At 73.7% G+C, this 49,355-nt stretch carries 49 protein-coding genes; 23 read left to right on the top strand and 26 right to left on the bottom strand.

All coding sequences use genetic code 11. The features are described 5' to 3' along the window. Nucleotides 1–368: 368 nt before the first annotated feature. Complete coding sequence (locus AKI01S_RS25865; RefSeq protein ID WP_067823322.1) at nt 369–1,883, top strand: M1 family metallopeptidase; 1,515 nt, start codon at nt 369–371, stop codon at nt 1,881–1,883. 149 nt (nt 1,884–2,032) lie between these two features. Continuing rightward, a complete protein-coding gene (locus AKI01S_RS25870) occupies nt 2,033–2,950 on the top strand; it encodes a hypothetical protein (protein WP_157420142.1) in 918 nt (305 codons plus the stop codon). Here AKI01S_RS25870 and AKI01S_RS25875 read toward each other — a convergent pair. Continuing rightward, entirely contained in the window at nt 2,940–4,271 is a 1,332-nt protein-coding gene (locus AKI01S_RS25875) for a hypothetical protein (RefSeq protein ID WP_084000249.1), read from the bottom strand. The genes AKI01S_RS25870 and AKI01S_RS25875 overlap by 11 nt on opposite strands. A 1-nt stretch (nt 4,272) precedes the next feature. Beyond that, nucleotides 4,273–4,476 carry a cupredoxin domain-containing protein gene (locus AKI01S_RS25880; RefSeq protein WP_067823329.1) on the bottom strand — a complete coding sequence of 68 codons (204 nt, stop codon included), beginning with the start codon at nt 4,474–4,476 and terminating at the stop codon, nt 4,273–4,275. Between the two features lie 351 nt (nt 4,477–4,827). Between AKI01S_RS25880 and AKI01S_RS25885 the strand changes: the two genes are divergently transcribed. From AKI01S_RS25885 to AKI01S_RS25895, 3 genes are read left to right on the top strand one after another with little or no spacing between them, the layout of a single operon-like run. Next, complete coding sequence (locus tag AKI01S_RS25885) at nt 4,828–6,696, top strand: hypothetical protein (protein WP_067823331.1); 1,869 nt, start codon at nt 4,828–4,830, stop codon at nt 6,694–6,696. Further along, entirely contained in the window at nt 6,693–6,902 is a 210-nt protein-coding gene (locus tag AKI01S_RS25890) for a hypothetical protein (protein WP_067823334.1), read from the top strand. The genes AKI01S_RS25885 and AKI01S_RS25890 overlap by 4 nt, the downstream gene beginning before the upstream one ends. 11 nt (nt 6,903–6,913) lie before the next feature. Beyond that, nucleotides 6,914–7,708 carry an SDR family NAD(P)-dependent oxidoreductase gene (locus AKI01S_RS25895; RefSeq protein WP_067823337.1) on the top strand — a complete coding sequence of 265 codons (795 nt, stop codon included), beginning with the start codon at nt 6,914–6,916 and terminating at the stop codon, nt 7,706–7,708. Here the strand turns inward: AKI01S_RS25895 and AKI01S_RS25900 are convergent. Next, on the bottom strand, nt 7,669–8,451 hold the full coding sequence (locus AKI01S_RS25900; RefSeq protein WP_067823340.1) for a TetR/AcrR family transcriptional regulator: 783 nt from the start codon (nt 8,449–8,451) through the stop codon (nt 7,669–7,671). The genes AKI01S_RS25895 and AKI01S_RS25900 overlap by 40 nt on opposite strands. Before the next feature lie 106 nt (nt 8,452–8,557). Between AKI01S_RS25900 and AKI01S_RS25905 the strand changes: the two genes are divergently transcribed. The 3 genes from AKI01S_RS25905 to AKI01S_RS25915 all read left to right on the top strand — a co-directional run bounded on the left by AKI01S_RS25905 (nt 8,558) and on the right by AKI01S_RS25915 (nt 12,668). Further along, a complete protein-coding gene (locus AKI01S_RS25905) occupies nt 8,558–9,508 on the top strand; it encodes an ATP-binding cassette domain-containing protein (RefSeq protein ID WP_067823343.1) in 951 nt (316 codons plus the stop codon). Further along, complete coding sequence (locus AKI01S_RS25910; protein WP_067823345.1) at nt 9,501–10,253, top strand: ABC transporter permease; 753 nt, start codon at nt 9,501–9,503, stop codon at nt 10,251–10,253. Before AKI01S_RS25905 ends, AKI01S_RS25910 begins: the two co-directional genes overlap by 8 nt. A gap of 150 nt (nt 10,254–10,403) precedes the next feature. Further along, a complete protein-coding gene (locus AKI01S_RS25915; RefSeq protein WP_084000251.1) occupies nt 10,404–12,668 on the top strand; it encodes an ATP-binding protein in 2,265 nt (754 codons plus the stop codon). A 6-nt stretch (nt 12,669–12,674) separates the two neighbouring features. On the opposite strand, the gene AKI01S_RS25920 is transcribed toward AKI01S_RS25915, so the two are convergent. From AKI01S_RS25920 to AKI01S_RS25935, 4 genes are all read right to left on the bottom strand, one after another. Next, complete coding sequence (locus AKI01S_RS25920; RefSeq protein WP_067823348.1) at nt 12,675–13,751, bottom strand: RNA ligase (ATP); 1,077 nt, start codon at nt 13,749–13,751, stop codon at nt 12,675–12,677. A gap of 97 nt (nt 13,752–13,848) precedes the next feature. Beyond that, entirely contained in the window at nt 13,849–14,148 is a 300-nt protein-coding gene (locus AKI01S_RS25925) for a 4a-hydroxytetrahydrobiopterin dehydratase (protein ID WP_067823351.1), read from the bottom strand. A 34-nt stretch (nt 14,149–14,182) separates the two neighbouring features. Then, entirely contained in the window at nt 14,183–15,682 is a 1,500-nt protein-coding gene (locus AKI01S_RS25930; RefSeq protein WP_169814016.1) for a serine/threonine-protein kinase, read from the bottom strand. Nucleotides 15,683–15,784: 102 nt separating this feature from the next. Then, on the bottom strand, nt 15,785–16,408 hold the full coding sequence (locus tag AKI01S_RS25935) for a TetR/AcrR family transcriptional regulator (RefSeq protein WP_245681777.1): 624 nt from the start codon (nt 16,406–16,408) through the stop codon (nt 15,785–15,787). Nucleotides 16,409–16,548: 140 nt separating this feature from the next. Here AKI01S_RS25935 and AKI01S_RS25940 point away from each other — a divergent pair, with 140 nt between their 5' ends. Next, nucleotides 16,549–17,019 carry an anthrone oxygenase family protein gene (locus AKI01S_RS25940; RefSeq protein ID WP_067823359.1) on the top strand — a complete coding sequence of 157 codons (471 nt, stop codon included), beginning with the start codon at nt 16,549–16,551 and terminating at the stop codon, nt 17,017–17,019. Between the two features lie 102 nt (nt 17,020–17,121). Here AKI01S_RS25940 and AKI01S_RS25945 read toward each other — a convergent pair whose 3' ends face one another. Further along, complete coding sequence (locus AKI01S_RS25945; RefSeq protein ID WP_067823362.1) at nt 17,122–17,613, bottom strand: WapI family immunity protein; 492 nt, start codon at nt 17,611–17,613, stop codon at nt 17,122–17,124. 246 nt (nt 17,614–17,859) lie between these two features. On the opposite strand from AKI01S_RS25945, the gene AKI01S_RS25950 reads away from it, so the two are divergent. After that, a complete protein-coding gene (locus tag AKI01S_RS25950; protein WP_067823365.1) occupies nt 17,860–18,228 on the top strand; it encodes a nuclear transport factor 2 family protein in 369 nt (122 codons plus the stop codon). Between the two features lie 53 nt (nt 18,229–18,281). Then, the gene (locus tag AKI01S_RS25955; protein ID WP_067823448.1) at nt 18,282–18,710 is read left to right on the top strand and encodes a hypothetical protein; all 429 of its coding nucleotides are present in this window, start codon (nt 18,282–18,284) and stop codon (nt 18,708–18,710) included. 107 nt (nt 18,711–18,817) lie between these two features. Here AKI01S_RS25955 and AKI01S_RS25960 read toward each other — a convergent pair whose 3' ends face one another. The 4 genes from AKI01S_RS25960 to AKI01S_RS25975 are packed head-to-tail and all read right to left on the bottom strand — an operon-like array spanning nt 18,818 to nt 21,615. Then, nucleotides 18,818–19,603 (bottom strand): phosphotransferase, encoded by a 786-nt coding sequence (locus AKI01S_RS25960; RefSeq protein WP_067823368.1) that lies wholly within the window; start codon nt 19,601–19,603, stop codon nt 18,818–18,820. A gap of 56 nt (nt 19,604–19,659) precedes the next feature. Next, nucleotides 19,660–20,904 carry an RNA polymerase sigma factor gene (locus AKI01S_RS25965; RefSeq protein WP_084000255.1) on the bottom strand — a complete coding sequence of 415 codons (1,245 nt, stop codon included), beginning with the start codon at nt 20,902–20,904 and terminating at the stop codon, nt 19,660–19,662. Further along, nucleotides 20,901–21,239 carry a YciI family protein gene (locus AKI01S_RS25970; RefSeq protein ID WP_067823371.1) on the bottom strand — a complete coding sequence of 113 codons (339 nt, stop codon included), beginning with the start codon at nt 21,237–21,239 and terminating at the stop codon, nt 20,901–20,903. The genes AKI01S_RS25965 and AKI01S_RS25970 overlap by 4 nt, the downstream gene beginning before the upstream one ends. Nucleotides 21,240–21,246: 7 nt before the next feature. Beyond that, a complete protein-coding gene (locus tag AKI01S_RS25975; protein ID WP_067823374.1) occupies nt 21,247–21,615 on the bottom strand; it encodes a YciI family protein in 369 nt (122 codons plus the stop codon). A 185-nt stretch (nt 21,616–21,800) separates the two neighbouring features. Here AKI01S_RS25975 and AKI01S_RS25980 point away from each other — a divergent pair, with 185 nt between their 5' ends. Next, the gene (locus AKI01S_RS25980) at nt 21,801–22,445 is read left to right on the top strand and encodes a dihydrofolate reductase family protein (protein ID WP_067823377.1); all 645 of its coding nucleotides are present in this window, start codon (nt 21,801–21,803) and stop codon (nt 22,443–22,445) included. Here AKI01S_RS25980 and AKI01S_RS25985 read toward each other — a convergent pair. After that, nucleotides 22,417–25,227 (bottom strand): AfsR/SARP family transcriptional regulator, encoded by a 2,811-nt coding sequence (locus AKI01S_RS25985; protein WP_084000257.1) that lies wholly within the window; start codon nt 25,225–25,227, stop codon nt 22,417–22,419. The two genes, AKI01S_RS25980 and AKI01S_RS25985, sit on opposite strands and share 29 nt — an antisense overlap. A gap of 71 nt (nt 25,228–25,298) precedes the next feature. Between AKI01S_RS25985 and AKI01S_RS25990 the strand changes: the two genes are divergently transcribed. After that, nucleotides 25,299–26,504: an MFS transporter gene (locus AKI01S_RS25990; protein ID WP_067823382.1), complete on the top strand. Its 1,206-nt coding sequence runs from the start codon at nt 25,299–25,301 to the stop codon at nt 26,502–26,504. 111 nt (nt 26,505–26,615) lie between these two features. Then, nucleotides 26,616–26,894, top strand: coding sequence for a hypothetical protein (locus AKI01S_RS25995; RefSeq protein ID WP_067823385.1), 279 nt, complete (start codon nt 26,616–26,618; stop codon nt 26,892–26,894). 140 nt (nt 26,895–27,034) lie between these two features. Here the strand turns inward: AKI01S_RS25995 and AKI01S_RS26000 are convergent, their stop codons facing one another. After that, a complete protein-coding gene (locus AKI01S_RS26000; protein WP_245681781.1) occupies nt 27,035–27,511 on the bottom strand; it encodes a DUF488 domain-containing protein in 477 nt (158 codons plus the stop codon). A gap of 84 nt (nt 27,512–27,595) precedes the next feature. Further along, nucleotides 27,596–27,991, bottom strand: a complete 396-nt coding sequence (locus AKI01S_RS26005) for a RidA family protein (RefSeq protein WP_067823390.1) — start codon at nt 27,989–27,991, stop codon at nt 27,596–27,598. A gap of 109 nt (nt 27,992–28,100) precedes the next feature. On the opposite strand from AKI01S_RS26005, the gene AKI01S_RS26010 reads away from it, so the two are divergent. Next, entirely contained in the window at nt 28,101–29,075 is a 975-nt protein-coding gene (locus AKI01S_RS26010) for a helix-turn-helix transcriptional regulator (protein ID WP_067823393.1), read from the top strand. Between the two features lie 128 nt (nt 29,076–29,203). On the opposite strand, the gene AKI01S_RS26015 is transcribed toward AKI01S_RS26010, so the two are convergent. The 6 genes from AKI01S_RS26015 to AKI01S_RS26040 form a co-directional block, all read right to left on the bottom strand. Continuing rightward, the gene (locus AKI01S_RS26015) at nt 29,204–31,138 is read right to left on the bottom strand and encodes an ArnT family glycosyltransferase (RefSeq protein WP_067823396.1); all 1,935 of its coding nucleotides are present in this window, start codon (nt 31,136–31,138) and stop codon (nt 29,204–29,206) included. Nucleotides 31,139–31,154: 16 nt separating this feature from the next. Then, complete coding sequence (locus AKI01S_RS26020) at nt 31,155–33,137, bottom strand: glycosyltransferase family 39 protein (protein WP_067823455.1); 1,983 nt, start codon at nt 33,135–33,137, stop codon at nt 31,155–31,157. Beyond that, nucleotides 33,134–34,408: a bifunctional glycosyltransferase family 2/GtrA family protein gene (locus AKI01S_RS26025; protein WP_067823399.1), complete on the bottom strand. Its 1,275-nt coding sequence runs from the start codon at nt 34,406–34,408 to the stop codon at nt 33,134–33,136. The genes AKI01S_RS26020 and AKI01S_RS26025 overlap by 4 nt, the downstream gene beginning before the upstream one ends. 90 nt (nt 34,409–34,498) lie before the next feature. After that, nucleotides 34,499–35,893 carry a sensor histidine kinase gene (locus AKI01S_RS26030; protein ID WP_067823402.1) on the bottom strand — a complete coding sequence of 465 codons (1,395 nt, stop codon included), beginning with the start codon at nt 35,891–35,893 and terminating at the stop codon, nt 34,499–34,501. Next, nucleotides 35,893–36,609: a response regulator transcription factor gene (locus tag AKI01S_RS26035; protein WP_067823404.1), complete on the bottom strand. Its 717-nt coding sequence runs from the start codon at nt 36,607–36,609 to the stop codon at nt 35,893–35,895. The genes AKI01S_RS26030 and AKI01S_RS26035 overlap by 1 nt, the downstream gene beginning before the upstream one ends. Nucleotides 36,610–36,672: 63 nt before the next feature. Further along, nucleotides 36,673–38,079, bottom strand: a complete 1,407-nt coding sequence (locus AKI01S_RS26040) for a hypothetical protein (RefSeq protein ID WP_157420143.1) — start codon at nt 38,077–38,079, stop codon at nt 36,673–36,675. Nucleotides 38,080–38,554: 475 nt separating this feature from the next. Between AKI01S_RS26040 and rsgA the strand changes: the two genes are divergently transcribed. Beyond that, complete coding sequence (rsgA, locus tag AKI01S_RS26050) at nt 38,555–39,634, top strand: ribosome small subunit-dependent GTPase A (protein ID WP_067823413.1); 1,080 nt, start codon at nt 38,555–38,557, stop codon at nt 39,632–39,634. After that, complete coding sequence (locus AKI01S_RS26055; protein ID WP_067823416.1) at nt 39,631–40,146, top strand: GNAT family N-acetyltransferase; 516 nt, start codon at nt 39,631–39,633, stop codon at nt 40,144–40,146. The genes rsgA and AKI01S_RS26055 overlap by 4 nt, the downstream gene beginning before the upstream one ends. Before the next feature lie 64 nt (nt 40,147–40,210). On the opposite strand, the gene AKI01S_RS26060 is transcribed toward AKI01S_RS26055, so the two are convergent. Both AKI01S_RS26060 and AKI01S_RS26065 read right to left on the bottom strand, forming a co-directional pair. Continuing rightward, on the bottom strand, nt 40,211–41,050 hold the full coding sequence (locus AKI01S_RS26060; RefSeq protein WP_067823419.1) for an ABC transporter permease: 840 nt from the start codon (nt 41,048–41,050) through the stop codon (nt 40,211–40,213). Next, nucleotides 41,050–41,997 (bottom strand): ATP-binding cassette domain-containing protein, encoded by a 948-nt coding sequence (locus AKI01S_RS26065; protein WP_067823422.1) that lies wholly within the window; start codon nt 41,995–41,997, stop codon nt 41,050–41,052. Before AKI01S_RS26065 ends, AKI01S_RS26060 begins: the two co-directional genes overlap by 1 nt. Before the next feature lie 93 nt (nt 41,998–42,090). Between AKI01S_RS26065 and AKI01S_RS26070 the strand changes: the two genes are divergently transcribed. After that, a complete protein-coding gene (locus AKI01S_RS26070) occupies nt 42,091–42,840 on the top strand; it encodes a TetR/AcrR family transcriptional regulator (RefSeq protein ID WP_245681778.1) in 750 nt (249 codons plus the stop codon). Nucleotides 42,841–42,847: 7 nt separating this feature from the next. Here the strand turns inward: AKI01S_RS26070 and AKI01S_RS26075 are convergent, their stop codons facing one another. Then, complete coding sequence (locus tag AKI01S_RS26075; RefSeq protein WP_157420144.1) at nt 42,848–43,675, bottom strand: ABC transporter permease; 828 nt, start codon at nt 43,673–43,675, stop codon at nt 42,848–42,850. Beyond that, nucleotides 43,672–44,649, bottom strand: a complete 978-nt coding sequence (locus AKI01S_RS26080; RefSeq protein ID WP_067823425.1) for an ATP-binding cassette domain-containing protein — start codon at nt 44,647–44,649, stop codon at nt 43,672–43,674. Before AKI01S_RS26080 ends, AKI01S_RS26075 begins: the two co-directional genes overlap by 4 nt. A 106-nt stretch (nt 44,650–44,755) precedes the next feature. Here AKI01S_RS26080 and AKI01S_RS26085 point away from each other — a divergent pair, with 106 nt between their 5' ends. Then, nucleotides 44,756–45,346, top strand: a complete 591-nt coding sequence (locus AKI01S_RS26085) for a TetR/AcrR family transcriptional regulator (RefSeq protein WP_067823428.1) — start codon at nt 44,756–44,758, stop codon at nt 45,344–45,346. Nucleotides 45,347–45,384: 38 nt separating this feature from the next. After that, entirely contained in the window at nt 45,385–45,960 is a 576-nt protein-coding gene (locus AKI01S_RS26090) for a YdeI/OmpD-associated family protein (protein ID WP_067823431.1), read from the top strand. On the opposite strand, the gene AKI01S_RS26095 is transcribed toward AKI01S_RS26090, so the two are convergent. Further along, entirely contained in the window at nt 45,930–46,865 is a 936-nt protein-coding gene (locus AKI01S_RS26095) for an AraC family transcriptional regulator (protein WP_067823434.1), read from the bottom strand. The two genes, AKI01S_RS26090 and AKI01S_RS26095, sit on opposite strands and share 31 nt — an antisense overlap. A 101-nt stretch (nt 46,866–46,966) precedes the next feature. Between AKI01S_RS26095 and AKI01S_RS26100 the strand changes: the two genes are divergently transcribed. The 3 genes from AKI01S_RS26100 to AKI01S_RS26110 all read left to right on the top strand — a co-directional run. After that, on the top strand, nt 46,967–47,827 hold the full coding sequence (locus AKI01S_RS26100) for an NAD(P)H-binding protein (RefSeq protein ID WP_084000259.1): 861 nt from the start codon (nt 46,967–46,969) through the stop codon (nt 47,825–47,827). 2 nt (nt 47,828–47,829) lie between these two features. Further along, the gene (locus tag AKI01S_RS26105) at nt 47,830–48,264 is read left to right on the top strand and encodes a VOC family protein (RefSeq protein WP_245681779.1); all 435 of its coding nucleotides are present in this window, start codon (nt 47,830–47,832) and stop codon (nt 48,262–48,264) included. A gap of 28 nt (nt 48,265–48,292) precedes the next feature. After that, the coding region (locus AKI01S_RS26110; RefSeq protein ID WP_245681780.1) for an ATP-binding protein at nt 48,293–49,355 on the top strand (1,063 nt) is incomplete at its 3' end.

Raw genomic sequence — 49,355 nt, forward strand, 5'->3', positions numbered from 1 at the left:
GCCGCGCCCGCCGCCAGCGCCAGCGCGACCAGCACCCGGCGGCGCGCGCGTCCGGCCGCCCGCAGGTTGCGGTAGCGCTGCCGCGCCGACGCCCCCGCGCCGGAACGCGGCGGACGACCGGGCGGACGGCCGGGCCATGACGGACGAAGCGACGTCATGGCGCCCCCGTGCCCGCCACGAGCCGCGGGGAACGAAGTTTGGAGGGGCTTTGGTGTCATTTGACGTGCTCGTCGAGAAGCGCCGGGACCGGAACGGCGGCGTGCGCGTGGTCGTCGCCGCTGACCAATTTCGTCCCCCATGTCGACATGAACGGCATTTTCCGGGCAAGGTGGGCACGGTCTTGATCACTCAATGGAGAGGATCGGCGCATGTCCCCCCTGCGCACCTCGCGGCACCGGCTGCGCACCCCCGGCCGGGCGCTGCCCCTGGCGGTCGCCGCCGTCGCCGCGGTCACCCTGGCGGCCCCGGCCGACGCCGCCGTCCGGCACCGCTTCACCCCCGGCGCCCCCGGCGTGGGCGACCCCTACTTCCCGCACCTGGGCAACGGCGGCTACGACGTCCAGCATTACAAGCTGAAGCTCGCCTACGACCCCGACCACGACCAGCTCGACGGCACCGCGCGCATCACCGCCCGGGCCACCCAGAACCTGTCGACGTTCAACCTCGACCTCAACGGGATGGACGTCGAGAGGGTCACCGTCGACGGCCGCCGCGCCCACCACAAGCGGCGCGGCACCGAGCTGACGATCACCCCGCGCAAGGGGCTGCGCAAGGGCCGCCACTTCACCGTCGCCGTCACCTACGGCGGCGTGCCCAAGACGATCGTCGGGTCGCCGATCGTGTTCGGCTCGCCCTACGGCTTCCTGCACACCCCCGACGGCGCCTACGTCGGAGCCGAGCCGGACGGGGCCTCCACCTGGTTCCCCGCCAACGACCACCCCTCCGACAAGGCCCGCTACGACTTCTCCCTCACCGTGCCCAAGGGCCTGGGAGCCGTCGCCAACGGCGTGCTGGTGTCCAAGAGGGCGGGGAAGACCGTGCTGAGCCGCCGCCGCTCGGCCACCGACACCGTCACCTACGACTGGCGCGAGTCGGGCCTGATGGCCAGCTACCTGGCGACCATCGACATCGGCAAGTGGGACGTCAAGACCGGCAAGACCGCCGGTGGCGTGCCGATGTACGTGGCGATCGACCCCGAGGTGCGCAAGCTGTCCGCCCCCGGCGGCGTCGACCCGATCGACTACTACTACGACACCACCGCCAAGTCCACCGACCTGTGGGTCAAGCTGTTCGGCGAGTACCCGTTCAACACCGCCGGGGCGATCGTCGACGACGCCCGCTTCAACGGCCAGCCGCTCGGCTTCTCCCTGGAGACCAACGGCAAGCCGGTCTACTCGGCGATCCGCCCGGACCGCACCATCGCCCACGAGATGGCCCACCAGTGGTGGGGCAACAGCGTCGGCCCCAAGACCTGGCAGCAGATCTGGCTCAACGAGAGCTTCGCCCGCTGGTCCAACTGGTACTGGACCGAACTGCAGGGCGGCACGAGCGTCGCCGCGCAGGCCCGCGCCACCTACAACGCCAAGCCGTTCCCCGACCCGGCGGGCGCGCCCTACTGGTCGGTCGTGATCGCCGATCCCAAGCGCGACACCATGTTCAACGACCGGGTCTACTCCGGCGGCGGCATGGTGCTGCAGTTCCTCCGCGAGAAGATCGGTGACGAGAGGTTCTTCGCGCTGCTGCGCGCCTGGTACGCCCAGAACCGCGACAGGAACGTGACGACCGAGCAGTTCACCGCCCTGGCCGAGAAGGTCTCCGGGCAGGACCTGGACGAGTTCTTCAGGACCTGGATCTACTCCCCCGGCAAGCCCCCGCTCCCCTAGTCCGTCGGCCGTTCCCGGCCCTCCGGTGCCCGTCCACGCCTCCCGGTGTGGGCGGGCATCGACTTTGGTCTATGGGCCATGGAGTTTCGGCCGATTCCGCACCCTCCGCGCACGCGCGATCCTGCTGGAGACGTTGCAGGGAACAGGACGTGACGAGCAGGGGGATGACGGTGACGGGTACGGCCCAGGCACGCTGGCTGCTGATGGACGGCGACCGCCGTCTGGAGGTCGAGGCCTCCCCGCGGGGCAAGACCCGCTGGGCGCGGCTGTACGTGGACGACCGCCAGGTGGTCGAGAAGGAGACCAAGCTCAAGTCGCTCACCTTCGAACCGGCCGACCTCGCCGCCGACGAGGCGTTCGCGCACTTCGGGCCCAAGGCGAAGCTCCGCGTCGAGTGGGACTGGCTGGGCGACCCCGGCCGGATCGCCGTGCTGGTGCCCAAGCAGACCGGCGACGGGAAGGACGGCGAGGAGCCGAAGGTCGGCCTGGAGAAGGCCGCCGAGGAGAACGACGAGGACAAGCGGAAGGGCAAGGACAAGGAGAAGGAGGAGGCGCTCCAGGAGCTGCTGAAGCGTTTCGAGGAGATCCCCTTCTCCCCGCCCGAGGGCACCCGCGCCCACCGGCGCGAGAAGTTCGCCCGCGAGCACCCCAGGCTGTTCGCGGGCCGGCACGTGATGCTGGCGACCGGGAAGGTGATCTGGCCGCTGCTGGGCATCGGCGTGTTCATCAACCTCAACGTGCGCATCCCCTGGCCCGACATCCCCTTCCCCGAGATCGACCTGCCGGACATCCCCTTCCCCGACGTCCACATTCCGTGGCCGGACATCGACCTGCCCGACGTGTCCCTGCCGGGGTGGCTCCAGGCGATCCTGGCCACCACCAAGTACTGGGTGCCGATCCTCATCGCGCTCGGCATGGCGGTCAGCGAGTACAAGCGCCGCAAGAGGCAGCAGGCGAAGGTCGCCGAACTGGCCGCCAAGCAGAACGCCGAGCGCAACGCCGGGCAGGAGGCCGGGCAGGAGGCCGGGCAGGAGACCTCGGCCCCCTCCGAACGCGTCAACCACTGAGCAGCGCGAACAGTCCCGCGCAGGTCAACGCCACCATCACCACCGCGATGGGCAGTTGGCCGCGCAGGGCCCGTTCGGACGGCCGGGTGCGCAGCGCCAGGTCGTGCGCGGCGATCGTGCCCGCGATGTGGCCGAGCACGATGGCGTTCACCTGGACCTGCGCGATCAGCGTCGGGCCGACCAGGTCGTAGTCGACGCGGTTGCCGGTCGAGCCCAGCAGGTTCCAGCCCGCCCCGAACGGGTCGCTGGCCAGGATGACCGTCGTCTGCCCCTCCAGCAGGAAGAACGAGAAGTAGTGCGCCAGGGTGTAGCCCAGCGCGATCGGCAGCAGCGTCGCGGCGAACCGCCCCGGCATCCGCCGGGGGTCCTGGCCGGTGGCGGCGGCGCTGACCCGCATCGCGGCCAGGTACAGCACCGACACCGCGCCGATCGCCGCGCCCAGCCCCAGCGTTCCGGCGAGCAGGCTGGAGGGATCGACGTTGTCGCGCCAGTAGGTGGTGCGGGTGATCCCGTCGAACCCGGTCGAGCCGATCAGCACGCACGCGGTGGCGACCAGGCCGGGTTCCCCGGTGTGGCGCATCAGGCCGTGCAGCGGGGTCCGCCACACCAGCGTCCCGTCGGAACGCCGCCCGATCGGGCACATCCGCGCCAGCAGGCTGGAGTAGGCCTCAAAACCGTCGCCCCGCGTGAACCAGTCCCGGCCGAACCACCAGGCCAGCGCCGTGTTCACCCCCGCGTACGCCACGATCAGCGCGCCGACCAGGCGCGGGTCGGAGCGGTCGGGGGCGACCAGCTCCAGCCACACGAACGCCGTGAGCCATCCCGCCGCGGGCCGGTAACCGACCCCGGCGGGCAGCGGGCGGCGGCCGTCCGGGTCGGTGCGGGTCAGGCGGCACAGCCCGGCATGCAGGGTGCGCAGCGGGTTGACGCGCCGCCACACCGGCCCGAGCAGCACGCTGAGCGGCACGAGTCCCACCCAGAAGGTGACGAACAGCGCCCACGGCGCGAGGTTGCGCTTGTCGGTGGGCGGTCCGGCGAACGCCACCGCCACGACGAGCGCGGTCGCCGCCAGCGACAGCGCGCGTCCGGCGCCGGTCAGCGCGGGCGCGTCCAGCAGCCGGGCCAGGCGCGGCGGCACCGGACGGCCGCCGTCGGGGTGCAGCCGGGGCCGCTTCCAGGCCCAGGTCAGGGCGAGGAACGAGACGGCCACGGCGATCCCGCCGCCGACGATGGCGCTGACGGCGTCCAGCGGAAGGTCGGTGCGGCCGCCGAGCCCGTGGGCCAGGACGTGCCCCCGCGCGGCCTCTCCCGACAGCCGCACCTCAGCCCACCTGGAGTTCGAGGACGCGGGCCTTGGAGCGGTGCAGTTCGGCCTCGAAGACCCCGGGCTTGTCGGCGGTCAGCTCCAGGACGGCGGGGCGGCCGGGACGCAGGTCGAGCGTGCGGTCGTAGCCGTGCAGGTGGAACTCGTCGGCGGCGTCGCTGGTGACGGTGAACCGCACGGTCGTGCCGCGCCGGACCTTCACGCGGCCGCTGGCGGTGCTCGCCTTTCCCTTGGCGACCGTGACTGTGACGTTGGTTACGTTCTGCTGACCCGAAGGCGCGGACGCGGGCGCGGAGGAGGCGTCGGTGGTGGCGGCCGATGGTGCCGCTGACGTGGGCGAATCGGTCGCCGGCTCGCCGCAGGCGGCCGCCGTTCCCAGGATCCCCACCGTCACCACCGCTGTCAGAGCCCTCTTCAGCCGCACCGTTTCGCCTCTCTCTTCCCACTGGTGTCTCACACCACAGAACGTGACACTAGACGATGACACATTGGTTGCTGACATACTCCGGCCAGGGTCGGTTTGTACCCCGTTCAGGCGGCTATAGGAGCACCCGTGTGGGATCGAGTCACGAACACCGGATCGGAGGTCGCCCTCGCGCTGGCGGCGCGGGGAGCGGCGCAGGAGCCCAAGCCCGCGGGCGGCGCGGCGCTTGACCAGATCCTCATCGCCACCGGGGGCGCGGCGGTCCTCACCGTCGTGCTGCTGCTGTTCGGCTGGGGGCACCGCACGGGCCGGATCACGGTGCTGACGCGGCTGGCGGACCTGTCGGAGCGCGGCCCCGGACGCGGGCTGCCCGGCTGGGCCTCGCTGCCGATCATCGTGGCGCTGGTCTCGCTCATCACGGCGCTGCTGGGCATGTACTGGGACATCTCCCTGCACATCTCGCACGGCCGCGACGAGGGGCCGCTGGCCAACATCGCGCACTACCCGATCCTGATCGGCCTGTTCGGCATCTTCACCGCCGGGGTGCTGGCGGTGGCGCTGCCCAAGGGCGTGCGTCCGGGACGGGCGTCGGTGCGCGTCACCCGCGACTGGTACGCCCCGGCGGGCGGCGTGCTGCTGGCCGGGGCCGGGTTCTACGCGCTGCTGGGCTTCCCGCTCGACGACGTGTGGCACCGCATCTTCGGCCAGGACGTCACCCTGTGGGGCCCCACCCACCTGATGCTGATCGGCGGCGCGGGCCTGTCGCTGGTCGCCATGATGATCCTGGAGCGCGAGGGCCGCCGCGCCTACGACGGCCCGGCCGACGCCGAGCCCCCGAGGTGGGCGCGTTACGTGCGGCGCGGCATGCACGCGGGCGGCCTGCTGATCGGCCTGTCGGTGTTCCAGGCCGAGTTCGACTTCGGCGTCCCGCAGTTCCGCCTGGTGTTCCAGCCGCTGCTGATCGCGCTGGCCGCCGGGTGCGCGCTGGTCGCCGCCCGGCTGTGGGTCGGCCGGGGCGGCGCGCTGTTCGCGGTCGTGTTCTACATGCTGGTCCGCGGCGGCGTGTCGGTGTTCGTCGGCCCGGTCATCGGTGAACTGTGGGCCTCGGTGCCGCTGTACTTCGCCGAGGCGCTGCTGATCGAGCTGGCCGCGCTGTTCCTGGCCCGCCGTCCGCTGCTGCTGGGCGCGGTCGGCGGCGTGCTGGTCGGCACGGCCGGGTTCGCCGCCGAGTTCGCCTGGACGCAGGTGGCCTACAAGCTGCCGTGGGCCGGGGACATGGTGCCCGAGGGCGTGCTGATGGCGCTGGTCGGCGGGGTCGCGGGCGGTCTGTGCGGCGCGATGCTCGCCGAGGGGCTGGAGGGTCGGATGCCGAGGCCCGCACTGGCGCGCGGCCTGTTCGCCGCCTCGCTGGTGGGCGTGTCCGTCGCCGTCGCCAACGGCCTGGTCATCAACGTCCCGCAGCAGCAGAAGGCCACCGTCACCCTGCTGGACGTGCGCGGCGACGCGGGGAACCGCACCGCCAACGCCCGCGTCGTGCTGGACCCGCGCGACGCCGCCGACGGCCCCGCCTGGGTGGCGATCACCGCCTGGCAGGGCCGGGGCCTGCACGTCGAGCCGCTGGTCCGGGAGGCCGAGGGCGTCTACCGCACCAGCGCGCCGATGCCGCTGCACGGCCAGTGGAAGACGCTGGTCCGCCTGCACGACGGCCGGACCCTGGCCGGAGTGCCGATCTACCTGCCCGCGGACCCGGCGATCGGCGCCCGGGAACTGCCCGCCACCAACAGCTTCACCCGCGACGTGCAGAGCGAGAAGAGGATCCTCCAGCGCGAGCTGAAGAGCGGGGTGCCGGGCTGGCTGTGGCTGGCGGCCTCCTCGGTGGTGCTGTTCTGCACCCTGGCCCTGCTGGTCGCGCTCGGCTGGGGCGTGGCCCGCGTCGCCCGCCTGCTGCCCGAGCCCGCCCGCGTCGGCGGCGCACCCCGCGAGAGGGTCGGCACGTGACGCCCGTCGAGGGGGTGCTGGCGACCCATCCGATCGTCAGCGCGATCCCGTTCTTCGTGCCGACGTTCATCGTCGTCGCCGTGATCGCCGTGGTGGTGTGGCGGGATCGCCGCCGCGGCGACGACGAGACCGGCCGGACCGGAGAGGCAGGCGAGGGCGCCGGGGAGCGGACCCCCGGTGCGGGTGAGCGCAGCGACGCGGCCTAAGATCGCCGCCCATGACGACGTCTTCCTCCGGCCCCTCCGGCTACCTGTCCGAGCTGTTCTCCCTGGAGGGAAGGGTGGCGGTGGTGACCGGCGGCAGCTCCGGCATCGGCCGCGCCATCGCCGAGGCGCTGGCGCGCGCCGGGGCGTCGGTCGTCATCGTCGCCCGCCGCGAGACCGAACTGGACGCCGTGGTCGCCGACCTGGAGCGGCTCGGCTGCCGGGCCGCGCGGGTCAGCGCCGACCTGGCCTCCCGCGCGGGGGTCCGCGCCGCCGCCGAGCGGGCCGCCGAACCGTTCGGCGAGCCCGACATCCTGGTCAACTGCGCCGGGATCAACCTGCGGCCCCCGATGGACGACCTCGGCGAGGACGTGTGGGACCGCACGATGGCGGTGAACCTGGACGCCCCGTTCCTGCTGTCCCAGCGCTACGCCCCCGGCATGGCCGAACGCGGCTACGGCCGCCTGATCCACGTGTCGTCCCAGCAGGCGTTCCGCGCGTTCGTCACCAGCGGCGCCTACGGCGTGTCCAAGGCGGGACTGGAGGGGCTGGCCCGCTCCCAGGCCGAGGCGTGGTCGCCGCGCGGCGTCACCGCCAACACCCTGGTGCCGGGGTTCGTGCTGACCCCGCTCAACGCCCGCCTCCAGGACGACCCCGAACGCGTCGAGGCCCTGGCCGCCCGCACGATGGTCGGCCGCAACGGGGTGCCCGCCGACTTCGCGGGCGCGGCGGTGTTCCTGGCGAGCCCCGCCTCGGCCTACGTCACCGGTCAGTCGCTGTTCGTGGACGGCGGGTTCTCCGTGCACTGAGGGCGCACCAGCACCTCGATCCCGTCCAGCAGGCGTTCCATCCCGAACATGAACTCCCAGTCGGGGTCGTCCTCCTCCTCGAACACCCCGGACCTGGCCGCGCGGTACAGCTCGGGGAAGCGGTGCTCGTCGAGCACCTCCAGCAGCATCGGCCCGTACCCCGTCAGCGCGTCCGACGGGTCGTTGCCGGTGCGTTCGAACGCGGCGGCCAGGTCCGCGGCCAGCAGGGCCTCGCTGCGCACGAAGCCGCTGACCAGCACCAGGATGGAGAGCTTGGTGCCGTCGTCCAGGCCGGTGCCGCGCAGGCAGCGCAGCCCGGTCTCCATCCAGGCCACCGAGTGGGGCATCACCGGCGGGCCGTTGACCGGGACGCGCAGCGCCCAGGTGTGGCGCCGCACGACGGCACGCATCCGGCCCGCCCACCACAGCAGCCCCTCCCGCCATCCCGTCCCGGGGGCGGGCGGCTCGGGCGGCGGGCCGAACAGCGTGTCCTGCATGATCGTCAGCAGGTCGGCCTTGGCGGGCACGTAGCGGTACAGCGCCATCGTGGAGACCCCGACCTCGGCGGCGACCCGGCTCATCGACACCGCCTCCAGCCCCTCGGCCTCGCCCACCCGGATCGCCGCCTCGACGATCCGCTCCAGCGTCAGCGCCCGCCGAGGGCCCTTGGCGGGGCGTTCCCGCCGCCCCCAGGCGAGCTCCACGCTCGCGGGCAGTTGCTGCCTGTGCTCTGCGCTCTTCACGTTCCGAAGCCTAGGGCGTTGACGCCGGCATCCCTTCTGTGTATACCCTACGCAGTAATGCGTATGGCATACACAGTAAGTGTTTCGAGGATCCCCGGGAGGGGCCGTGCACGATGAACCGGCGATCGAGACGGCCGGACTGAGCAAGTCCTACGGCAGGGTCACCGTCCTGAAGGGCATCGACCTGCGGGTGGCCAGGGGCGAGGTCCTCGCGCTGCTCGGCCCCAACGGGGCGGGCAAGACCACCACCGTCCGCATCCTGGCGACGCTGACCCGGCCGGACGGCGGCACCGCCCGGATCGCCGGGCACGACGTGGTGGCCGACGCCCGCCGCGTGCGGCGCGTCATCAGCCTCACCGGCCAGTACGCGGCCGTCGACGAGAACCAGACCGGCGCCGAGAACCTGCGCATGATGGCCCGGCTGCGCCGGCTGTCCCGCCCGCAGGCCCGCCGCCGCGCCGCCGAACTGCTGGAGCGCTTCGACCTGGCCGACGCCGCCGACCGGCGCGTCGCCACCTACTCCGGCGGCATGCGCCGCCGCCTGGACCTGGCGTGCGGGCTGGTCACCGACCCCGAGGTGGTGTTCCTGGACGAGCCCACCACCGGCCTGGACCCGCGCAGCCGGCAGGCGATGTGGCGGGTGGTCGGCGAACTGACCGCCACCGGCGTGACGGTCCTGCTGACCACCCAGTACCTGGAGGAGGCCGATCGGCTCGCCGACCGCATCGCCTTGCTGGACGGTGGCCGCGTCGTCGCCGAGGGCACCGCCGCCGAGCTCAAGGACCGCGTCGCCGCCGCCCAGCTGACCATGGTCCTCACCAGCACCGACGCGTTCGAGGCGGCGCTGCACGCGCTCGGGGGCCGGGTGACGCAGCTGGACTCGGCCCGCCGTTCCCTCGCCGTCGCCACCGACGGATCGGCCGCGCACGTGCGCTCCCTGCTGGACGAGATCGACCCCGGACGCACCGCGGTCGAGTCGTTCGCCGTCCGCGAGGCCACCCTCGACGACGTCTTCCTGACCCTGACCGGCACGACCAAGGAGGCCGCCGGTGTCTGACCTTCTCGCCTGGCCGGTGCTGGCCGGCCGCGGCCTGCGCCTGAGCATGCGCAACCTGGAAGCGCTGCTGATCTCGCTCATGCTGCCGGTGCTGCTGATGCTGCTGTTCGTCTACATCTTCGGCGGCGCCATCCGCACCGACACCGACTACGTCACCTACGCCGTCCCCGGCGTCCTGCTGCTGTGCTGCTCCTACGGGGCCTCGCTCACCGCCGTCGGCGTCGCCGAGGACATGACCCAGGGCGTGGTGGACCGCTTCCGGTCCATGGACGTCGGCGGCCCGGCGCTGCTGGCCGCGCACGTCACCGCCAGCACCCTGCGCAACCTGCTGTCCACCGCCATGGTGATGGCCGTGGCCCTGCTGATCGGGTTCCGCCCCGACGCGGGCCCGCTGGGATGGCTGGCGGGCCTCGGCGTGCTGGTGGCCTTCATCGTGGCGATGTCGGCGGTGTCGGCCGCGGTGGGCCTGGTGGCCAAGACGACGGAGGCGGCCAGCGGCTTCACCTTCTTCGTGCTGTTCCTGCCCTACCCCAGCAGCGCGTTCGTGCCGGTCGACACGATGCCGGGCTGGCTGCACGGCTTCGCCGAGCACCAGCCCGCCACCCCGATCATCGAGAGCGTGCGCGGCCTGCTGCTGGACCAGCCGGTCGGCGACCGCCCCTGGACCGCCCTGGCCTGGTGCGGAGTCCTGCTGCTGGCCTCGGTGGCACTGTCGGGACCGCTGTTCCGGCGGCGCACCCGGTGACGGGAACATCAACAAACCGTGACCGGGGGGCGGACGCCCGGTTACCATGAGCGCCACGACGACGCAGGTCCCGGCCGGCCGGGACTGAGCACCGAGGTGGCCGTGTCTAGTCTGGCAGCAGCGCGCCGGCCCGGGAACCTGCCCGCCGACGTGACGACGTTCGTGGGCCGCGGAGCCGAGCTCGCCCTGGTCCGGCAGGCCCTGTCCCGGGCCCGGCTGGTCACCCTCACCGGGGTGGGCGGCGTCGGCAAGACCCGCCTGGGGCTGCGGGTCGCCGAGGAGGCGCGCCCCTCGTTCCCCGACGGCGTGTGGCTGGTGGAGCTGTCCTCGCTGCACGACCCGACCCTGCTGGCCGACCGGGTGTGCCGGGCGCTGCGGCTCCAGGACCAGTCGGCCAGGTCCCAGCTGGAGGTCCTGGCCGACTACCTGGCCGACCAGCGGGCGCTGCTGCTGCTGGACACCTGCGAGCACCTGGTCGACGCCTGCACCCTGCTGGCCGAGACACTGCTGCGGGCCGCCCCGCGGCTATGCGTGCTGACCACCACCCGCCAGCCGCTCGGCATCCCCGGCGAGCACGTGATCCCCGTCCCGCCGCTGGCGTCGCCGCCGCCCCGCGGGCCCGACCCGGCCGAGCCGTGGCAGGACGCGCTGCTGCTGTTCGCCGACCGCGCGGCCGCCGCCGACCCGACGTTCTCGCTGTCGGAGGGCAACCTGGAGGCCGCCTCCCAGCTGTGCCGCCGCCTGGACGGCATCCCCCTGGCGATCGAGCTGGCGGCGGTGCAGCTGCGCGTGCTGTCGGTCGCCCAGCTCGCCGCCCGGCTGGACGACCGGTTCCGCATCCTGGGCAGGCGCGCCCGCATCAGCGACCAGCGGCACCACACCCTGCAGTCGGCCATCGAGTGGAGCCACGAGCTGTGCACCGGCGCCGAACGGCTGCTGTGGGCGCGGCTCAGCGTGTTCGCCGGGGACTTCGACCTGGAGTCCGCCGAGGACGTCTGCGCCGGGGACGAGCTCACCGACGTCCTGGAACCGCTCATCGGGCTGGTGGACAAGTCCATCGTCCTGCGCCGCGACACCTCCGACGGCGTGCGGTTCGCGATGCTGGACACGCTGCGCGAGTACGGGCGCGACCGGCTGCGCGCCGCCGGTCAGGAGACCGCGCTGCTGCACCGCCACCGCGACCACTGCCTGGACCTGGCCCGCCGCTGCAACGCCGGCTGGGGCGGACGCGACCAGCTCGACTGGTGCGGGCGGCTGCACCCCCACTACGCCGACATCGCCGCCGCCCTGACCCGCTGCGCGACCGACCCGGCCCAGCACCGGGCGGGCCTGACGCTCGCGGCCGAGCTGGGCTTCTACTGGATGGCCAGCGGCCACCTCAAGCAGGGCTGCCACTTCCTGGGCCGCCTGCTGGAGCTGTGCCCCGACCCGACCCCCGAACGGGCCTGGGCGCTGTGGGTCCGCGGCTGGATGGCCGTCCCCCAGGGCGACTTCGCCCGCGCCGAGCGGCACGCCGCCGAGGCCCGGGAGATCGCCGAGGCCCTCGGCCTGGCCGCCACCCGCGCCTACGCCGTCTACACCCTCGCCACCGCCGCGATCATGAGCGGTGACCTGGACCGCGGCATCGCGCTGTGCCGGGAGGCGATCGACGCCCACCGCGCGGCGGGCGACACCGGCGTCGGGCAGACCCTCGCCCGCACCAGCCTGGCCCTGGGCCTGCTGCACCAGGGCCACCCCGACCGGGCCGTGACGGAGCTGGCGGCCGCCCGGCGGCCCTGCGAGGCGCTCGGCGAGATGTGGGCGCGCTCGTTCTGCGACCTCATCCGCAGCATGGCCGAGCAGAGCCGCGGCGACGTCCCCGCGACGGTGCGGTACGCCCGCGCCGCGCTGGAGGTCAAACACCGGCTGGGCGACCAGCCCGGCACCGCCGCCGCGCTGGACGTGCTGGCGGGCGCGGCCATGGCGGACGGCGACGGCGAACGCGCGGCCCGGCTACTGGGCGCCGCCCAGGGCTGCTGGACGCGTGCCGGAGCCGCGCAGGCCGCCGGCGCCCCCGCGCTGCTGGCCGCCCGCGACGCCTGCGAGGAGGCCGCCCTCGCGCTGGTCGGGGAGGAACGCTACGACGCGGCGTTCCAGGACGGCCTGCGCGCCCCGATCGCCGACGCCGTCGGCTACGCCCTCGACCAGACCGCCGCGCTCGCCCCGTCCCGCGGCGAGCCCTGCGGCGGCTCGCCGTTGAGCCCGCGCGAACGGCAGGTCGCCGAACTGGTCGCCCAGGGCATGTCCAACCGGGAGATCGCCGAACGGCTCGTCATCTCCCGCCGCACCGCCGACTCCCACATCGAGCACATCCTGGGCAAGCTCGGCTTCAACTCCCGCACCCAGATCGCGGTCTGGATGACGCGGCGCTCCTGAGCCCGGTCACTCGTACTCGGTGCCGCCCTTGCGCGTCAGGTAGGCGGGCGAGACGAACTTGCCGATCGCCCGGCCGCCGGTGACGGGGCTGTACCGCTCGACGGCGGGGCGCACGACCAGCCCCTCCCGCAGGTGGGCGCCCGACCCCGAGACGGTCTCCCGCCCCGAGGCCAGCTCCATCAGCGCGTCGGTGTCGAACGGCCCCTCGTACAGCCGGGGAACGGCGGGCAGCCCCACCTCCCCCAGCAGCCGGGCCGTCTCGTCCGCGTCCAGCCAGCGGACCGAGCCGCCGTCGGCCGACACCGCCACGTCGAACACCGCGTAGCCGGGCCGGTCGCTCTTGCCGTCGGCGCCGTAGGCCAGGTCCTGCACCCCGCGCCCGTAGACCTCGCCGAACACCGCCACCCGGTCGACGTCCAGCAGCGCGGCGATGCGCTGGGCGGCCTCGGGAACGCCGTGGGTCTCCACGGCCCGCCAGTACAGGTTCGACGGGTCCCGCCGGATCGCCATGCGCTTGGCGCTGAAGCCCTTGGAGGACACGAACTCCTCCCCGCCCGCCAGGGTGAACGCGCACGCCGTTCCGTGGATCTTCTCGGTGGCCACCACCGGCTCTCCGGCCTCGAACAGCGCCGGATACCGCTTGACGTCCTCGATCTCGATCCACGGCACCAGGTCCGGGGCCGCGATCACCTCGCCGGCCATGTGCACCGGGATCGGCGGCACCCACTTGGTGACCCCGAGCTCACCGGCGAAGTCGCGGCCCTCGGCGTGCGCGGCGGCCAGGTCGACGTCCCGCACCGCCGCGGGCACGCAGACGATCCCCTGCGACAGCTCACCGCGCAGCCGCACCGCCTTGACGCGGTTGCGGCCCGACCCGGCGAGCCTGCCGGTCAGCCCCAGCTCCGCGATCAGGTCGTCGGGCAGCAACGCCCCCTCGGGGATGTACAGCGCCCAGTCGCCGGTGCGGTACTGACCCTTGGCGACGACGGCCCGGTACAGCCCGACCTGGGCGAGTTCGAGGGCGTCGGCGTTGTCGTGGGGGTGAATGGTCAGTCGTTCCGCGGTGACGCGCAGTGTGGACACGTCGGTTCCCTTCCATGGGGCTCTGCCGTCCTCGTGCAGGTTGGCAGGGCTCCCACGGAGCGGGCAACGCGTTTTGTCCCGCGTCACCCCTCCCGCGTCACTTCGCGCCGTGCTCGGCGGCCAGCCGGTCGATCGTCGCGGCCAGGTCGAAGTCCTTGCCGGTCAGTCCCCCGGCGCTGTGCGTGGACAGCGCGAAGGCGACCGTCGTCCAGCGGATGTCGATGTCGGGGTGGTGGTCGGCGTCCTCGGCGGCCCGCGCCACGGCGTTGACCAGGTCGATCCCGGCCATGAACGAGGGCGCCCCGAACGCCCTGCGGATCTCGTCGCCCTCCCGGCTCCAGCCGTTCAGCCCGCCCAGGCGTTCGGTGATGGCGGCGTCGTCGAGCAGTGCGGTCATCGTCGTCCTCCCCGTGTTCGGTTCGCTCCGTTCCCTACCCACCGTGCCGCCGTCCCGGCCTGGCCCGGAGCAGGTCGTCGACGATCCAGTGCTGGAGCTCGGCGTCGCCGAGCCCCTCGGCGACGCGCAGCGCCTCCGTCAGGAACGCCTCGGCGCGCTCGTGCCGGCGCTGCTCGACCGCGCAGGTCCCGAGCCCGTGCAGCGCGTGCGCCAGGTCCTCGGTCCTGCCGGTCACCGCCGACAGCCGGCGCAGCCGGTCGTACATCCACTCGGCCTGCGGGAAGTCACGGCGGCTCTCGGCCATGACCGCCAGCTCGAACACGCACGACGACTCCAGCGTCGGGTCGCCGGTCTCCAGGGCGATCGTGATGGCGTGCCGGAGGGCGTGGTCGGCGCGGGCGTGGTCCTTGTAGGCGGCCGCGCAGACGCCCAGGCCGTACAGGCACCAGCCCTCGGTGGGACGGCGGCCGACCTCGGCGGCCAGGGCGCGGCCCTGCTCGAAGTTGGCCCAGGCGTTGTGGTGGTCGTCCTTGGCCACCAGCGCCTCGCCCAGGGCGCGCAGCCCCTCGGCGATCTCGGCGCGGTCCTCGGTCGCCACGGCCGCGCGCCACAGTTCCGTCGCGGCGGCCACCGCGCCGTCGGCGTCATCGCGTTGCATGGTCTCCCGGAACCGCGCCCGCAACGGCTCCAACGGCGCGGCGGGCCGAGGCGGCGGCGCGGCCGGTGGCGGGGCCAGTGGTGGGGCTGGTGGTGGGGTCGGTGCGGCGTCGCCGGTCAGCGTGTCGGCCCGCGGCCGCTCGGCGGGGTTCTTGGCCAGGGCCGCCGTCACGGTCCCGAGCAGGTCGGCGGGGACGCCGTCCAGGTCGGGTTCCCCGTTCAGCACCCGGTTGAAGACCTCCAGCGTCGTGGCGCCGTGGAAGCAGTGCCGCCCGGTCGCGGCGAACGCGACCGTCGCGCCCCAGGCGAAGACGTCGGCGGCCGGGCCGGGACGCTGCCCGTCGAAGACCTCCGGAGCGATGTACCCGGGCGTTCCGATCACCCCCTGGGTCATGCGCGTGGCCTCCGGCGCGACCGCGAGCCCCAGGTCGATCAGGACGGGGCGGCCGTCGGTCATCATCACGTTGCGCGGCGTCAGGTCCCGGTGGACGACGCCCGCCGCGTGCACGGCCCGCAACGCCTCGGCCAGCCCCCGCGCCACCGCGCGCAGCGCCTCCCCCTCCAGCGGCCCCCGCTCCTCGACGACGCGGTGCAGCGACAGGCCCTGCACGTACCGGGTGACCAGGTAGGGGGTCTCGCCGGTGAGATCGGCGTCGACGATCTCGGCGACGTTCGGGTGGCGGACCTGCCGCATGGCCGCCACCTCGCGTTCCATGCGTTCCAGCCCGCGGGACTCCGCCGCGATGTGGGGATGCAGCACCTTGACCGCGACCGTGCGGCCCTCCCCGTCCAACGCCAGGTGGACCGAGCCCATCCCGCCCGAACCGAGCAGGCGCAACACCTCGTAGGGACCGATCGTCTCCGGCTGCTTCGCCACCGTCACCCCTTCACCGCGTTCCCGGCGGCAGCCTAAGGTCTCCCACCGGGCAGCGGGTAGCGGGGCGTTCCGCCCGCCGCGCCCGCGCATGCGCGGATGCCGTCAGCCGACGGCCCGGTCCACGAGTTCGGGGATCCTCGACGGCTCGACACCGCACAGCCGCAGCATGCTCTGGGCGAGGGCGCCGGTGGCTTCGGCGAAGGTCATCCGGTCGGTGGTCACGGCCTCCGCCGCGGCGTGGCCGAGTGAGATGACAGCCGTGGCGAGCCAGGGCGCGGACAGGTCACGGGTGAACTCTCCGGCCTGTTGTCCTCGGGTGAGCACCTGGTGAAGACGGTCGTTCACCGCGTGATGCCGAGAGTGGTCCTCCTCGGGGGTCGCCGTCGCGGTGCTCAACAGTCGCGTGTAGCGCTGGAAGGAGCCCCAGCTTGCGTTGAGCAGCCGCAGCAGGGCCTCGGCGGCGGTTCCCTGGTCCAGCGGCACGGCGTCCATCTCGGCGACGGTTTCGGCCGTGATGGCGTCGATCACGGCGCTGACCAGCGCGTCCCTGTTCGCGAAGTGGGCGTAGACGGTCTGGCGGCTGACTCCGGCCGCGGTGGCGATGTCCTCGATGCTCGCGTGGGGCTCGGCGGCCAGGAGCCGCTGGGCCGCCTGGAGGACGGCGGCCGCGCTCCGGTCGGCGTCGGCACGGCGCCGCCTGCGCCGGGGAACCGCCATCTCGGACATGTTGTCAAGATTAGCAATCATCGCTAACTTTGACGCCGTGTCGGAGATAACGGCGGGACCCCCGGCCGTGTCCTGAACCAGTGATCTCCGATGCGGCCCCGGCCGCGCGGGAGACGCGCGCAACCACGGAGGAGCCCCCCATGAAGACCCGGCTCGTCGCCGGACTGGCGCTGCTGTCCACCGGCCTGCTGGCGGGAGCGTTCGGGTACGGTGCGACCAACGTCGCCACCACCTTCAACGCGGTCCCGCTGGACGTGCGCCTGACCTTCCATTCGGCGCTGATGCAGATGAACGGCCCCGTCATGCAGACGGCCATGGCCCTGGCCGTGCTGAGCTCGCTCGTCCTGGCGGTGCTGACGCGCGGCGCACCGCGCCTGCTGGCCGGTGCGGCCTGCGGGCTGGCGGTGGTGTCGTTCCTGGTCACCCGGTTCGGCAACGTCCCGATCAACCAGAAGATCAAGGTATGGGCGGTCACCACGCCCCCGCCCGACCACGCCGCGATCCTCCAGCGGTGGGAGAACTTCAACATCGTGCGCACGGTCACCGCACTCGTGGCGTTCCTGCTCATCATCACGCTGGTCATGCGTTCGTTCCGAGGAAGCGACCACTGATCCGACGGGACCGGTCGCGGGCGCGAGGCGTCCCTCAGGCACAGGGACGGTGAGGGGGCGCGTCTCCATCCGCTCCTGGATGGTCGTCACGCCGGCCTCTTCTCAGGGCTGTTGCCGTGGGGGCAGTTCGTCGAGGTCGCGGGTCCATTCGTCGGCGGCCCTGGTCAGCTGGTCGAGGTCGAGGACGAAGTCGACGTCCAGCCCCACGGACGCTCCGCCGCCGGCGTCGAGCCAGGGGGGCGCGGCCTCGGCGTAGAAGTGGGCGCGAACGGTCGCCTCACCCTGTCGGCGCTCAAGGAGCGTGAACGACAGCGCGGGCTCGCTGAAAATGATTCCACGCCGCCCGTGCCCCACCGTGTCCTGGGCGTCGATCGGCGCGACCTGCCCCGCGGCCACCTGACGCAGCCAGTAGGCCAGCCAGCGGGCATTGGTGATCGTCAGAGCGGGATCACGGAAGGACCAGGAACGTTCGCCGAGGTCGACGCGTCCTTCAACGATCAGCCACAGGTCGTCCCAGTAACCGGTCCCCGCCGGGAACTGCCACTCCACCGGGCGGAGCTCGAAGACGACACCGTCTCTTCCTGTGATGCGCATCCACTGATCCTAGATGGGGTCGGCTCTCCCGAAGGGATCCGCTGAGCTGGGCAGACAAGCACCCGAGGACGGGCCGTACCCAGACGTGAGGGCATGGAACGCGTGGCCTCAGCCAGGAAACGACCCCTGTCTCGGTAGCAGCACGCCTAAAGAGGGCGCCAGAAGTACCTAAGGACGACTGATTCCCCGTCGTCGGCATCTCCGTAGCTTTGTGGTCATCGGCAGGAACGACACCGGGAGCAAGAGATGAACGACATGAACGCGCTGGTCGACGGCTACATCGCCGCCTGGAACGAGACCGACCCGGCCGCCCGCCGGGACCGCATCGCCGAGGTCTTCAGCGAGGGTGTCGGCTACACCGACCCGCTGGTGGACGTGCACGGCCGCGACGACCTGGACGCCACCATCGCCGCCGTCCAGGGCCAGTTCGCCGGGCTGGAGTTCACCCTCGGCGGCCCGGTGGACGCCCACCACGACGTCGCCCGCTTCACCTGGCACCTGGGCCCGGCGGGCGCGGACCCGATCGTCATCGGTTTCGACGTCGTGGTGCTCGGCGCCGACGGCCGGATCGGCGAGGTCCACGGCTTCCTCGACAAGGTCCCCGCCGGAGCCTGACGCCCCCTCCCCCTCCCCTCCCTCGAACCATCCCCTCGAAAGGAACCATGACCATGGCCGTTCGCACCGCCCCCGAGACCGCTACCACCCCGAGCCTGTTCGCCGACGGACGCCGCTTCCTCAAGCTGGCCCTGCGCGTGGACGCCGTCGTCACCGGCGCCAACGGCCTGGCCTACCTGGCGCTGGCCGGCCCGCTGGAGCGCCTGCTCGGCCTGGACGCCGCGGTCGGCCGCGGCCTGGGCGCCTTCCTGGTCGTCTTCGCGATCGCCGTGGCGGCGCTCTCGATGCCCGCCCGCGCTCCCCGCCTGGCCGTCCACGCCGTGATCGAGATGAACGTGCTGTGGAGCGTGCTGAGCGTCGTCGCCGTCGCCACCGGCTGGCTCGACCTGAACGCCGTCGGTGCGACCTGGGCCGTCATGCAGGCGGGGACGGTGGGCGCGTTCGCCGCCGCCCAGTTCATCGCGATCCGCCGCGCCGACTGACCGATGGCACGGGCCACAGCGGCTCGGCCCCGAGACCGGGGCCGAGCCGCTTCGCCGTTTCCAGGCTTCGCAGCCGAAGCCGCGCGCCCTCTCCCGGCACCGGGACCCTAGGACGTCGAGGGCTGCCAGAACGACGCAGGCAGCGCGCTGATCTCCACTGCGGCCTGATCCAGGTCCTCGGCGAAGGACCGCATATGGGGATGGCCGTCGTCGGCCATGGCGCGCTGGACGGCCGCCTGCCGCCGGATCCGGTCGAGGAGCGCCGCGCGCAGGACCGTCCGGTCGCCGTCGTAGCCGTAGGCGTCCAGCAGGAGGTGCAGGCGCCGTGACCGGTCCTCGAAGGCGGTGAAGCCCTGGAACTCGGCGACCCTGCGGGCGACCAGCGGCACCCAGGTCAGCACCGTGTAGGCCAGGTCGAGTTCCCGCGTCGCGGGGCCCGCGGTGTCCCAGTCGACGAAGCCGACCAGGGCGCCGGAGCCGTCCCACACCACGTTGTAGGGCGAGGCGTCCTGGTGACCGATGACCAGTCCCGGGCGCCAGGGCCGGTCGATGAACCAGCGCGCGTCGCGGGGTGGCACGAAGTCGGCCGTGGTGTCGTGCAGCCGACGCATCCAGGCGCCGACCTGCCGCAGCGCGTCGTCGGTGTGCGGCCAGGAGGGCCAGGGGTGCTGCTCTCCGATGGTGGCGCCGTGCAGCCAGCTGAGGACCTCGCGGCCCTGCTCGTCGAAGCCCAGGACGCGAGGTGCGCCCTGGAAACCGGCTTGTTCCAGATGGTGCAGCACGGCGTGCACGGCGGGCGTCCACGGGTTCGCCGGACGATGGACGGTGTCACCGATCCGGACGCCGCCCACGTGCCTGCCGCCGGGCAGCTTCTGCTCTCGCCTGTCGGCCATGGGGGTGTTGTAACCCGCGCCCGCCGGTGAACGCATCCGGTTTTTCCGGCCCCCCGTCATCGGTCCAGCTCGCCCGCCCTGTCCCGCAGGTAGCGCTGTTCGGGGAGGCTCGTGGTGCGCCGGGCCGCCAGCCGGTAGTTCTCCCGTGCGGCGGCGTACTCTCCGGCCAGTTCCTGAAGGTGGGCGCGGACGGCGTGGAGGCGGTGGTGGCGGGCCATCCGGGGGTCGCCGTCCAGGCTTTCCAGCAGTTCGAGTCCGGCCTGCGGCCCCCGGGTCATCGCGACCGCGACGGCGTGGTTGAGGGTGACCATCGGGTTCGGCGCGATCCGGCCGAGGATCCCGTACAGAACGCGGATCTGTTCCCAGTCGGTGTCCTCGGCCCGCGGCGCCTGGACGTGCAGCGCGGCGATCGCCGCCTGAAGCTGGTAGGGACCCAGGGGCGAGGCGGACATGGCGGCGGTGACCAGCGCGGCGCCCTCGTGGATCATGGCGGCGTCCCAGCGGTTCCGGTCCTGCTCGGCCAGCGGCACGAGGGCGCCGTCCGGGCCGGTGCGGGCGGCGCGGCGGGCGTCGGTCAGCAGCATCAGCGCCAGAAGCCCCGCCACCTCGCCGTCGTCCGGCAGGGACCGGTGCACCATGCGGGTGAGCCGGATCGCCTCCGTGGTGAGCTCGGCGCGGTGCAGGTCGGGGCCGGAGCTGGCGGTGTAGCCCTCGTTGAAGATCAGGTAGAGCACGTGCAGGACGGCGTCCAGCCGTTCGGCCCACTCCTGGGCGGTCGGCGTCGCGAACGACGCGCCGACGGCTTTGATCCGTTGCTTGGCGCGGCTGATCCGCGGCGCCATGGTGGCCTCCGGCACGAGGAACGCCCGAGCCACCTCGGCGGTGGTGAGCCCGCCGACGGCGCGCAGCGTGAGCGCCACCTGGGAGGCGGGCGTCAGCGCCGGATGACCGCACAGGAACAGCAACGTGAGCGTGTCGTCCCGATCTGCCGGATTCTCGTCGCCGGGCGCCGGTGCGAGATCGGCGTCCGGTGCCTCCCGTACCGCCGCGGTGACCTCCCGCCGACGGCGCGCCTGTTCACCGCGCACCTGGTCGACCAGGCGGCGGGAGGCGACGGTGACCAGCCAGGCCCGCGGGTTCTCCGGAACGCCGTCGGCGGGCCATTGCACCGTCGCGGCGAGCAGCGCCTCCTGGACCGCGTCCTCGCATTCCTCGAACCCGCCGTACCGGCGCAGCAGCATGCCGAGGACCTGCGGCGCCAGTGCGCGCAGCAGGTCCCCGAAGCGTTCGCTCCCGCTCACATCTCCATCCCGGCCGAGTCCATCACCGGCCGCACCTCCACGCCGCCGGCCCGACCGCTCGGTATCAGCGCGGCCAGCTCCAGGGCGCGTTCCCGGCTTTCGCAGTCGACGAGGTACTGGACGGCGACATGGTCCGATGCCCGCGGGTACGGGCCCTCGCTCACCGCCACCACGCCGTCCCGAACCCGGACGACGGCGCTGATGGACGGATCGGCGAACGCGTGACCGCTGATCAGTTCCCCTGTTCGCGCGGCGGCGCCCAGGAACTCCTCGTGGTCCGGCCCTTCCCCCGGCAGGTCCGCCGCGTTCAGGTAGAGGTTCAGCAGGAACTTCATCGCGTGCTCAGCCGTCGGCCGTGCTGGCGAAGACCACCGGCCGCACCTCGACGCCCAGGCCCTCGACACCGGCGTCGGGAATGAGCGCGGCCAACTCCAGGGCCCGCTCTCTGCTGTCGCATTCCACCAGGTAGTAGCCGCCGAGATACTCCTTGGACTCCAGGTAGGGCCCGTCCGTCACCGCCGGGACGCCGCCCCGGACCCTGACCACGGCGCTCTGCGACGGGTCGGCCAGCGCGACGGTGCCGATCATCTCCCCGGTCCCGGTGACGGTCTCCATGAACGCGCCGTGGCCGCTCATCACCTCGTGGCGCTCGTCCTCGGTCAGCGCGTCCCAGATCCGCGGGTTGCCATACATGATCAACAGGAACTGCACGTCGTTTCCTTCGATGGTCGGGCGGCGCCCCTGCGGCGCCGTTCACCCTGGGGTCGTTGCCGGTGCCGCGTTCTTGCGGTGCCGGACCGCAAGAATCCCCCCGCTGTTCCGACTCCCTCCCGAAGGGGCGCCCGGCCTGGGCGTCCCGTCACAGAAGTCGCTTGTCAGCTTCCCAAGGAGGATGCATGTCGCAGCTGTTGAGGGTGCACTGCTTCAACGTGTCGCGGGACGGGTTCGGCGCCGGTGAGGGGCAGAGCCTGGAGCGGCCCTTCGGCCACGCGGACCCCGCCCCGCTCTGGTCCTGGGCGGGCGCCACCGCGAGCTGGGTGAACCGGACCGACCCCGGCGGCACTCGCGGCCTGGACGACCTCATGACCCGCGACCACACCCGCGACATAGGGGCGGAGATCATGGGTCGCAACAAGTTCGGCCCCCAGCGCGGCCCCTGGGAGAACCACGAGTGGCAAGGGTGGTGGGGGGACAACCCGCCGTTCCACACGCCGGTCTTCGTGCTCACCCACCACGAACGCCCGTCCTTCACCCTGGCCGACACCACCTTCCACTTCCTCAACGCGACACCGGCCGAGGCACTGGCACGCGCGAAGCAGGCCGCCGACGGCCGGGACGTGCGCCTCGGCGGAGGGGTCGCCACCATCCGCGGGTTCCTCGATGCCGACCTGGTCGACACGATGCACATCGCCGTCGCGCCCGTCGACCTCGGCCGAGGCGAACGGCTGTGGGAAAGCCCTGACGACCTGCTGGACCGCTTCCACCTGGAGGCGGTACCGAGCCCCAGCGGCGTCACTCACCTCCTGTTCTGGAGGCGATGACCCCCGCCGCTTGCGCGTGGGTGCGGCGGGTGATCTGTCGCAGGCCGAATTCGGCGTGGATCTCGCCGGGCCGGAAGCCGTGCTCGGCGGCGATCCGGCGTGCGCGCTCGTACAGCTCGCGTGCCGCGCCGAGGTCACCGCGGAGCAGTGCGATCCGGCCCAGTCCGGACAGGCGCTCCGCCCACATGCCGAGGTCCTCGGCCAGCGCCAGGCCCTCGCGGTGCAGCCGTTCGGCCTCGCCGTGGTCGCCGCGCACCTCGGCGAGCGCGGCGCGCGGGTGGACGGTCAGCAACTCGCCGCCCCGGTCACCGAGGGAACGGAAGAGGGCCAGGGCCTGTTCGGAGGCGTCCGCGACGGTGTCCAGGTCGTCCCGGGCGAGGGCGTGGTTGGCGCGCAGGGCGGTCGTGACGGCGATGCCCCAGGTATGCCCCCGCGCGCGGAAGCCGTCCGCCGCACCGGCCGCGAGTTCCTCGCTGGCGTCCAGATGGCCGGTGTGCAGCAGCACGTAGGCCAGGAACCACCGCGCCATGGCCAGGCCCAGCGGGTCGTCGGCGTCCCGGAACCGCGCCAGCGCCGTGCGGGCGCGGGCCACCACGTCGTGCTCGACGTCCAGCAGCGCGGCGATGCCGACCTGCCAGCAGTGCACGCGTGCCCGGAGGGCGGGCAGGGCGTCCCCGGGAACGCCGAGGGCGCGGTCGGTCCAGCGGGCGGCCTGCCGGACGCGACCGCGCAGCAGCAGCGACCAGGCCAGGCCGTCGACGAGCAGCAGTGCGTCCTCGGCGTCGCCGTGGCGGACGGCGTCCTCCAGGGCGCAGTGCAGGTTGCGGTGTTCGGCGTCGAGGCGTCTGAGGTGGGCGGCCTGTTCCGGGCCGAACAGTCCGGGCAGGCCGTCCGTCACCAGCGCCAGATGGTAGGCGCGGTGCCTGCGGCGCGTGGCCTCCACCTCGCCGGCCTCGGTGAGCCGTGCCATGGCGTAGACGCCGACGGTCTCCAGCAGCCGGTAGCGCCGGTCGCCCGCCACGGCGACCATCGACCGGTCGACCAGCCGCGCCAGGACGGCGGCGACCTCGCCCCCGGCGATGCCCGCGCCCGCGCAGACGGCCTCGGCCGCCGCGAGCGGGCCGCCGTCCAGGACGGCCAGGCGGCGCAGCACGGTCCGTTCGGGATCGGTCAGCAGCTCCCAGCTCCAGTCGAGGAGGGCGTTGAGCGTCCGCTGCCGGGCGGGCGCGCCCCGGTTCCCGGCCGCCAGCAGGCTGAACCGGTCGTCGAGCCGGGCGGCGAGCTCGTGGACGCCCGGCGCCCGCACCCTGGCGGCGGCCAGCTCCAGCGCGAGCGGCAGACCGTCCAGGCCGCGCACCAGCTCGGCGACGGCCCTGGCATTCGACGCGTCGAGCGCGAACGCGGGATCGGCGTCCGCCGCGCGGGCGCAGAACAAGCGCACCGCGCTGGACTCGCGGACCCGCCGCTCGTCGGCCCCGGGCTCGGGCGGTTCCAGCGGCGCGACGGGCAGCAGCACCTCGCCGGGCACTCCGAGCGGCTCGCGGCCGGTCACCAGGACCCGGACGCCCGGCGCCGCGCGCAGCACCGCCGCGACCAGCTCGGCCACCGGTGCGGCCACATGCTCACAGTCGTCCAACAGCAGCATCCGCCTGCCGCGCAGGAACGCGGCGAGCCGGTCGACGTGGTCCATCGGCTCGCCCGCCGGGACCGGCCCCAGCATGGTGTTCTCCCGGAGGCCGAGCACCGCCATCACGGCCTCGGCGACCGCGTCGGCACCGGACAGGCCCGCCAGCTCGACGAGCCACACACCGTCGGGGAAGGCGGGGTCCGGCCGTGCCGCGGCGGCCAGCGCCAGGCGGGTCTTGCCCACGCCGCCGGGCCCGGTCAGCGTGACCAGGCGGGCGGTGTCCAGGGCGGCGAGCACGCGGGCGAGCGCGGCGTCCCGGCCGATCAGCTCGGTGAGGGGCGCGGGCAGGTTCGTGCGGGGACGGGCCGGAGGCGGATCCAGCGCCGGGTCGGCGGACAGGACCGCCCGCTGAAGCGCGGCCAGCTCGGGTCCCGGATCGAGGCCCTGGTCGTCGGCCAGCCAGCGGCGGTACCGGTCGTAGACCGCCAGCGCCTCCCCCGGCCGTCCGGCGCGGTACAGGGCGCGCATCCGCAGGGCCCGGAGCCGTTCGCGTTCCGGGTGCCGCTGCTCCCATTCGGCCAGGTCGGCGGCCACCGTCTCGTGCTCGCCGAGGTCGAGCCGCGTCTCGGCCAGGTCCTCGACGGCCGCGATCCGCCGCTGGGTCAGCCGCTGGACGGTCGGACGCGCGAAGGGCGCGTCCTGGAAACCGGCGAACGCCGGGCCGCGCCACAGCGCCAACGCGTCCGACAGCAGCCCCGCGCGGGTCCACGGATCCGCGGCGCTCTTGGCCCTGCCGAGCAGCGCATGGAAGCGACCGGTGTCGAGCGACTCCCCCAGCGAGCGCTCCCCCAGCGAGCGCTCCCCCGGCACGCACAATCGGTGACCGGCCGGGTCGTGCCCGACCAGCGCGCGTCCTCCGGGCTCGGCGTCCTCCAGGAGCCGTCTCAGCCGGGACACCCGGATCCGCAGCGCGTTCACCGGGTTCGCCGGGAGCGTCTCCGGCCACAGGTCGGCGATCAGGCGTTCGACCGGGACCGGGAAACCCTCGTGCGCCAGCAGGACGGCCAGCAGCTCCCGAACGTCGGCCCGCGGCACCGCGACCGGTGTGCCGTCGGTCGTGTCCACCGTCAGCGGACCGAGCACCCCGAATCGCACGCGCCCAGGCTACCGCCCGGGAAAGGCCGGAAAGCGGCGGGAAATCGGGTGGAAACCGCCGACGGTGACGCTTGCCGGGCACATCACCCGACCCAAGGACGGGAACATCGGACAGGACACTCCTCCGGCGGCTGCTGCCGCTGTCGACCGCTCTCTTCGCGGTGGGCACCGACGGTTTCGTCATCGCCGGGCTGCTTCCGCAGATCGCCGCCGACCTCGGGGTCGGCGTCGCGGCCGCCGGTCAGCTCGTCACGGGCTTCGCGCTGGCGTTCGCGGTGTCGGCGCCGATCCTGGGCGCGGTGACCAGCGCGATGGACCGGCGCGGCGCCCTGCTGCTGGCACTGGCGATCTTCGTCGTGGGCAACGCCGCGACCGCGCTCGGCCCGACGTACGGGACCGTGATGGCGGCCCGGATCGTCACGGCGGCCGGGGCCGGGCTGATCGGCGCGGCGGCGTTCAGCGCCGCCGCCGAGATCGCCTCGCCGGAACGGCGGGGCCGGGCGCTGGCCTTCGTCATGGGCGGGCTCACGCTGGCCATCGCGTTCGGGCTGCCCGCGGGCACCCTGATCGGCGGCGCCGACTGGCGGCTGACCCTGTGGGCCGTGGCCGCGCTCGGCGTGGTCGCGGCGGCGGGCGTCGCGGTGGCCCTGCCGCCGATCTCGCTGCCGTCCGACGGGCTGCGCGCACGCCTGGCCCCGCTGCGCGAGCCCTGGGCGTTCGGCATGCTCGCCGTCACCGTGCTGGCGCTGGCCGGCACCCACCTGCTCTACACCTACATCGGGCCCGCGCTGAAGGGCGCCACCGGCGGCTCGGCCACGCGGCTGACCGTGGTCCTGCTGGCCTGGGGCGTCGGCAACATGGCGGGCAACGCGATGGCCGGGCGGCTCGCCGACCGCCACCCGCCCCGGACGGTCGTGTCCGCCGGGCTCGGCGCCGCCGCCGTGCTGCTGGCCGTCAGCCCGCTGATCATCACCGATCTGGCGGCGGCGACCGTGTGGGCGGTGTTGTGGGGAGTGTGCGTCTCCCCGCCGATCGTCCCGCAGCAGAGCCGCCTGGTGGAACGGGCACCGGCCGCGTCGGCGGTGCTGCTCGGGCTGAACAACTCGGCGATCTACGTCGGGGTCGCGGTCGGCGGCGGGCTCGGCGGCCTGGCGCAGGGCGGGCTGGCACCCGCCCGCCTCGGCCTGGCCGCCGCGGCGATCAGCATGGTCGGACTGCTGGTCAACCTGGGGACGGCCCGCCGGACCGTCCCACTCGCGGAGGCGTCTCGGAGGTGACCGGACGGCTCCCGACCCACCCCGTGTTCCGGCCGCCGCCCGCGTCCTGTGGAACACCCGCGCCCAGACCGCACTCTGGCGGGTGGGCGACCAAACCCCGCCCTGCGCGGGGTGCTGGGCGATCTCATCGGCATCGACGAGGTACGGCTGCGTCTGACCGATGAGATCACCGCGACCGACATCAGGTATCCGACGGAGGGGACGGACGACCTTCTCGGCGGGCGGATGCCGGATCTCGACCTCGGGAACGGCCGCGTTCACCAGCTGTCGCCTGGGTCACCCGCACCGGCGAGCGTCCAGAACCAGACACTCTCCGGAGAGCTCTCACAACGTGGCTGGGTCCGGCCGACCTTCACAGCGCGCCCGCTCGCCACCAGCCCAACGAACTGACCACGGAAAGAACCGTCGGTGACGATGCCGGGTCGGTACATCCGGAGTCGGGCCGATAGCAAGATGAACGCCTCCCTTGCCCCCGGGCAAGGGAGGCGCGGCCGGACCACAGGAAAACCGCCTGGCCTTCAACTCGTCCGTCACAACGGGCGCAGGTGCTCGATCGTGATGTGGTGTCGTTCGGTCAGGCGCTGGGCGATCAGCGAGCGGTGGCAGGCTTCCGGGTCGCGTTCGACGCAGAACAGCGCTGCGGTTCCGCTGTTCGGCAGGGCCGACGCGAGGGACGTGAGGTCGGCTCTGTCGAGGATCTCGGTGGTGTAGCGGCGGGTGTACTCGGCGGCGAGCTCGCGGCGTGAGCGCTTGCCGACCCCTTGGCAGTCGTCCTCGGCGTACTGGAGCCGGCGCAACTCGGTGGTCGGGGCGAGTTCGGGGTGGTGCTCGTAGGCGATCCGGGCTTGGGCGAGGGCCGCCTGTAGCCGGAGTGAGTTCGCCCAGGCGTACTCGGGACCGCGGACGCCGCGGCGCTGACGTACGTCGAGCAGCACGCGGACGTCCGCGTGCCGTAGTCGTTGCAGGAAGGAGTCGCCGTCGAAGCCATAGACGCCGATCGTCACCATTCTGAGCACCGGAGATCACCTGCCTGCCATTGGCCTGCCGTTGGCGCCGCCTCCGGCAGCCCTGCCGGAGGCGGCGAGGTCGCGTCACGCGACGGCGATTCCCTCGAGTTCGACCATCAGGGTGGGGATCGCCAGCCGTGTCACCCCGAGCATCGTGGTGGTCGGCGCCACCTTGGCGGCGCCCAGCCGCGACGCCAGCACGCCGTAGTGCTGGAAGAGCAGATCGACGTCGGTGGTGTAGACGTTGAGCCGGACGAGGTTCTCCAGGGACATGCCGGCCTCGCCGAGAACGGCCTCCAGGTTGTCGAGGCTCAGCGCCAGCTGCGCCGCCATGTCGTCGGCGTGCTGGGGCTTGCCGTCGCTGCTCATCGCGGTCTGCCCGGAGCAGTACAGGGTCCGGGTGTGCCCGGAGACGACCTCGCCCTGGTTGAATCCCATCTCCACCGACCACGTCACCGGGTTGACCGTCGTTCGCTGCATCATTGGCTCCATTCGATTCATGGGGAGTACGGACGTCCCTGACGCCGTGGTGATAAGCCTCTCGGCAAATCACGACATCCTGTGTCATGTATTCCTGTAGCGTTCCCGCATGCGCGCCGACCGGTTGGTATCGCTGGTGCTGCTGCTGCGCCAGCACGGTCAGATGTCGGCATCCGCGCTGGCCCGCGAGCTGGAGGTCTCCACCCGCACCGTGCTGCGCGACATCGAGGCGCTGTCCGCGGCCGGTGTCCCGGTCTACGCCGAACGCGGCCGGCACGGCGGGTTCGCGTTGCTGCCCGGCTTCCGGACCGAGCTCACCGGCCTGAACCAGGACGAGGCCCTCGCCCTGCTGATCGCCGGGTCGCGGCGCGGCGCGCAGGCGTTCGGTCTCGGCTCGGCGCTCGCCTCGGCCATGCTCAAGGTGGTCGACGCGCTGCCCGACGGCTACCGGAACACCGCGGCCGACGCCGCCCGGCGACTGCTCATCGATCCCGAGATCGATCTGCTCGCACGCCGGATGGTCACCGAGGACGTGTCCGACGCGATCGTGGCCGAGGTCCGGCGCGCGGTGCTCGCCGGACACCGGCTCCGCATCCGCTACGCGGCCACGGACCAGACCCCGAAGTGGCGCACGGTGGACCCGATCGGCCTGGTCACCGTACGCGACCAGGGCTACCTGCTGGCCACGAGGTCCGGCGCGGACCGCACCTACCGGCTGTCCCGGATCCTGGCCGCCGAGGAGCTCGCCGAACCCGCACAGCGACCGGACCGGGTCGACCTGGACCGGGCCTGGCAGGAACGCAGCACGCGGTTCCGGACGGGCGGCGACCAGATCACCGTGCTGGCACGCGTGAACCCGGCGCGACGGGAGGAGCTGGTGGGCACCGCGCTGGCCGTCCACGCCGAGGAACCCGACGCGGACGGCTGGCTGCGGCTGGAGGTGAGCTTCCAGGATTCACGACACGCCGAATGGGCGCTGTGGCAGCTCGGCGCGGACGCGGAAGCCCTGGCCCCACAGTCGCTGCGCGCCTCCCTGCGCGACCGCGCCGCCGCGATGGCCACCTGCTACGGAGCCCCATCCTGAGAGCTGTCGCGATCGCCGCACAACGCCGGGTGCCAAGCGTGTCCGGCATGCCCTGGGGGGCGTAGCGGAGGCCCGCCTTGAAGAGCGGGGAGGGGAGGATGGGGGATCGACGCCGCCGACCGCCGTGTTCAGCCCTGGGTCAGGTCATGAAGGGTCACCCCGCCGACCGTGCGGGTGGGGAACGTCGCGGCCACCCACTCGCTGATCTTCTGGGCGGCGTCGCTGCCGCTGGTGGCGCGGCGCGCGGCGTTGTCGCCGCCCGCGATGAAGTAGTGCACGCGCCCGGCCCGCACCAGCTCCTTGAACCGCTCCAGCGTCGGTGCGGGGTCGGTGCCGTTGAAACCGCCGACCGCCATCACCGGCAGGCCGGTGGCCAGCTGGTATCCGGCGGCGTTGTTGGAGCCGACCGTCGCGGCGATCCACGTGTAGGCGCCGGCGTTCTCCTTCAGCGCCTTGGTCACCTCGGCGCCGGGGGTGGTCGCGTTCAGCAGGCCGCCCGGTCCGCGCCCGCCCTGGCCCCGGAAACCGCGGGAGTCCCGCATGCCGTCACCTCCCGGAGGAGGCGCGAAACGACCGGCGGGCGGTCTTCCGTCGGCGCGGGCGGCCGTGCCGTCGCGCGGGCCGCCGAAGCGGCCGGGGCCGGAGGAGGTGCGGGGACCCGCCGTCACGATCGCCCCGGTGTGCGGGGTGCGCACCGTGTCGACGGCGTAGGCGGTGGGGGCCGCCAGTGCCACCCCCGCCGCCACGACGGCCGACACCGCCGCGGCCCGTCCCGGCAGTCTCAGGTAGTGGACCGAGACGAGCACCGCCGCCGCTCCGACACCGCCGATCAGGACCGCGGGCCGCAGCCACGGGTTCCAGTCAGGGGTGCGGCCCAGCAGGACGAACGCCCACAGCGCGGTCACCGCGACGGTCGCGGCCAGCACCGCCACCGCGGGGACGCCGCGGCGGCGTTCCCACAAAGAGGCCGTGCCGAGCCCGACCGTCGCGGCCACCGCCGGGGCGAGCGCCACGGTGTAGTACTCGTGGTAGATGCCCCGCATCAGGCTGAACACGGCGGCGGTGAACAGCAGCCAGCCGCCCCACGTCAGCAGCCCGGCGCGCAGGGCGTCGGTGCGGGCGGCCCGGCGGGTCGCCCACAGCCCGGCCACCAGCAGGACCAGCGCGGCGGGCAGCAGCCAGGAGATCTGGCCGCCGTTGGCCGCGCCGAACATCCGGGCCCACCCGGCGTCCTGGTCGAGGTTGCCCAGCCCGCCGACCTCGTCGCCGTTCAGGCGCCCCAGCCCGTTGTAGCCGAGGGCCAGTTCGAGGACGCTGTTGTTCTGGGAACCGCCGATGTAGGGACGCGCGCTCCCCGGCACCAGGGCGACGATCGCCACCCACCAGCCTCCGGCGACCAGCATCGCCGCGCCCGCCGCCAGCAGCTGCCCCAGGCGGCGGAGCAGCGGCACCGGGGCCGTCGCCAGGTAGACCAGCGCGAACACCGGCACCACCAGGAACGCCTGCATCATCTTGGCCAGGAACCCCAGCCCGACGAACGCGCCGCACAGCACCAGCCACCGCGTCGCGCCGTGCTCCTGGGCCCGCACCAACGCGTAGGCGGCCAGCGTCAGCATCAGCACCAGCAGCGCGTCCGGGTTGTTGAACCGGAACATCAGCGCCGCGACCGGCGTCACCGCCAGCGCCGCCCCGGCCAGCAGGGCCGGGCCGGTGCTGGCGGGGGTGCGGCCCAGAGACCGCCGCACGGCCGCGTAGAGGGTCGCGACGGACGCCACGCCCATCAGCGCCTGCGGCACCAGGATGCTCCAGGAACCCACCCCGAAGATCCGGGCGGTCAGCGCCATCGGCCACAGCGAGGCCGGGGTCTTGTCGACGGTGATGGCGTTGGCCGCGTCGGAGGAACCGAAGAAGAACGCCTTCCAGCTCGTGGCCCCCGCCTGCACGGCGGCCGAGTAGAACGGGTTGGCCCACCCGGACGCGCCCAGGTCCCACAGGTACAGCACGGCGGTCGCCGCCAGGAGTACCAGCAGGGCCGGGCGCCGTCGCCTCACGGTGACGATCATTGGTCCACTCCCCCGTTCAGCTCAGCCGGTACAGCTGGGCGCCGCTGTCGGAGGTGCCGCCGTACTCGCCGGCGGACACGAGGGTGCCGTGCTGCTGCACCCACGCGGTCACCTCGGAGTTCCCGCGGTCGGGCCCGAAGCCGCCGCCCTGGCCGTTGACGAGGACGTGGCGGAGCTCGCCCCGCTCGACGTACCGCTGGAGCTTGGCGACGGTCATCGCCGGATCACCGCCGGTGAAGCCGCCCATGGCGATCACGGGCTCACCGGTCCGCAGGATCAGCGAGGACGCCTGCTGTGCGCTGGAGACCGCGACCAGCCACCGCGCCGAGCCCCGGTTCTTCTCCAGGTAGGAGATCATCTTCTGGTCGAGCTGCCCGCCGGGGCCGCCGAAGCGCCGGCCCTCCCCGTCGCGCATACCGCCGGGAGGCGCCTGGCCGCCCGGGAAGCGCGGCATCACCTCCGCCGAGCCGTCGCGGCCGACCATCCGGCCCTGGCCGCCACCGCCCGGACCGAAGCCCCGGCCCGTGGTCGGGCCCGCCAGCGGGTTGGTGCCGTTCACCCGGGAGGACGCCGCCGACACCGCGTACGCGGCCGGCCCCGACAGCGCGGCCAGCAGCGCCATGACCAGGCCGGCGACCATCACCGGCAGCCCCGCGCGGCGGGTGAGGCGGGCCGCCGCCAGGTTCGCCACCGCCAGCACGGTGCACGCCACGACCACCCAGCGCAGCCACGGGTTCCACGACGGCGTCCGGCTCAGCAGCACGAACGCCCACGCGCCCGTCACGGCCACCGCCGACGGCAGCACCCACGCCCACCGGGCCGACCTTCGGTAGGCGCCGAACAGCAGCACCGCGCCCGCGCCGGTCAACGCCGCGATCGCCGGGGCCATCGCGGTGGAGTAGTAGGGGTGGAAGGTGCCCTGGGCGAAGCTGAACACCGCGTAGTGCACCGCCAGCCAGCCGCCCCACAGCACCAGCGCGGCCAACTTCGGATCGGTGCGGCCCCGCCGGGCCACCAGGACCAGCCCGGCCACCAGCGCGATCACCGCGAACGGCAGCAGCCACGAGATCTGGCCGCCCATGATGTCGTTGAACAACCGGCCCGCGCCCGACGCGCCGCCGAAGCTCGCGCCGCCGCGGCCCCCGCCGGGTCCGCCGCCGCCCTGACCGAGGATCCGGCCCAGGCCGTTGTAGCCGATGACCAGGTCCCACACGCTGTTGTCGGTACTGCCGCCGACGTAGGGCCGCTGACCGGCCGGGATCAGGTCGACGACGAGCATCCACCAGAAGCTCGACACCGCTAGCGTCACACCGGCGGCCAGCAGGTGCCCGATGCGGCGCGGCAGCGACGGGCGCGCCGCCAGCAGGTAGACCAGCGCCAGGGCGGGCAGCACCAGGAACGCCTGGAGCATCTTGGTGTTGAAGCCGCACCCCACCAGGAACGCCGCCAGCAGCAGCGGCCGCAGCCGCCCGGTCGCCACCGCGCGCTGGGTCGCCCAGGCCGCCGCGACCAGCAGCAGCACCAGCAGCGTGTCGGGGTTGTTGTCGCGGTTGATCGCCACGGTGATCGGGGTGAGCGCCAGCGCCAGCGCCGCGACCAGCCCGGCGGCCTCGCCGAACCCCCGCCGCACCGTGGCGTGCAACAGCGCCACGGCCGCGACCCCGGCCAGCGCCTGCGGCAGCAGCACGCTCCAGGTGTTGAACCCGAAGACCCGCGCCGACAGGGCCATCAGCCACAGCGCCATCGGCGGCTTGTCCACGGTGATGAACGACCCGGCGTCCAGCGACCCGAAGAAGAACGCCTTCCAGCTCTGCGTCGCGCTCTTGACCGCCGCCGAGTAGTAGGCGTTGGCGTCGCCGTTGGCCGACAGCCCCCAGGCGTACAGCAGGAGTGCCAGCAGCAGCACGCCCGCGAGGGCGGGCCCCGCCCACCGGGGGCGGGCCGGATCGGGAACGGGCGGGGCCGCCGCCCGTCCGGTGGTGATCGTCTGGGCGGTCATCGGGTCGGTTCCCCCGTCTCGGTCGCGGTCGTCGCGGCGGTCGCGCGGCGCAGCCGCCGCGGGTGGAAGATCCACGCCCGCATCAGCAGGAAGCGGACCAGCGTGGCCAGGCCGTTGGCGGTGACCAGCGCGAGCAGCTCCACGGCCCGGGAGGAGCCGGGGGCCAGGGCGTGCAGCAGGGCCAGCCCGCCGGTGCTGAGCGCCAGGCCGATCAGGAACGCCAGCCCGCCCTCGACCTGGTGCCGGAACGCCCCCCGCGTCCCGGTCACCCCGAACGTGAAGCGCCGGTTGGCGGCGGTGTTGCCGACCGCGGTGACCACCAGCGACACGGCGTTGGCCCACAGCGGCCCCATCACCGTCCGCAGCAGCACGAACAGCACCAGCTGCGCGACCGTGCTGATGACGCCGATGACGGCGAAGACCGGCAGCTGCCGCGCCATGCCGGTGGGCAGTTCGGGACGGGACCGGCCGCGCACGGGCGCGCCGAACGCGCCGGTCAGCATCCGCCGCCCCACCCGCGCCATGCCGCGCAGGTCGTCCAGCGCGGTGCGCAGCACGTCCACGCGGCTGTCGGGGTCGTCGACCCAGTCGACCGGCACCTCGTGGATGCGCAGCCCGTTGCGTTCGGCGAGCAGCAGCAGCTCGGTGTCGAAGAACCACTCCTGGTCCTCCACCTGCGGCAGCAGCGCCTGGACGATCTCGGTGCGGCCCGCCTTGAAACCGCACTGGGCGTCGCTGAACCGCGCCGCCAGCGCCGTTCTCAGCAGCAGGTTGTAGGCACGGGAGATCGCCTCCCGCCTGGGGCCGCGCACCACCGCCGAGCCGCGCGTCAGGCGGCTGCCGATCGCCAGGTCGCTGTGCCCGGAGATCAGCGGCGCGACCAGCGGGAGGAACGCGTCCAGATCGGTGGACAGGTCGACGTCCATGTAGGCGACCACGTGCGCGTCGCTGTCGCCCCAGACCTGCCGCAGGGCGCGCCCGCGCCCCTTGCGGTCCAGGTGGACGGCCCGCACGTGCGGCAGCTCGGACGCCAACCGCTCGGCGACCCGCCAGGTGCGGTCGGTGCTGGCGTTGTCGGCCACGGTGATGCGGAACGGATACGGGAACGTGCCCGACAGGTAGGCGTGCAGCCGCCGCACGCTGGCCTCCAGGACGTGCTCCTCGTTGAAGACGGGAACGACGACCTCGACGAGACGGTTGCGCGCGCCGACCCCGGAGGTCGTCGGCGGCGGACCGGCCGGGGCGTCCCGTTCGGTGATCGGGTGATTCATGCGACCACCGTCGCGAGCCGGGGTGGGAGTGCCCTGAGGGCTCGATTAACGCCGGATGAGAATCAAGATCGTTGGGGTGGGCGGGCCGGATCAGTCGAGCGCGGGGCCGCCCGGCAGCCGCATCCGCGCCAGGGTCCCGCCGCCGTCGGCGGGCTCCAGCGTCACCCGTCCCCCGGCCTCGGCCACGACCCGCGCGACGATCGACAACCCCAGCCCCGAACCGGGCAGGCTGCGCGCCGACGGCGACCGCCAGAACCGTTCGAACACGTGCGGCAGCTCGTCGGCGGGGATGCCGGGGCCCTGGTCGCGCACGGTCAGCTCCCCGTCCTTGAGCCGCACCTCCACCGTGCCGTCGGGCGGGCTGAACTTCACGGCGTTGTCCAGCAGGTTCACCACGGCGCGTTCCAGCTGGCCGGGGTCGCCCAGCACGTACCAGGGGGTCGTGTCGGCCTCGACGCGCAGGCCGGGGCCGCGCAGGCGGGCGCGTTCGACGGCGCGTTCGACGGTCTCGTGCAGCGCGACCCGCTCGCGCGCCGGTTCGCGTTCGTCGGGGCGGGCCAGCTCCAGCAGGTCGCCGACCAGGCTGGACAGCTCCAGCATCTGCGCCTTGACGCTGGTGAGCATGCGGTGCCGCTGGCCGGGCGGCAGCTCCCGCCCGGTCTCCTCCGACCGCAGCAGCAGGTCGATGTTGGTGCGCAGGCTGGTCAGCGGGGTGCGCAGCTCGTGCCCGGCGTCGGCGATGAGCTGCTGCTGGCGTTCCCGGGAGGCCGCCAGCGCGGCGGTCATGGCGTTGAACGACCGGCCGAGCCGCGCCAGCTCGTCGGAGCCCTCGTCGGGGATCCGCACCGCCAGGTCCTCGGTGCGCGCGATGTGCTCGACCGCCCCGGTCAGCTCGTCCACCGGCCGCAGCCCGGCCCGCGCCACCACCAGGCCGATCGCCGCCGCGCCCAGCACCCCGACCGCCGTCACCGCCACCAGCAGCAGCGCCAGGGTGTCCAACGGGTCCTCGACCTGGTTGAGCGGCAACGCCACCGACCACGCGGCGACCGTCGGCCCTCCGACGCCGGGCGGGCCGAAGAACACCGGGCGGGTCAGCACCCGCACCCGCGTGCCGTCCGTGGTGGTCCCGTCGTGCGCGACCTCCGTGATCTCTCCCCTGGCGACCGCGACGTCCTGCGGATCCACCCGCAGCATCTGCACACCCTCGACGGCGCAGGGAGTGCCGTCCGGTCTCACCAACTGGATCAGTCCGAACGGCGCCCGGCCGTCCAGCACGGGGGTCTGCGAGCAGTTCCGCAGGCTCTTGCCCACATGCCCGTTGGGCGGTCGCGGAGACGATGCCAGCGTCCGGTCGAGCTGCTCGTAGAGCCGGTCGCGGGTGAGGTACCAGGAGGCGCCCGAGCAGATGGCGACGCCCACCGCGACGGCCACCGCCACCAGCATGGCCAGCCGCGCCCGCAGCGTCAGCCGTCGCAGCCCGCCCATCAGGACGCCGCGCTCCGCAGGACGTACCCGACGCCGCGCACGGTGTGCACGAGCCGGGGCAGGCCGCCCGCCTCGGTCTTGCGCCGCAGGTACATCACGTACACGTCCAGGGAGTTGGAGGCGGGCTCGAAGTCGAAGCCCCACACCGTCTCCAGGATCTGCTCGCGCGTCAGCACCTGCCGGGGATGGCTGAGGAACATCTCCAGCAGCATGTACTCGGTGCGGGTCAGCTCCAGCGGCTTCCCGGCGCGGGTCACCTCGCGGGTGACGGTGTCCATCCGCAGGTCCTCGAACGCCAGCGCGTCCGACGCCGGGCCCTGCCCGGCGTTCATGGTGGAGCGGCGCAGCAGCGCCCGCACCCGCGCCAGCAGCTCGTCCAGCTCGAACGGTTTGACCAGGTAGTCGTCGGCCCCGGCGTCCAGGCCGGTGACCCGGTCGCCGACCATGTCGCGGGCGGTGAGCATCAGCACCGGGGTCGTCACGCCCCGGGCGCGCAGACGGCGACACGCGGTCAGCCCGTCCATGCGGGGCATCAGCACGTCCAGGACGACCAGGTCGGGGCGTTCGGCGGCGACCGCGTCGAGCGCGGCGACCCCGTCGGCGGCCGTGCCGACCCGGTACCCCTCGAACTCCAGGCTGCGCGTCAGCGACTCGCGGACGGCCGGTTCGTCGTCCACGACCAGAATGCGTGCGTCCGCCGCGGCTCCAGGCTCCATGCACCCACCGTAACCAGCGGCGACGCCGGGTTCGGACGCGCGGCCTGGATTCTCATCGATCTCTCATGAAGCGCGCTCGACCGGCGGTTCCCGGTGCGGGACGGGCCGCGCGGCCGTGCTCGCCGAGGTCCGCACCACCGCCGTGGTCGCGCCCCCGGCGGCCCGGGTGACCGTGGTGAGGATCGCGGCGGGCAGCGCGGGCGGGGCCTCCAGCCGGGTGCGGCGGGTCCAGACCCGGTAGCGGGAGGCGTTCCGCAGCGCGCTCACCGCGATCTTGGGGACGGCGCGCGGGGCGGTGCGGCCGGTGGCCCGCACGGCGATCCCGGTGGCCGAGTTCGGCGCGCCGGTCGCGGCGGGGGTGGCGGTCACCAGCGTCGCGGTGGCACGGGCGGCGCGTTCCACCAGGTCGCCCAGGGACAGTCCGGGGCGGGAGGCGGCCCGCTCGGGCGGCAGCGGGCGGGTCGCCGCCGACCAGGAGGTCCGCACGGTCTCCACGACCACGTCCCGGGCGACGTCGAGCATCAGGTCGCGCAGCGTGTCCCGCATCGCCAGCTTCAGCGCCTCGCGCATCAGCTCGGCCATCACCGTCTCGATGACCGTGACGGTGGCGCGGGCGGCGGCCCGCGACGCCAGGTCCACGGTGGTGCGGGCCACGGCGCTGCCCGCCACGCCGCTGATCAGGTCGGCCAGCAGCCCGCCCGCCTGCCGGGCGGTGTCGCTGCGGGCGGCCTGGGCGGCGAGGTCGGCCGCGGCGGCGGTCACCGGGTGGACCTCGGCGAGCGCGGCGGCGTCGGCGGCGCGGCCCCGCACGGTGGACGCCACGTCCCGGGCCGCCTCCCTGGCGACCTGCCGCACGACGTCCACGATGATGTCGCGGCCCACGTCGAGGGCGACCTCGACGGCGATGTCGGTGACCGTGTCCAGCGTGACGTCCACCACGACGCGGGTGGCGGCCTGCACGATCGGCGCGGACACGGTGCGGCCGGCCACGTCGAACGCGGTGGCGGTGGCGGCGCGGGCGAAGGGGTTGCGGGCCGCCATGCGGGCGGCGGCCTGCACGGCCTGCGAGGCCATCGGATGCTGCGCGGCCTGCCCGGCGATCTCCATGGCGGTGGTGGTGACGCTCAGCGCCGTGCCGGTGACGGCGTTGGCCTCGGCGGCGGCCCGCGCCTCCGAGACCGCCTTGTCGGCGGCCGCCGAGGCGATCTGCACCGCCGCTTCGCGGGCGGCGCGCTCGACCACGCTCATCGCGCCGGTGCGGACCAGCTGCTCCACGACGCGTTCGGCGGCCACCGCGGCGGCGTCCCGGCCGACCTGCCGCAGCGGCTCGGTGAGCACGGCGGCCTGCCGGGCGGCCACCGCGGCGGTGGGCGCCAGCCCGTTCCAGATCTCCTCGATCCGCTCGGCCGCGGCCTGGTCCAGCCTCGCGGCCGGCCCGGACCGTTCGGCCGGCTCCACCCGATCGTCCACGGCCCGCTCGTCCACGGCCACGCCCCCAGTCAGGTCTGCGTCCTGACGTCACCATAACCGCCGATCGTCCGGAACGACCTCCTTCGCGAGAAGGGGATCTCCGTCACCTCCCGGACGTACGCGCTTACTTTCCGCAGGTCGGGCAGGTCGGGCAGGTCCCGCGGGTGGGGCGGGCATACGCCGACGCGGCCGCCGCCACCGGCACCCAGCGCGGCCGGGCCCGTCCCCAGGGGTGCACCGGCGCCGGAGGCCGGCGGCATCCCGCCAAGGCGGCCCTCCTCCCTCTCAAAGGGGGGCGACATGATCAGGACGGATGGGCTATCATCGAGGCCGGAACTGAGAGGGAGGTGTGTTGATGGTTGCCGTCATGGTCGCTGCCGTGCGCAGCACTCGGACCATCCTCATTTCCCGGGCCCAGAGCTGACCCCTTTCTTCGTCGAGGTCGCGGGCCCCTTCATACAAGGGTTCCAATCCATTGTTTTCTGCGTTTCCGCAGGTTCTCGTCGCGTACGGCTGGAGCGAGGACCTGGAGCACGCGTTCGCCCCGCACCGTGAGGCGGGGCTCGTCCCCGGCCGGGTCGCCGTCGTCGACCGCGGCCGCTGCGATGTGATCACCGAGGACGGCGTCCTGCGGGCCGACACGGCCCCGGTGGTCACCGACGATCCGTCGTCGATGCCCTGCACCGGGGACTGGGCCGCGGTCCGCACGGGCGAGCACCCCGCCGTCATGGCGCTGCTCCCCCGCCGCACCGCGATCGTCCGGGCGTCGGTCGGCCGGGACTCCCACGGGCAGGTCCTGGCCGCCAACGTCGACACCGTCGCCATCACCGTCTCGCTGGAGGTCGAGGTGGACCTCGGGCGGCTGGAACGGCTGCTCGCCCTGGCCTGGGAGAGCGGCGCCCGGCCGGTGGTGGTGCTGACCAAGGCCGACCACCTGGCCGACCCCGCCGAGCTGGACGCCGTCGTCGCCGACGTGGCGGCCGCCGCGCCCGGCGCGGACGTCGTCACCGTCAGACCCCTCACCGGGGAGGGCGTGGACGTGGTCGCCGCCGTCCTGTCCGGCACGATCGTGCTGGTCGGGCAGTCGGGGGCGGGCAAGTCCACCCTCGGCAACGCCCTGCTGGGCGAGGACCGGCTGGCCACCGGCGCGGTCCGCGCCGGGGACGGCAAGGGCCGCCACACCACGGTCCGCCGCGAGCTGCTGCCGCTGCCGTCCGGCGGCGTGCTGATCGACACGCCGGGCCTGCGCGGCGTCGGCCTGTTCGACGCCGAGGAGGGTCTCCAGCAGACCTTCTCCGACATCGAGGAGCTGGCGGCCGGGTGCCGGTTCGGCGACTGCGCGCACGACACCGAACCGGACTGCGCCGTCCAGGCCGCGATCACCGACGGCACCCTGCCCGAACGGAGGCTGCGCAGCTACCGCAAGCTCCTGAAGGAGAACGAGTGGATCGCCGCCCGTTCCGACGCCCGGCTGCGCGCCGAGCAGACCAACCGGTGGAAGGTCATCCACAAGGCACAGCGTCAGGCCTACAAGCTGCGGGGGCGGGACCGTTGAGCGAGCACACCGTCTGGAAGACCCGGCCCGAGACCGGCGCCGACATCGCGGCGGTCCACCGGGTGAACGTCGCCGCGTTCGACCGGCCCGAGGAGGCCGACCTGGTGGACGCCCTCCGGCGGGACCCGGCGTGGATCCCGGGCCTGTCGTGGGTGGCCGAGGACGGGCGCGGCGAGGTGATCGGCTACACGCTGCTCACCCGTTGCAAGGTCGGCGACGGCGACGCGCTGGCCCTGGCCCCGGTGGCGGTGCTGCCGGAGTACCAGCGGCGCGGCGTCGGCGACGCCGTCATCCGCGCCGCGCTGGAGGCGGCCCGGGACCGGGGCGAACGCCTGGTCGTGGTGCTCGGCCACCCCGCCTACTACCCGAGGTTCGGGTTCGTGCGGGCCTCCACGATGGGCATCGGCGTCGCGTTCGAGGTCCCGGACGAGGCGCTGATGGCCATGCGCCTGGATGACGGGGGTCCCGTTCCCGGCGGAACGGTGACCTACCCGGCCCCGTTCGGGGTCTGACCGGCGTTCGGGAGGGCCGGGGCCCGTGGCGCCGCTCGGCGTCGCGGGCCCCGTGCCCGTCCGGTCAGCGGCCCTTGCGCCGGTAGGCGCGGATCGACAGCGGGACGAACACCGCCAGCAGCGTCACCGACCACAGCACGGTCATGGCGACCGGGTGCTCGTTGGGCCAGGAGGGGTGGGTGACGGCCGCCCCGGGGTTGCCGAACAGTTGCCGCAGGGCCGTGGTGAGGGCGCTGACGGGGTTCCAGTCGGAGAGGACCCGCAGCCAGGCGGGCATCCCGCCGGTCGGCACGAACGCGTTGGACAGCATCGTGACCGGGAAGACCAGCGGCAGCATCTGGTCGGCGGTCTGCTCGTTCTTGACCGCCAGGCCCACGTAGCAGCCCAGCCAGCTCATCGCGTACCGGAACAGGAAGATCAGCAGGAACGCCTGGACGGCCGGCCACAGGCCCCGGTGCGGCTGCCAGCCGACCAGCAGACCCATGATCGCCATGATGACCAGGTTCACGGCGCCGCTGAGGACGTCGGCGCCGGTGTGGCCGAACGGCACCGCCGAACGCGCCATCGGCATCGACCGGAACCGGTCCATCACGCCCCGCGAGGCGTCGGTGGCGACCCGCATCGTCACCGCCATCACCGAGGAGAACGTGACCATCGCGAACAGCCCCGGCATCAGGTACTCGCGGTAGTTCCCCCCGCCGGGCACCCCGATGGAGCTGCCGAACACGTAGCCGAACAGCAGCACCATGATGCCCGGGAAGATCAGCGCGACGACCAGCTCGCCGGGTTCCTGGCGCAGGCGGCTCAGCTCGCGGCCGATCAGGGTCACGCCGTCGGCGAGCGTCCAGCGCAGCCGTCCCCACGGCGAGGCCGGCGCGGGCGGGGCGAGGGTCGGGGCGGCCATCACACGGTCTCCTTCTCACGGTCGGTCAGGCGCAGGAACACCTCGTCGAGGGTGGGGCGGCGCAGGCTGACGTCGGCCGGGGCCATCCCTGCGCGGTCCAGTTCGCGCACCACGTCGGCCAGCCGCACCGCTCCCCCGGCGACCGGCACGCTGATCCGGCCCGCCGCGGGGTCGGCGGCGGCCTCGGCGCCCGCCATCCGGGCCAGCACGTCCGCCGCGCGGACGGTCAGCGACGCGTCCTCCAGCACGACGTCGACTCGGTCGCCGATGGCGGCCTTCAGCCGGTCGGGCGTGCCGGTGGCGATGACCCTCCCGTGGTCGACCACGGCGACGTCGTCGGCGAGCCGGTCGGCCTCGTCCAGGTACTGGGTGGTCAGCAGCACGGTGGTGCCCTCGGCGACCAGCTCGCGGACGGCGTCCCAGATCTCGCCCCGGCTGCGCGGGTCGAGGCCGGTGGTGGGCTCGTCCAGGAACAGCACGCGGGGCCGCAGGATCAGGCTGGCGATCAGGTCCAGGCGGCGGCGCATCCCGCCGGAGTACCCGGCGACCTGCCGGTCGGCGGCCTCGGCCAGCCCGAAGCGGTCCAGCAGCTCGTCGGCCCGCCGCCGGGCGTCGCGGCGCGACAGGTGGTACAGCCGTCCGAACATGCGCAGGTTGCCGCGCCCGGTCAGCTTCTCGTCCACCGCCGCGTACTGGCCGGCCAGGCCGATCATCGCGCGGACCCGGTCGGCGTCGCGGACGACGTCGTGGCCTCCGATGCGGGCGTGCCCGGCGTCGGGGTCGGCGAGGGTCGCCAGGATCCGCACGGCGGTGGTCTTGCCCGCCCCGTTGGGGCCGAGGACCCCGCAGACCGTTCCGGCCGGGACGGCCAGGTCCAGCCCGCGCAACGCGTGGGTATCACCGAAGCGCTTGTGCAGCCCCTCGGCGACGACGATCGGTTCCGACATCACCCCTCCATTGGGTACGTCGTACGCATTTGTTGACCGCCTCAGCGTAGATAACTGGGTACGTTGTACGCAACTGGGATGATGGAGCGGGAGGTGACCGTGGCAGAGACCGAGTACCCGCACATCTGGATGCGCCCCGAACGCCCGGCGCGCGGGCCGAGGCCCGCCTACAGCCGCGCGCAGATCACCGAGGCGGCGATCCGGATCGCCGACGCCGAGGGGCTGGAGGCCGCGTCCATGCGCCGCATCGCCGCCGAGATCGGCGCGGGCGCGATGTCGCTGTACCGGTACGTGCCCAGCCGCGACGACCTGGTCGAGCTGATGTTCGACCACGTGATCGGCGAGCAGGAGTTCCCGGACCGGCCGACCGGCGACTGGCGGGCCGACCTGCGGCTGGTCGCGGAGGTGACGCGCGCCTACATGCGGCGGCACCCGTGGGTGGTGGAGATGCCGCGCTCGCGCCCGGCGTTCGGGCCCAACCAGCTGCGGCTGTTGGAGTTCGGCCTGGGGGCGCTGGACGTCGGCATCCCGATCGACGACATCCTCACCTACGTCGGCCTGCTGAACGGCTACGTCGAGGAGGCCGTGCGCAACGAGCTGTCCTGGGAGAGGGAGGCCAAGCGCAGCGGGCTGACCTCCGAGCAGTGGATGGCCCGCAACTCCGCCTACGTGAACATGCTGGTGCGCAGCGGCGACTATCCGATGTTCACCCGCATCGTGATGGACGCGCGCCAGCCGCACATGGACCCCGACGAGCGTTTCCGCTACGGGCTGGAACGCGTCCTGGACTGCGTCGCCGCCGTCCTCCCGCCCGACGAGCACCTCCGCCGGGCGGGAGGGTGATCGGGGCTCAGCGGGCGAGCCGCCGGTAGCGTCGCACCGACAGCGGCAGGAACACCGCCACCAGCGCCAGCGGCCACAGCACCGCCAGCAGCACGGCGTTCTCCGACGCCCAGGAGTCGCCGGGCATGCCCGGGTTGCCGAACAGGTCGCGGATCGCCGCGACGGTCGCCGACAGCGGGTTCCACTCGGCGACCACGGCGAGCCAGCCGGGCATCTGCGACGGCGAGACGAAGGTGTTGGCGACCATCGTCAGCGGGAACAGCGGCGCCCACGCCGCCGCCGCGGCCTCCGGCGTGATCAGCAGGCCGAGCCAGATGCCGACCCAGATCAGCGCGAACCGCAGCAGGAGCAGCAGTCCGACGGCGGCCAGCGCGTTGCCCGGCCCCTCGTGCCAGCGCCAGCCGACCGCGAGCCCGCAGGCGACCAGGATCGCCAGCTCGCCGCACGAGTTGACCATGTCGGCGATGGCGCGGCCCAGCACCACCCCCGACGACGACATCGGCATCGAGCGGAACCGGTCGGTGACGCCGCGCGAGGCGTCGGTGGTGACGGCCATCAGGGTGGTGGCGATGCCGAACATCATCGTCTGGCCGAACATGCCCGGCATCAGGAACTCGCGGTAGTTCCCGCCCCCGGCCACGGTCATGGCGCTGCCGAACACGTAGCCGAACATCACCACCATCATGATCGGCCAGACGAGCTGGTAGGCGACCACGGTCGGGTTGCGGACCCAGTGGACCAGCGCGCGGCGGGCCACGATCCAGCCGTCGGCCAGCGCCCATCCCACCCGCTGCGGCAGCGTGCGGGGCATCTGCGGTGCCAGCAGCACGGTCATGCCGCCACCTCCTGCTCGTCGCGGTCCTGCGCGGCGGCGCGGTGGCCGGTCAGGTTCAGGAACACCTCGTCCATCGTGGGCCGCCGCAACGCCACGTCCTCGACGGTGACGCCCGCCTCCCGCAACGCCCGCAGCGTCGCGGTGAGCGCCTCCATCCGGTCCCGGACCGGCGCGGTGATCCGGCGGACGTCGGCGTCGGTCTCCGGCTCGGCCCCGGTGACCCGCGCGACGATCCCCGCCGCGGCGCCGAGGGCGCCGGCGTCGGCGACCACCAGGTCGAGCTGGTCGCCGCCGACCAGGGACTTCAGCCGTTCCGGGGAGTCGTCGGCGATGACCCGGCCCCGGTCGATGACGGCGATCTGGTGGGCCAGCTGGTCGGCCTCCTCCAGGTACTGGGTGGTCAGCAGCACCGTGGTGCCCTGGGCGACCAGCGAGCGCACCGCCCGCCACACCTCGGTGCGGTTGCGCGGGTCGAGGCCGGTGGTGGGCTCGTCCAGGAACAGCACGCGCGGCGCGAGGATGAACCCGGCGGCCAGGTCCAGCCGCCGCCGCATGCCGCCGGAGTAGTGCTTGACCCGCCGGTCCGCGGCCTCGGTGAGCCCGAACCGCTCCAGCAGCTCGTCGGCCCGCCGCCGGGCGGTGGCCTTGCCCAGGTGGTAGAGCCGTCCCCACATCTCCAGGTTCTCCCGGCCGGTGAGGATCTCGTCGACGGCCGCGTACTGCCCGGTCAGCCCGATGTGGTGCCGGACCTGCGCGGACTGGCCGACCACGTCGAACCCGCCGACCAGGGCCCGTCCGCCGTCGGGGCGCAGCAGCGTGGACAGGATGCGCACGGCGGTGGTCTTGCCCGCGCCGTTGGGGCCGAGCAGCCCGCAGACGGTGCCCTCGCGCACCGTCAGGTCGAAGCCGTCGAGGGCCGCGTTCGCGCCGAAGCGTTTGCGCAGTCCCTCGGCGACCAGTGCCGGGGAGGTCATGACGGTTCCCTTTCATGAGAGATCGAACTATATTTTTGGGACATCAATGTCTCATGAAGGGTGCCACATGTCTCAGCACGGGTGTCAAGCGGTAATTTCCTGAACCATGAGTGCCACCGCCGCAGAGTCCGGAACCCGCAACCGCACCCGCCAGGCGATCCTGGCCGCCGCCGCCCGGGTGCTCGGCCGGAACCACCGCGCGACCCTGGCCGACGTCGCGCGCGAGGCCGACGTGGGCCGCAGCACGCTGCACCGCTACTTCTCCGACCGGGACGAGCTGATGAGGGCGGTGGTGGTGGACTCGCTGGCGATGGCCGACCGGGCGGTCCGCGACGCCGCCCCGGACCAGGGACCGGCGCGCGAGGCCCTGCACCGGCTCATCGCGGCGATGATCGAGTCCGGGGACCGGGTCATCTTCCTGTGGAGCGACCCGCGGGTGCTGGAGGACTACGGCCCCGACCCGGCCGACGGCGCGGGACTCCCGGCCGATCCCGACGCCACCCTGCGGCTCATCCGGCGCGGCCAGCGGGAGGGCGTCCTCGACCCGACGGTGCCCGCCGAATGGATCCAGAACGTGCTGTGGGGCCTGGTCTACACCGGCGTGGAAGCGGCCGGCCAGGGCGTGATCCCCCGCCACGGCGTCACCGCCATGGTGATCCGCACCCTGGAGAACGGTTTCCTCGTCTCCCCCGATTGAGGAAAGGCACGTTCCGCAAGGCCTCCTACGGTGAACGCATGATGCACTTCGCGAACGCCGCCGAATGGGAAGCCTGGCTGTCCGAGCACCACGGGGACGAGGGCGGCGTCTGGCTCAAGATCGCCAAGAAGGGCGCGCCCGTCGCCTCGGTCACCATCTCCGAGGCCCTGGACGTCGCCCTGTGCCACGGCTGGATCGACAGCCAGCGCAAGGCCCTCGACGAGCACTTCTACCTGCAGCGCTACTCGCGCCGCCGCAGGGGCGGCCCCTGGTCGCGGATGAACGTCGAACGCGTCCACGCCCTCACCGCCGCCGGGCGCATGCGCCCGCCCGGCCTGGCGGAGGTCGAGGCGGCGAAGGCCGACGGCCGCTGGGACTCCGCCTACGCCGCCCAGCGCGACGTCACCGTCCCGCCCGACCTGGCCGAGGCCCTGGCCGCCCGGCCCGAGGCCGCCGCCCGCTTCGAGGCGCTCGACAAGACCGCCCGCTACCAGCTGATCCTGCCGCTGCTGAAGATCCGGACCCCGGCCGGACGCCGGGCGCGCCTGCGGCGGACCCTGGCCGAGCTGGAGCCCGCCGCCCCTCAGGCCGCCGGGGAGACCGGGCGGCGGTAGGCGCCGGGCGCGACGCCGAACTCGCGCTTGAACGCCTTGGCGAAGGCGAACTCAGAGGTGTAGCCGACGCGCTGCGCCACGGCCCGGACGGACGCGCCGGGCTCGCGCAGCAGGCGGCTCGCGCCGGTCATGCGCCACCAGGTCAGGTACGCCATCGGCGGCTGCCCCACCAGCGCCGTGAAGCGCTGCGCGAACACCGACCGCGACAGGCCGCCGAGGGCCGCGAGCTCGGCCACGGTCCAGGGGCGCTCCGGACCGGCGTGGATCGCCCGCAGCGCCCGGCCGACCGCGGGGTCGGTGAGCGCGCGGGCCCACCCGGACGCCTCCGGCGAGGCGGCGGCGCGCTCCTCCACCCAGGCGCGCAGGATGTACAGCAGCATCGCGTCGACCAGCGAGGGCACGATGCCGTCGCTGCCGGGGCGGCTCCGGTCGAGCTCGGTGGCGAGCAGGTCGACGAGGCGGCCGAGCTCGGGGTGCCTGCCCGGACGGGCGGGCAGGTGCACGAGCTCGGGCAGCTCCCCCAGCAGCGGATGCGGCCGGGTGCGGTCGAGCTGGTAGGCGCCGCAGACCATGGTCGTTTCGGGCCCGGGGCCGTCCACCCGGACCTGGCCCACCGGGGAGGAGGGGGCCGACCGCTCGGGGACGAAGTCGGTCAGCGGCGTGCCCGGCGCGTCGGCCAGGGCGTGCGCGCTGCCCTGGCGGAGGAACACCACGTCGCCGGGGCCCAGCTCCAGCGGCGCGGCGTCGCCGCCGGCCAGCAGCAGGCACGAGCCCTGGAGCACGACGTGGAAGGTCGTGCCGGTGGTCTCCGGGAAGCGCAGGCCCCAGGGGGCGCGCACCTCGGTGCGCGCCGACCGGGTGCGACCGGTCCGCATCGCGGCGAGCGCGTCGGAGAGCACATCCATGATCAGGACTATAGGACATGTTTTCCGGATCATCAGGCATTCAGCGTCCGGCGTCCGGTCCGTAACGTCGTCCCCGGATGATCGACCAAAGGGAGACGACGATGACCGTTCTGGTGCTCGGAGCGACCGGCAAGACCGGCAGGGCCGTGGTGGACGCGCTGGCGGCGCGCGGAGCGAAGGTGCGGGCGGCCAGCCGCACCCCGGCCCCGTCCGGGATCGACGGGGTCGAGGCGGTCCGTTTCGACTGGGCGGACCCCGGCACGTGGCGGGAGGCGCTGCGGGACGTCGACGCGCTGTACGTCGTCGGCCCGTACACCGAGCCCGGCCGCCCCGGACTCGTCCGCGACCTGCTGGCCGCCGCGCCCGGCGTCGGGCGGGTGGTGCTGCTGTCGGTGCTCGGCGTCGAGCTGCTGCCCGACGCGATCCCGATGGCCGTCTGGGAGGCGGACGTGCGGGACTCCGGCAAGGAGTGGACCATCCTGCGGCCGAACTGGTTCCAGCAGAACTTCGGGGAGGGCTTCGCCGCCTCCCTGCGCGACGAGGGGCGGCTCGCGCTCCCGGCCGCCGACGCCGTGGTGGGCTTCGTGGACACCCGTGACATCGCCGAGGTGGCCGCCGCCGCGCTCACCGAGGACGGCCACGCGGGCCAGGTCCTCGTCGTCACCGGCCCGGAGGCGCTCTCCCACGCGCAGGCCGTCCGGACGCTGGGCGAGGCCGCGGGCCGGGAGCTGCGGTACACGGCCCTCACCGCCGAGCAGCACGTCGAGGCGCTGCGGGCGGCGGGCCTCGACGAGGGATCGGTCGCCTGGCAGCGGGGGCTGTTCCAGCTCATCCGCGACGGCCGCAACGCCGTGGTCACCGACACGGTCGAACGCGTCACCGGCCACCCGGCCCGCCCGCTGCGCGCGTACGCCAACGAATATGCCGAAACCTGGCGCGTCCCCGCCCCGGCAGAGCAATGATCATGGTCCGGATCCCCACCGTCGAGGAGCGCGCCATGCCCGGCATCTACCCCATCATCGGATACCGCGACGCCCCGGCCATGATCGACTGGCTCTGCCGCGTCTTCGGATTCGAGCGGCACGCGGTGATCGACGGCGACGGCGGCCTGATCACGCACGCTGAGCTCACCCTGGGCGCGGACGCGGTCGTGATGCTCGGCTCAATCCAGAACGACACCTTCGGCCTGCGCGTCCCCCGCGAGATCCAGGCGCTGACCGGCGGGGTGTACGTGGCGGTCGAGGACCCCACGGCGCACTACGAGCGCGCCAGGGCCGAGGGCGCCGAGATCGTCCAGGAGCTGACCGGCAACGGCTTCGGCCTGCGCTACACCGCCCTCGACCCCGAGGGCCAGCTCTGGGGCTTCGGCGACTACCGCCCCGCACCCCCGTCGGCGTGACCCGCCGGAGCCCGGTAGGTTCGCCACCGTGTTGTGGGGGCGGGACGGGGAACGGCGCGCGGTCGCCGCGCTGATCGAGGCGGCGCGGTCGGGCGGCAGCGGGGTGCTGGTCGTGCGGGGCGAGCCGGGCATCGGCAAGACCGCCCTGCTCGACCAGGCCGCGCGCGACGCCGAGGGACTGCGGGTGCTGCGCGCCGAGGGCGTGGAGGCCGAGGCGGGGCTGCCGTTCGCGGCGTTGCAGATGCTGCTGCGGCCGGTGCTGTCCCGGATGGACCGGCTGCCCGCCCCGCAGGCGGCGGCGCTGCGCGGGGCCCTCGGACTGGCCGACGCCGAGGGCGCGGACCGGTTCCTGGTCGGCCTGGCGGTGCTGAGCCTGCTGTCGGAACTGGCCGCCGAACGCCCGCTGCTGTGCCTGGTGGACGACGCGCACTGGCTCGACCCGGCGTCGGCCGAGACGCTGCTGTTCGCGGCGCGCCGGATCGGGGCCGAGGGCGTGGCCGTGCTGTTCGCCGCCCGCGACGGGTTCGCCGCGCCGGGCCTGCCCGAACTGGCGCTGGGCGGGCTCGACCGGCGGGCGGCCGCCGGGCTGCTCGACGCCCGCGCGCCGGAACTGAGCGGCCCCGTCCGCGACCGGATCGTCGCCGAGGCCGGCGGCAACCCCCTCGCCCTCACCGAACTCCCCCGCGGCCTGACCGCCGAGCAGCGCGCCGGCCGCGCCGCTCCCCCTGACGAGCTGCCGGTCACCCGGCGGCTGCTGGAGGCGTTCGGCGCGCGCATCGACCGGCTCTCCGAACGCGCCCGGCTGGCGCTGACGATCGCCGCCGCCGAGGGCGGCGGCGAACTGGGCACCGTGGTGCAGGCCGGACGGGCGGTCGGGGTGACGGCCACCGACCTGGAGGAGGCCGAACGCGCCGGGCTCATCCGCACCACCGGCGTGTCGGTCGCGTTCCGGCACCCGCTGATCCGCGCGGCCGCCTACCAGGGCGCCCCGCTGACGGCGCGCCTGCGGGCCCACCGCGCCCTGGCCGACGCCCTGCACGGGGACCGCCGCGTGCTGCACCGCGCGGCCGCCGCCGTCGCCCCGGACGAGG

The sequence above is a fragment of the Actinomadura kijaniata NBRC 14229 genome, from assembly GCF_001552175.1.
Taxonomy (GTDB): Bacteria; Actinomycetota; Actinomycetes; order Streptosporangiales; family Streptosporangiaceae; genus Spirillospora; species Spirillospora kijaniata.

Coding starts and splice junctions, on each gene's coding strand:
- AKI01S_RS25865 (WP_067823322.1), top strand. CDS start 369: ATGTCCCCCCTGCGCACCTCGCGGCACCGGCTGCGCACCCCCGGCCGG.
- AKI01S_RS25895 (WP_067823337.1), top strand. CDS start 6,914: ATGACGACGTCTTCCTCCGGCCCCTCCGGCTACCTGTCCGAGCTGTTC.
- AKI01S_RS25925 (WP_067823351.1), bottom strand. CDS start 14,148: ATGACCGCACTGCTCGACGACGCCGCCATCACCGAACGCCTGGGCGGG.
- AKI01S_RS25935 (WP_245681777.1), bottom strand. CDS start 16,408: ATGTCCGAGATGGCGGTTCCCCGGCGCAGGCGGCGCCGTGCCGACGCC.
- AKI01S_RS25940 (WP_067823359.1), top strand. CDS start 16,549: ATGAAGACCCGGCTCGTCGCCGGACTGGCGCTGCTGTCCACCGGCCTG.
- AKI01S_RS25945 (WP_067823362.1), bottom strand. CDS start 17,613: ATGCGCATCACAGGAAGAGACGGTGTCGTCTTCGAGCTCCGCCCGGTG.
- AKI01S_RS25950 (WP_067823365.1), top strand. CDS start 17,860: ATGAACGACATGAACGCGCTGGTCGACGGCTACATCGCCGCCTGGAAC.
- AKI01S_RS25955 (WP_067823448.1), top strand. CDS start 18,282: ATGGCCGTTCGCACCGCCCCCGAGACCGCTACCACCCCGAGCCTGTTC.
- AKI01S_RS25960 (WP_067823368.1), bottom strand. CDS start 19,603: ATGGCCGACAGGCGAGAGCAGAAGCTGCCCGGCGGCAGGCACGTGGGC.
- AKI01S_RS25970 (WP_067823371.1), bottom strand. CDS start 21,239: ATGAAGTTCCTGCTGAACCTCTACCTGAACGCGGCGGACCTGCCGGGG.
- AKI01S_RS25980 (WP_067823377.1), top strand. CDS start 21,801: ATGTCGCAGCTGTTGAGGGTGCACTGCTTCAACGTGTCGCGGGACGGG.
- AKI01S_RS26000 (WP_245681781.1), bottom strand. CDS start 27,511: ATGGTGACGATCGGCGTCTATGGCTTCGACGGCGACTCCTTCCTGCAA.
- AKI01S_RS26005 (WP_067823390.1), bottom strand. CDS start 27,991: ATGCAGCGAACGACGGTCAACCCGGTGACGTGGTCGGTGGAGATGGGA.
- AKI01S_RS26010 (WP_067823393.1), top strand. CDS start 28,101: ATGCGCGCCGACCGGTTGGTATCGCTGGTGCTGCTGCTGCGCCAGCAC.
- AKI01S_RS26015 (WP_067823396.1), bottom strand. CDS start 31,138: ATGATCGTCACCGTGAGGCGACGGCGCCCGGCCCTGCTGGTACTCCTG.
- AKI01S_RS26020 (WP_067823455.1), bottom strand. CDS start 33,137: ATGACCGCCCAGACGATCACCACCGGACGGGCGGCGGCCCCGCCCGTT.
- AKI01S_RS26025 (WP_067823399.1), bottom strand. CDS start 34,408: ATGAATCACCCGATCACCGAACGGGACGCCCCGGCCGGTCCGCCGCCG.
- AKI01S_RS26030 (WP_067823402.1), bottom strand. CDS start 35,893: ATGGGCGGGCTGCGACGGCTGACGCTGCGGGCGCGGCTGGCCATGCTG.
- AKI01S_RS26035 (WP_067823404.1), bottom strand. CDS start 36,609: ATGGAGCCTGGAGCCGCGGCGGACGCACGCATTCTGGTCGTGGACGAC.
- AKI01S_RS26060 (WP_067823419.1), bottom strand. CDS start 41,050: ATGGCCGCCCCGACCCTCGCCCCGCCCGCGCCGGCCTCGCCGTGGGGA.
- AKI01S_RS26065 (WP_067823422.1), bottom strand. CDS start 41,997: ATGTCGGAACCGATCGTCGTCGCCGAGGGGCTGCACAAGCGCTTCGGT.
- AKI01S_RS26075 (WP_157420144.1), bottom strand. CDS start 43,675: ATGACCGTGCTGCTGGCACCGCAGATGCCCCGCACGCTGCCGCAGCGG.
- AKI01S_RS26080 (WP_067823425.1), bottom strand. CDS start 44,649: ATGACCTCCCCGGCACTGGTCGCCGAGGGACTGCGCAAACGCTTCGGC.
- AKI01S_RS26085 (WP_067823428.1), top strand. CDS start 44,756: ATGAGTGCCACCGCCGCAGAGTCCGGAACCCGCAACCGCACCCGCCAG.
- AKI01S_RS26090 (WP_067823431.1), top strand. CDS start 45,385: ATGATGCACTTCGCGAACGCCGCCGAATGGGAAGCCTGGCTGTCCGAG.
- AKI01S_RS26095 (WP_067823434.1), bottom strand. CDS start 46,865: ATGGATGTGCTCTCCGACGCGCTCGCCGCGATGCGGACCGGTCGCACC.
- AKI01S_RS26100 (WP_084000259.1), top strand. CDS start 46,967: ATGACCGTTCTGGTGCTCGGAGCGACCGGCAAGACCGGCAGGGCCGTG.
- AKI01S_RS26105 (WP_245681779.1), top strand. CDS start 47,830: ATGGTCCGGATCCCCACCGTCGAGGAGCGCGCCATGCCCGGCATCTAC.